This window comes from Streptomyces sp. NPDC017225, from assembly GCF_044331465.1.
Lineage (GTDB): Bacteria > Actinomycetota > Actinomycetes > Streptomycetales > Streptomycetaceae > Streptomyces.
In genome coordinates this window covers 1-57,671 of the sequence record NZ_JBIRNE010000008.1, presented here as the reverse complement: position 1 = coordinate 57,671, position 57,671 = coordinate 1, and the positions used below count along the sequence as shown (strand labels likewise).

The 57,671-nt window shown below is 73.1% G+C and carries 43 protein-coding genes and 1 pseudogene; 11 read left to right on the top strand and 33 right to left on the bottom strand.

The window, feature by feature from the left end; translation table 11 throughout:
• Positions 1–39: 39 nt before the first annotated feature.
• Positions 40–876 carry an SDR family oxidoreductase gene (locus ACH4NX_RS19110; RefSeq protein ID WP_398129334.1) on the bottom strand — a complete coding sequence of 279 codons (837 nt, stop codon included), beginning with the start codon at positions 874–876 and terminating at the stop codon, positions 40–42.
• Between the two features lie 618 nt (positions 877–1,494).
• On the opposite strand from ACH4NX_RS19110, the gene ACH4NX_RS19105 reads away from it, so the two are divergent.
• Positions 1,495–2,376, top strand: coding sequence for a DUF2637 domain-containing protein (locus tag ACH4NX_RS19105; RefSeq protein ID WP_351391938.1), 882 nt, complete (start codon positions 1,495–1,497; stop codon positions 2,374–2,376).
• A 6-nt stretch (positions 2,377–2,382) separates the two neighbouring features.
• Here ACH4NX_RS19105 and ACH4NX_RS19100 read toward each other — a convergent pair whose 3' ends face one another.
• Positions 2,383–2,826, bottom strand: a complete 444-nt coding sequence (locus tag ACH4NX_RS19100) for a DUF6299 family protein (protein WP_351391412.1) — start codon at positions 2,824–2,826, stop codon at positions 2,383–2,385.
• A gap of 237 nt (positions 2,827–3,063) precedes the next feature.
• Here ACH4NX_RS19100 and ACH4NX_RS19095 point away from each other — a divergent pair.
• Positions 3,064–3,297: pseudogene (locus ACH4NX_RS19095) on the top strand (DUF5999 family protein); the annotation flags it as partial.
• Positions 3,298–3,348: 51 nt separating this feature from the next.
• Here the strand turns inward: ACH4NX_RS19095 and ACH4NX_RS19090 are convergent.
• The 3 genes from ACH4NX_RS19090 to ACH4NX_RS19080 are packed head-to-tail and all read right to left on the bottom strand — an operon-like array spanning position 3,349 to position 5,756.
• Positions 3,349–4,176 carry an alpha/beta hydrolase gene (locus ACH4NX_RS19090; RefSeq protein ID WP_351391409.1) on the bottom strand — a complete coding sequence of 276 codons (828 nt, stop codon included), beginning with the start codon at positions 4,174–4,176 and terminating at the stop codon, positions 3,349–3,351.
• Positions 4,177–4,203: 27 nt separating this feature from the next.
• Positions 4,204–4,602, bottom strand: a complete 399-nt coding sequence (locus tag ACH4NX_RS19085; RefSeq protein ID WP_351391406.1) for a RidA family protein — start codon at positions 4,600–4,602, stop codon at positions 4,204–4,206.
• Entirely contained in the window at positions 4,599–5,756 is a 1,158-nt protein-coding gene (locus ACH4NX_RS19080) for an acyl-CoA dehydrogenase family protein (protein ID WP_351391403.1), read from the bottom strand. The genes ACH4NX_RS19085 and ACH4NX_RS19080 overlap by 4 nt, the downstream gene beginning before the upstream one ends.
• A gap of 140 nt (positions 5,757–5,896) precedes the next feature.
• Here ACH4NX_RS19080 and ACH4NX_RS19075 point away from each other — a divergent pair, with 140 nt between their 5' ends.
• The 3 genes from ACH4NX_RS19075 (at position 5,897) to ACH4NX_RS19065 (ending at position 9,453) form a co-directional block, all read left to right on the top strand.
• Positions 5,897–7,567, top strand: coding sequence for an AMP-binding protein (locus tag ACH4NX_RS19075; RefSeq protein WP_398129335.1), 1,671 nt, complete (start codon positions 5,897–5,899; stop codon positions 7,565–7,567).
• 12 nt (positions 7,568–7,579) lie between these two features.
• A complete protein-coding gene (locus ACH4NX_RS19070; RefSeq protein WP_398129336.1) occupies positions 7,580–8,425 on the top strand; it encodes a PaaX family transcriptional regulator C-terminal domain-containing protein in 846 nt (281 codons plus the stop codon).
• Positions 8,426–8,508: 83 nt separating this feature from the next.
• On the top strand, positions 8,509–9,453 hold the full coding sequence (locus ACH4NX_RS19065; protein ID WP_351391399.1) for a sulfotransferase: 945 nt from the start codon (positions 8,509–8,511) through the stop codon (positions 9,451–9,453).
• Here ACH4NX_RS19065 and ACH4NX_RS19060 read toward each other — a convergent pair.
• Together ACH4NX_RS19060 and ACH4NX_RS19055 are read right to left on the bottom strand one after the other, a co-directional pair.
• On the bottom strand, positions 9,387–11,747 hold the full coding sequence (locus tag ACH4NX_RS19060; protein ID WP_398129337.1) for a bifunctional salicylyl-CoA 5-hydroxylase/oxidoreductase: 2,361 nt from the start codon (positions 11,745–11,747) through the stop codon (positions 9,387–9,389). The genes ACH4NX_RS19065 and ACH4NX_RS19060 overlap by 67 nt on opposite strands.
• A gap of 2 nt (positions 11,748–11,749) precedes the next feature.
• Positions 11,750–12,577: an enoyl-CoA hydratase family protein gene (locus ACH4NX_RS19055; RefSeq protein ID WP_351391393.1), complete on the bottom strand. Its 828-nt coding sequence runs from the start codon at positions 12,575–12,577 to the stop codon at positions 11,750–11,752.
• Between the two features lie 314 nt (positions 12,578–12,891).
• Between ACH4NX_RS19055 and ACH4NX_RS19050 the strand changes: the two genes are divergently transcribed.
• Entirely contained in the window at positions 12,892–13,326 is a 435-nt protein-coding gene (locus tag ACH4NX_RS19050) for an ATP-binding protein (protein WP_351391390.1), read from the top strand.
• Here the strand turns inward: ACH4NX_RS19050 and ACH4NX_RS19045 are convergent.
• The 7 genes from ACH4NX_RS19045 to ACH4NX_RS19015 form a co-directional block, all read right to left on the bottom strand.
• Positions 13,283–14,731 (bottom strand): amino acid permease, encoded by a 1,449-nt coding sequence (locus ACH4NX_RS19045; protein ID WP_398129338.1) that lies wholly within the window; start codon positions 14,729–14,731, stop codon positions 13,283–13,285. The genes ACH4NX_RS19050 and ACH4NX_RS19045 overlap by 44 nt on opposite strands.
• 108 nt (positions 14,732–14,839) lie before the next feature.
• The gene (argF, locus tag ACH4NX_RS19040; protein WP_351391384.1) at positions 14,840–15,847 is read right to left on the bottom strand and encodes an ornithine carbamoyltransferase; all 1,008 of its coding nucleotides are present in this window, start codon (positions 15,845–15,847) and stop codon (positions 14,840–14,842) included.
• Between the two features lie 61 nt (positions 15,848–15,908).
• A complete protein-coding gene (locus tag ACH4NX_RS19035) occupies positions 15,909–17,132 on the bottom strand; it encodes an arginine deiminase (RefSeq protein WP_351391381.1) in 1,224 nt (407 codons plus the stop codon).
• Between the two features lie 85 nt (positions 17,133–17,217).
• Positions 17,218–19,131 (bottom strand): aKG-HExxH-type peptide beta-hydroxylase, encoded by a 1,914-nt coding sequence (locus tag ACH4NX_RS19030; RefSeq protein ID WP_398129339.1) that lies wholly within the window; start codon positions 19,129–19,131, stop codon positions 17,218–17,220.
• A gap of 139 nt (positions 19,132–19,270) precedes the next feature.
• A complete protein-coding gene (locus tag ACH4NX_RS19025; RefSeq protein WP_279564823.1) occupies positions 19,271–19,507 on the bottom strand; it encodes a hypothetical protein in 237 nt (78 codons plus the stop codon).
• A gap of 101 nt (positions 19,508–19,608) precedes the next feature.
• The gene (locus ACH4NX_RS19020) at positions 19,609–20,742 is read right to left on the bottom strand and encodes a caspase family protein (protein ID WP_398129340.1); all 1,134 of its coding nucleotides are present in this window, start codon (positions 20,740–20,742) and stop codon (positions 19,609–19,611) included.
• The gene (locus ACH4NX_RS19015) at positions 20,739–21,908 is read right to left on the bottom strand and encodes a hypothetical protein (RefSeq protein ID WP_398129341.1); all 1,170 of its coding nucleotides are present in this window, start codon (positions 21,906–21,908) and stop codon (positions 20,739–20,741) included. Before ACH4NX_RS19015 ends, ACH4NX_RS19020 begins: the two co-directional genes overlap by 4 nt.
• A 134-nt stretch (positions 21,909–22,042) precedes the next feature.
• On the opposite strand from ACH4NX_RS19015, the gene ACH4NX_RS19010 reads away from it, so the two are divergent.
• Positions 22,043–23,365, top strand: coding sequence for a cation:proton antiporter (locus ACH4NX_RS19010; RefSeq protein ID WP_398129342.1), 1,323 nt, complete (start codon positions 22,043–22,045; stop codon positions 23,363–23,365).
• A gap of 43 nt (positions 23,366–23,408) precedes the next feature.
• On the opposite strand, the gene fxsT is transcribed toward ACH4NX_RS19010, so the two are convergent.
• The 10 genes from fxsT to ACH4NX_RS18960 all read right to left on the bottom strand — a co-directional run bounded on the left by fxsT (position 23,409) and on the right by ACH4NX_RS18960 (position 39,285).
• Positions 23,409–28,091 (bottom strand): FxSxx-COOH system tetratricopeptide repeat protein, encoded by a 4,683-nt coding sequence (gene fxsT, locus ACH4NX_RS19005; protein ID WP_398129343.1) that lies wholly within the window; start codon positions 28,089–28,091, stop codon positions 23,409–23,411.
• Positions 28,092–29,246 (bottom strand): MoxR family ATPase, encoded by a 1,155-nt coding sequence (locus ACH4NX_RS19000; protein WP_398129344.1) that lies wholly within the window; start codon positions 29,244–29,246, stop codon positions 28,092–28,094.
• On the bottom strand, positions 29,243–30,796 hold the full coding sequence (locus ACH4NX_RS18995; RefSeq protein ID WP_351402122.1) for a hypothetical protein: 1,554 nt from the start codon (positions 30,794–30,796) through the stop codon (positions 29,243–29,245). The genes ACH4NX_RS19000 and ACH4NX_RS18995 overlap by 4 nt, the downstream gene beginning before the upstream one ends.
• A gap of 146 nt (positions 30,797–30,942) precedes the next feature.
• Positions 30,943–33,513, bottom strand: coding sequence for a polynucleotide kinase-phosphatase (locus ACH4NX_RS18990; RefSeq protein ID WP_398129345.1), 2,571 nt, complete (start codon positions 33,511–33,513; stop codon positions 30,943–30,945).
• Positions 33,510–35,012, bottom strand: coding sequence for a 3' terminal RNA ribose 2'-O-methyltransferase Hen1 (locus ACH4NX_RS18985; protein ID WP_398129346.1), 1,503 nt, complete (start codon positions 35,010–35,012; stop codon positions 33,510–33,512). Before ACH4NX_RS18985 ends, ACH4NX_RS18990 begins: the two co-directional genes overlap by 4 nt.
• 158 nt (positions 35,013–35,170) lie before the next feature.
• Positions 35,171–36,094, bottom strand: a complete 924-nt coding sequence (locus ACH4NX_RS18980; RefSeq protein WP_398129347.1) for an LLM class F420-dependent oxidoreductase — start codon at positions 36,092–36,094, stop codon at positions 35,171–35,173.
• A gap of 337 nt (positions 36,095–36,431) precedes the next feature.
• Complete coding sequence (locus tag ACH4NX_RS18975) at positions 36,432–36,902, bottom strand: DUF6099 family protein (RefSeq protein ID WP_351402114.1); 471 nt, start codon at positions 36,900–36,902, stop codon at positions 36,432–36,434.
• Positions 36,903–37,125: 223 nt separating this feature from the next.
• A complete protein-coding gene (locus ACH4NX_RS18970; protein WP_351402112.1) occupies positions 37,126–37,512 on the bottom strand; it encodes a nucleotide pyrophosphohydrolase in 387 nt (128 codons plus the stop codon).
• Positions 37,509–38,672, bottom strand: coding sequence for an ATP-binding protein (locus ACH4NX_RS18965; protein ID WP_351402110.1), 1,164 nt, complete (start codon positions 38,670–38,672; stop codon positions 37,509–37,511). The genes ACH4NX_RS18970 and ACH4NX_RS18965 overlap by 4 nt, the downstream gene beginning before the upstream one ends.
• Before the next feature lie 220 nt (positions 38,673–38,892).
• The gene (locus ACH4NX_RS18960; RefSeq protein WP_279564810.1) at positions 38,893–39,285 is read right to left on the bottom strand and encodes a cell division protein SepF; all 393 of its coding nucleotides are present in this window, start codon (positions 39,283–39,285) and stop codon (positions 38,893–38,895) included.
• 218 nt (positions 39,286–39,503) lie between these two features.
• On the opposite strand from ACH4NX_RS18960, the gene ACH4NX_RS18955 reads away from it, so the two are divergent.
• Positions 39,504–42,653, top strand: coding sequence for an FAD-binding and (Fe-S)-binding domain-containing protein (locus ACH4NX_RS18955; protein ID WP_398129348.1), 3,150 nt, complete (start codon positions 39,504–39,506; stop codon positions 42,651–42,653).
• Between the two features lie 74 nt (positions 42,654–42,727).
• On the opposite strand, the gene ACH4NX_RS18950 is transcribed toward ACH4NX_RS18955, so the two are convergent.
• Positions 42,728–43,204: a hypothetical protein gene (locus tag ACH4NX_RS18950; protein ID WP_351402336.1), complete on the bottom strand. Its 477-nt coding sequence runs from the start codon at positions 43,202–43,204 to the stop codon at positions 42,728–42,730.
• Between the two features lie 269 nt (positions 43,205–43,473).
• Here ACH4NX_RS18950 and ACH4NX_RS18945 point away from each other — a divergent pair, with 269 nt between their 5' ends.
• On the top strand, positions 43,474–44,835 hold the full coding sequence (locus ACH4NX_RS18945) for a chloride channel protein (RefSeq protein WP_398129349.1): 1,362 nt from the start codon (positions 43,474–43,476) through the stop codon (positions 44,833–44,835).
• Positions 44,832–45,377 (top strand): potassium channel family protein, encoded by a 546-nt coding sequence (locus ACH4NX_RS18940; protein ID WP_398129350.1) that lies wholly within the window; start codon positions 44,832–44,834, stop codon positions 45,375–45,377. Before ACH4NX_RS18945 ends, ACH4NX_RS18940 begins: the two co-directional genes overlap by 4 nt.
• Before the next feature lie 178 nt (positions 45,378–45,555).
• Here the strand turns inward: ACH4NX_RS18940 and ACH4NX_RS18935 are convergent, their stop codons facing one another.
• From ACH4NX_RS18935 to ACH4NX_RS18900, 8 genes are all read right to left on the bottom strand, one after another.
• Positions 45,556–47,166: an MFS transporter gene (locus ACH4NX_RS18935; protein ID WP_398129351.1), complete on the bottom strand. Its 1,611-nt coding sequence runs from the start codon at positions 47,164–47,166 to the stop codon at positions 45,556–45,558.
• A 479-nt stretch (positions 47,167–47,645) separates the two neighbouring features.
• Positions 47,646–48,284, bottom strand: coding sequence for a helix-turn-helix domain-containing protein (locus tag ACH4NX_RS18930; protein ID WP_351402343.1), 639 nt, complete (start codon positions 48,282–48,284; stop codon positions 47,646–47,648).
• A 128-nt stretch (positions 48,285–48,412) separates the two neighbouring features.
• The gene (locus tag ACH4NX_RS18925) at positions 48,413–49,810 is read right to left on the bottom strand and encodes an APC family permease (protein WP_398129352.1); all 1,398 of its coding nucleotides are present in this window, start codon (positions 49,808–49,810) and stop codon (positions 48,413–48,415) included.
• A gap of 122 nt (positions 49,811–49,932) precedes the next feature.
• Positions 49,933–50,010: a 50S ribosomal protein bL37 gene (locus ACH4NX_RS18920; RefSeq protein ID WP_370443954.1), complete on the bottom strand. Its 78-nt coding sequence runs from the start codon at positions 50,008–50,010 to the stop codon at positions 49,933–49,935.
• A gap of 249 nt (positions 50,011–50,259) precedes the next feature.
• Positions 50,260–50,595, bottom strand: a complete 336-nt coding sequence (locus tag ACH4NX_RS18915; RefSeq protein ID WP_351402347.1) for a hypothetical protein — start codon at positions 50,593–50,595, stop codon at positions 50,260–50,262.
• A 23-nt stretch (positions 50,596–50,618) separates the two neighbouring features.
• Positions 50,619–55,379, bottom strand: coding sequence for a putative T7SS-secreted protein (locus tag ACH4NX_RS18910; RefSeq protein ID WP_398129353.1), 4,761 nt, complete (start codon positions 55,377–55,379; stop codon positions 50,619–50,621).
• A 2-nt stretch (positions 55,380–55,381) separates the two neighbouring features.
• The gene (locus ACH4NX_RS18905; RefSeq protein WP_351402352.1) at positions 55,382–56,035 is read right to left on the bottom strand and encodes a hypothetical protein; all 654 of its coding nucleotides are present in this window, start codon (positions 56,033–56,035) and stop codon (positions 55,382–55,384) included.
• A complete protein-coding gene (locus ACH4NX_RS18900) occupies positions 56,032–56,439 on the bottom strand; it encodes an SseB family protein (protein WP_351402354.1) in 408 nt (135 codons plus the stop codon). Before ACH4NX_RS18900 ends, ACH4NX_RS18905 begins: the two co-directional genes overlap by 4 nt.
• Positions 56,440–56,825: 386 nt before the next feature.
• Here ACH4NX_RS18900 and ACH4NX_RS18895 point away from each other — a divergent pair, with 386 nt between their 5' ends.
• Entirely contained in the window at positions 56,826–57,491 is a 666-nt protein-coding gene (locus tag ACH4NX_RS18895; RefSeq protein ID WP_351402356.1) for a maleylpyruvate isomerase family mycothiol-dependent enzyme, read from the top strand.
• The last annotated feature ends 180 nt before the right edge of the window (positions 57,492–57,671 follow it).

Here is a 57,671-nt window from a genome sequence, read left to right as displayed (position 1 = left end):
GTCGGACGCACCCGGCCCCACCGGGTGAGCCGGGCCGGCTCACAGGCCGTCGGCGCCGGGGCGCAGGAATTCGCGCGCACCCCGCAAGCGGGTCCGGATCCGGGCCCGGGTGGCGTCGGTGACGAGACGGATGTCGAGGCCCCCCGGCGGGGCCACGTCGCTGCGCAGGCCGGCCGGCAGCCGGGCGGGGTCCAGTCCGTCCCGCCGGGCGATGAGAACGCCCAGGTCGTGTCGGTTCATCGCGTCCGGTCCCGCCACGTGGAACACACCCGGTCCGGCCGACTCCGCGATCTCCAGGAGCGCGGAGGCCAGGTCGTCGACATGGACCGGGCACCGGGTGTCGTCCGTGAACAGCACGCCGGTGCGTGTACCGGCCGCCAGGGCGTGCACGGCCTTCTCGTGGGCGGACCGGCCGTGTCCCACGATGAGCGAGGTACGCACCACGGCGGCCTCGGGCGCCGCCACCCTCACGACCGTCTCCGCCGCGGCCTTGGCGGCTCCGTACGGGGAGACGGGGTCGGGGAGGGCCCGCTCCGGGTAGTGGACGTCGGCTCCGGAGAACACCGCGTCCGAGGAGACGTGGACCAGTCGGCAGCCGGCCCGCGCCGTCTCCAGGGCGAGCCGGGCGGCGCCGTCGGCCGTGACCGCCCAGTCGGCGTGTCCGCCGGCGGCGTTGATCACCGCGGCCGGCCGGGCCCGGTCCAGCACCTCCCCCACCCGCCCCGCGTCACGCAGGTCCGCCCGGTGCCAGGTGACCGACGGCAGGTCCCCCGGGCGGGTCCGGTAGGTCGCGGCCACGTCCCATCCGGCGGCGACGGCCCGGCGGAGCACTTCGTGTCCGAGGAACCCGCTTCCGCCTACGACAAGCACTCTCACGCGTCGCCCCCCTGACGTCCGGCCATCCCGCTCGCTCCCCGGAGTACGGGGTGACGGCCCGTGCGGCCGGGTCGAGCCGTGCTCCCCGTGGCCCCTGGGCACCGATGCTACTGAAGGCCGCGGGCGACGGGGAGAGCGCCGACCGGCCGGGCACCCGCGTGGAGACGGAGTGCCCGGGACCCGACACGCGTTCCACGCCCGTTCTTCGTACCTCGCACTTCGCTTTTCGTACTTCCTACTACCCGGCTGTCGAACCGATGTGAATACTGGATTGGGTAAGTATCGGAGAAACCATTCACTCGACTGCCGCGCATCCGACGGAGCAGGCGAACGTTACTTCCGATATGAGCGAGGAAAACGGGGAACTGGTGACGCTTGGCCCATATGTCTACAGGCCCGGCAGTGACCACTGTCCGTCACCGAGCGACGGAACCTTGACCAGAGGCGGGCTCCCCGTCCCACTTCGGGTGACCGAGCCCGTACTGCAGCGCTTCCTGGACGTCATGAGCGAGCTGGAGACCGGCCTCGCCGAACGATGGGGCCGGTCCCAGGGGTCCCTGACGTACACCCGGGCGGAGTGACCCGCGCGTCGTGTACGAGGAACAGACCCACCAGCCCATGCCCTACGGCGAAGGCCCGTTCCGCACGAACGGCGGCGGCCGGCACCGGGCGCCCGAGGACGCCTTCCAGCAGAACTTCCAGCAGAACCTCCAGGAAACCCTGGTCCCGCCGGAACCCGGTTGGGACCCCGCCGAAGAGCTCGCGTTCCTGCTCCAGGACGCGGTGGAACAACAGACCGTCGCCGCCCCTCGCGGAATGACGACGGAAACGTCGGTGACCGCCCCCGCGCCGGGCACGCCCCTGAGCAATCTGCAGGAAATCACGGCGGAACTGCCCCCGTTGAGAGAATCCCCCGCCAGTCACCGCAGAGTCCGCAAGCCGAAGGTGAGCCGGCTTCGCGCCACCAGTCTGTTCGTCGCCGCGCTCGCCGCGGTCATCGCGGCCTCCGTGAGCCTGTTCGGCGGCATGGTGGCCTACGAGCCGCTGCGCCTGGCCGCCGCGACCCGCACCCGCGGCAGCGTCGTGTCGTGGTGGCCGCTGCTGGTCTACGGGCCCTGGCTGGTGGCGTCGCTGGCCGTCCTGCGGTCCGCCCTGCACCAACGCCGCGCGGTCCACTCCTGGGCCGTGGTCCTGCTGTTCTCCGGCATCGCGATGCTGCTGTGCGTCGCCCAGGCGCCCAGGACACTCAGCGACGCCGCGGCCGCGGCCCTGCCGGGGCTGGCCTCGCTGATCTGCTTCCAGCAGATCGTCCGCCAGATCACGCTCACCCGTCCGCCCCGGCGGGCGGTGCCGCGCCACCGGCAACGCGCCGCGTCCGCGCCGTGCGACGAGGTGAGGGTCACGGCCGCCCCGGACCCGGTCTCCCTTCCGCAGCAGCGGCGGTACCCCCAGCGCCCGCGTCCCTCACGGCCGGGGTCCGGGCCCAGGAAACGGGCGTGAGCGGGCTCAGCCCTGGACCAGCGTCACGCCCTGGACCTGACGTGCCTGGATGCTCGGAAGCGGCAGAAGGCCCATGGGCCGCAGTTCCACCAGGGTGGCCTCCACCTGGGCGGCGCCGGGCTTCAGCTCCTTCGTGGAGGGCGTGTCCGTGTTGACCCAGCGGTGCTCCAGGCCGTCGCACACCGCGAGGGTGCCGCCGACGCCGTAGCGGACGGACGGGTCGCTCTGACTCACGGAGGAGGCGACGAAGACGGGGCCGCTGCCGGCGGTGCACCGGTAGGTGCCGGAGAGGGTCACGGAGCCGTCCGCGGCGAGGCGGCCGGTCCGGTCGACCGTCACCGACTCCGTGACGTGGCGGGCCTCGTGGGGGGCCGCCGTCGCGGCGGGGGCGGCCGACAGGAGCAGGGCGGCGCCGGCGGCCGTGGCGAGGACTGCGGATCGTACGGGCATGGGAGACCTCCCGGTCGGTCGGAATGGGGTTCCACTGGTACCGGGCGGACGGGCCGGCCCAGGTGACCGTCACCCCTTCGGTGGCGAGTCCGCGCCGGCCGTCGTGGAACGGTCGCCGGGGTGTCCGGGTGTTGTCACGCTTCCCGTCGAGGGCTTGGCGACGGCTGCCCGCCGGGCGCACGGTCTGTTCATGTGACGGTCCCGACGACGGGACGTCTCCCGATGTGGAGGTGCGCCATGTGTGCCCACCGGCCTTCCTGCCCCGCACCCGGTTCCCCCGCGTCCGGCTCCCCCGCACCCGGCTCCCGCACCGCGCGGGTCGTCGCCGCGCACCTCGTCGCGGCCCACCCCGAGCAGGGCTGGAACCTGCTGTGCGACGGCACGGTCGTCTTCGACGACACCGGTGAGCTGCGGCCCGACGGACGTGTCGTCGCGCCGCACCGGGCGCCCGCCGGGCACGGGGCGACGGCCACGGCCGCCCGACCACTCCCCGACGGCGCACTCGTCCTCGCCCGGCGGCGCTCATTCCTTCTCGGCGATGAACTCCCGCAGCAGTGAGGCGAGCAGCTCCGGCTGATCCTCGGCGATCAGCGTCCGGGTGTCCTCGACCTCCACCAGCCGTCCCCGTGGCATGAGTTCGGCCAGTCGTCGGCCGTGGGCGCGGGGCATCATCAGGTCCTCGGTCGCCCAGACGACGAGCGCGGGCCGGTCGAACCTCCGCAATCCCTGGGCGGCTTCGAGCAGTTCGCCCCGACGGACGTGTGTGTTGTAGTGCCGGAAGTCGCGCCGGATCGCCGGGTCGGTGCGCAGCGGGCGCAACCAGCCGTCGACGATCGCGTCCGGCACGGGCCGCTTGGTGAGCGCGCCGATGCCGACCGGCAGCCGGCGCAGAGTCTTCAGTCCCAGGGCGCGAACCAGCAGGGACACACCGCCGGGTGCCCGGCAGGCGACCCCGATCAGCTTTCCGGGCAGTCCCGGCGGGTAGTTGTCGAACGCCTCGCACGCGACGAGCGCCAGCCGCGCGAGGCGCTCCGGGTGCCGGGCCGCCACCGTCTGCGCCCGCCCGCAGTCGTTCTCGACCAGGGTGACGTCCGTCAGGTCCAGGCGGTCGAGGAACTCCGCGATCAGCTCGTTGACGAGATCCGGGGTGGGCGGCCGGTTCATCGGCCGGCGATGGGAGCCGTAGGGCAGGGTCGGCGCGATCACCCGGTGGTCGGTGCGCAGGTCGGCGACGACCTCGCGCCAGACGGTGGCATCGTGCACCAGGCCGTGGAGGAGGACTACGACCGGGCCGTCGCCGCCGGTGTCCTCGTACTCGATGGTCCCCGCGCTCAGTTCGATGTCCGGCATACCGGCATGCTAGACGCGCCGGGTCCGCTACGGCAGTACGGCGAACCCGTCCAGTTCCACCAACGCCCGCTCGTCCCACAGGCGTACGACCTCCACGACCGCCATCGCCGGGTAGTCGCGGCCGGCCAGCTCGCGCCAGGTGCGGCCGAGATCGGCGGCGTGGGTGCGGTAGGCGGCGACGTCCGTGGCGTAGACGGTGACGCGGGCGAGGTCGGCGGGGGTGCCGCCGGCGGCGCGCAGGGCGGTCAGGAGGTTGGTGAGGGCCAGTTCGAACTGGGCTTGGAGGGTGTCTCCCGTGACCTTGCCGTCGGTGTCGAGGGCGGTCTGGCCGGCCAGGAACACGACGCGGGTGCCGGTGGCGACGACGGCGTGGGAGAAGCCGGTGGGCGGGGAGAGACCGGGCGGGTTGACCCGTTCGGCGGTCATGCGCGGGCCTCCTTGTCCGTCTCGGCCCGCGTTCGGTACAGCTCCTTGGCGATGATGCCGCGCTGCACCTCGCTCGCGCCCTCGTAGACGCGGGGGGCGCGCACCTCGCGGTAGAGGTGTTCGAGGAGGTGGCCTCGGCGCAGGGCGCGGGCACCGTGCAGTTGGACGGCCTTGTCGACGACGTACTGGGCGGTCTCGGTGGCGAGGAGTTTGGCCATCGCGGCGCGGCGTGGGACGTCCGGTGCGCCCTCGTCGTACGCCGTCGCCGCCGCGTACACCATCAGGCGGGCCGCCTCGGTGCGCAGGGCCATCTCGGCGACCTGGTGGGCGACGGTCTGGAGGTCGCGCAGCTTGCCGCCGAAGGCGTCGCGGGCGGCGGTGTGCGCGAGGGTGGCGTCCAGGGCGGCCTGCGCCATGCCGACGGCGAAGGCGCCCACGCTGGGGCGGAACAGGTTGAGGGTGTCCATGGCGACGCGGAAGCCTCGGTCCGGCTCGCCGAGCACGTCGTCCGCCGTGACGGGCACGGCGTCGAAGTCGAGGGCGCCGACGGGGTGCGGGGAGAGCATGTCGAGGGGGGTGCCGGTGAGGCCGGGGCGGTCGGCGGGGACGAGGAAGGCGGTGACACCGCGGGCGCCGGCGCCGGGGGTGGTACGGGCGAAGACGGTGTAGAAGTCGGCCTCGGGGGCGTTGGAGATCCAGCACTTCTCGCCGGTGAGCCGCCAGCCGGGCCGTCCGTCGGACCGCGTCTCGGGGTGGGCGGCCAGCGTCAGCGCCGCCGCGTCCGAGCCGGCGTCGGGCTCGCTGAGGGCGAAGGCGGCCACCGCGCTGCCGTCGCTCACCCGGGGCAGCCAGCGGGCGCGCTGTGCCTCGGTGCCGTGGGCGTGCACCGGGTGGGCGCCCAGGCCCTGGAGGGCCAGGGCGGTCTCCGCCTCGGTGCAGGCGTGGGCGAGGGACTCGCGCATCAGGCACAGGTCCAGCGCGCCCGAGGTGAACAGGCGGGGCAGCAGGCCGAGCGTGCCGAGTTCGGTGAGCAGGGCGCGGTCGACGCGGCCCGGTTCGCCCTTCCGCGCGAGCGGGCGCAGCCGTTCGGCGGCCAGGGCGCGCAGTCCGGCGCACCAGGCGAGTTGTGCCGGTTCGAGCGAGAATGCGGTCATCGCCGGTCCCTTCCCCTGCTCCCCTGCCCGGCTCCCCTGCCCGCTGGGCCACACCCGAGGCTATCGCGCACCGTTGACTGCCGTCACCAACACGATACGCTCATGGCGCGAGCCCACCACGGCAAAGGGGGCGAACCGCCATGGCAGATCCGCACCGCGCGGAACCACACCGCGCGGACCCGCACCGCTCCGCCCACGTCGACACCTTCGCGCGCGAGCACCTGCCACCCCGCGACCAGTGGCCCGAGCTCCGCTTCGACCTCCCGGAACTGCGCTACCCCGCCCGGCTGAACTGCGCCGTCGAGCTGCTCACCGGCCCGCCCGACGACCGCCCGGTCTTCCGCACCGTGTCCGGGGACGACTGGTCCTACGGCCGGCTGCGGGCCCGCGTCGACCGGCTGGCCCATCTCCTCACCGGCGACCTCGGCGTCGTACCGGGCAACCGGGTGCTGCTGCGCGGCCCCACCACGCCGTGGCTGGCGGCCTGCTGGCTGGCGGTGCTGAAGGCGGGTGCGGTGGCGGTGACCGTACTGGCCCAGCAGCGCCCGCACGAGCTGCGCGCCATCTGCGAGATCGCCCGGGTGCGCCACGCCCTGTGCGACGTCCGGGCCGTCGACGACCTCGCCAGGGCGGAGATCCCCGGGCTGCGGATCACGGCGTACGGCGGGGACGCCCCCGACGACCTGCTGTCGCGCACGCCGGCCGGCACGGCGCCCGGCACCCCGTACCCGGCGGTGGACACGGCGGCCGACGACGTGGCGCTGATCGCCTTCACCTCGGGCACCACCGGGCGCCCCAAGGGCTGTATGCACTTCCACCGGGACGTGCTGGCGATCGCCGACACCTTCTCCCGGCACGTCCTCAAGCCGCGCGCGGACGACGTCTTCGCGGGCAGCCCCCCGCTCGGCTTCACCTTCGGGCTCGGCGGGCTGGTGATCTTTCCGATGCGGGCCGGGGCGAGCGCGCTGCTGCTGGAGCAGGCGGGCCCCAGGCAGCTGCTGCCCGCCGTCGCCGAGCACCGGGTGTCGGTGCTGTTCACCGCGCCGACGGCCTACCGCGCGATGCTCGACGAGCTGGACGCGTACGACGTGACGTGTCTGCGGCGCTGTGTCTCGGCCGGCGAGAACCTGCCCGCGGCCACCTGGCGGGCCTGGCACGAGCGCACCGGTCTGCGCGTCATCAACGGCATCGGCGCCACCGAGCTGCTGCACATCTTCGTCTCCGCGGCGGACGGCGACATCAGGCCGGGCACGACGGGCGTACCGGTGCCGGGTTGGCACGCGCGCGTGCAGGACGAGTCCGGCGCGCCCGTGCCCGACGGGGAGCCCGGGCTGCTGGCGGTGCGGGGGCCGGTGGGCTGCCGGTATCTCGCCGACCCGCGGCAGCGGGAGTACGTGCGCGGCGGCTGGAACGTCACCGGCGACACCTACGTCCGCGAAGCCGACGGCTACCTCCGCTACGTGGCACGCGCCGACGACATGATCATCTCCGCCGGTTACAACATCGCGGGGCCGGAGGTGGAGGACGCGCTGCTGCGCCATCCGGACGTGGTGGAGGTGGCGGTGGTGGGCCGGCCCGACGCGAACCGCGGGCAGGTCGTGGTGGCCCACGCCGTGCTCAGAGAGGGTGCCGAGCGGGACTCGGACGCGCTGCGCGCGTTCCTCAGGGCCGAGCTGGCGCCGTACAAGTGCCCGCGCGAGTTCGTCTTCCCGGACGCGCTGCCGCGCACGGCGACCGGCAAGCTCCAGCGCCACCGGCTTCTGGCCGCGCCCGGCCGCGAGCGCGATCCCCGGGGCGGCCGGGCGGAATGACGACAACCTAAGATGATCAACGTGTCCGACCCGCACGCGCAGCACGCCCCGAGATCCCTGATCGTCACGCTCTACGGCGCGTACGGCCGCTTCGCGCCGGGGCCGGTGCCCGTCGCCGAACTGATCCGGCTGCTGGCCGCGGTCGGGGTGGACGCCCCCTCCGTGCGCTCCTCGGTGTCCCGGCTGAAGCGGCGCGGACTGCTGCTGCCCGCCCGCACCGCCCAGGGCACGGCAGGCTACGAACTCTCCGCCGAGGCCCGTCGGCTGCTGGACGACGGGGACCGGCGCATCTACGCCGCGGCGCCCTACGAGGACGAGGGCTGGGTGCTCGCCGTGTTCTCCGTGCCGGAGTCGGAGCGGCAGAAGCGGCATGTGCTGCGGTCCCGCCTGGCCGGCCTCGGCTTCGGCTCCGCCGCCCCCGGCGTGTGGATCGCCCCGGCCCGCCTGTACGAGGAGACCCGGCACGCGCTGCGCCGGCTGGGCCTGGACTCCTACGTGGACTTCTTCCGCGGTGAGCACCTGGGCTTCACGCCGACCGCCGAGGCGGCGGCACGCTGGTGGGACCTGGCCGCGGTCGCCAAGGAGCACGAGGCGTTCCTCGACCGCCACGCGCGCGTACTGCGTGACTGGGAGCGCCGGACGGACACCCCGCCCCAGGAGGCCTACCGCGACTACCTCCTCGCCCTGGACTCCTGGCGCCACCTGCCCTACGCCGACCCCGGGCTGCCCGCCCGGCTGCTGCCCGGGGACTGGCCCGGTACGCGCTCGGCGGCCGTCTTCCGGGCCCTGCACGAGCGGCTGCGCGACGCGGGCGCGGCCTACGCGATGCCCGGAGCGCCCACACCCCCCGATGAGTGACTCGCGTCACACTTCTCCACGATGAGGGAACCCTCAGCCTTCTCAGACCCTCTTCTCAGGTTTCTCACCTACCGTGCGGACACATGAGTCTCGCGCGTAACTTGAACCGGGCCCTCACCGTCACCACCGGCCTCCAGGTACGGAGAGCTCCCCGGGCGGCGAAAGGGAAGACCTCCGCCACGCCGGACGCCGCGGAGCGGCCCGCGGCCGCCTATCGATGTCCGCCGGCCGAGGAGCTGGCGACCGAGCGGCTGCTGCGGCAGCCCGTCTTCATCATCTCGTCCATCCGCTCCGGCTCCACCCTGCTGCGCATGATGGTGGGCGCCCACCCGCGGCTGCACACCGCGCACGAGCTGCACCTCGGACGGGTGAACGTCGACTGCGACAACTGGCACTCCGAGCACGCCATGAGCGCCCTCGGCCTGGCCCGCGGCGACCTGGAGCACCTGCTCTGGGACCGCGTCATGCACCGCGAACTGGTCAGGTCCGGCAAGGACCTCATCGTCGAGAAGACCCCCGCCAACGCGTACATGTACCGGCGCCTCAAGGACTGCTGGCCCGACGCGCGCTTCGTCTTCCTGCTGCGGCATCCGGAGTCGATCGCCCGCTCCTGGCACGAGAGCGACCCCGTCAAGCGGCCGTACGACAAGGCGGTCACCGACGTGCTGCGCTACATGACGGCTGTCGAGGAGGCCCGCACGGCCGACGCCGACGGCTTCACCGTGCGCTACGAGGACATCACCGCCGACCCCGGGCGGGAGATGCGCCGCCTGTGCGCGTTCATCGGCGTCGACTACACGCCGGCCATGCTGGACTACGGCAAGAAGAGCGGCGGTGAGCTGGTCAGAGGGCTCGGCGACTGGCGCGACAACATCCGCACCGGCACCGTGCAGCCGGGTCGCGCGCTGCCGAAGGAGGACGAGATCCCGGAACGGCTGCGCGCGATGTGCGCGGCCTGGGGCTACACGTCGGAGTCCACGGCGGGCATCTCGTCGGCCCCCGGGCCGAACTCCGGCTCCCCGTCCTGACGCGGGCCGTGCGGCGTGAGCCTGGGCCTGACGGCGTCGGCGCGTCCGGTCACCGGACGACGGCTGCCCGCCCGGTACGGCACTGGCCATACGGCACCCGGTCCCTCGTAGCCCTGCTCGGCCGCCGCGTGCAGCGTCCAGTGCGGGTCGTAGAGGTGGGGGCGGGCGAGGGCGCACAGGTCGGCGCGTCCGGCCAGGACGAGCGAGTTGACGTCGTCCCACGAGGAGATCGCGCCGACGGCGATCACCGGGACGCCCGCCTCGTGCCGGATGCGGTCCGCGTACGGCGTCTGGTACGACCGCCCGAACTGCGGCCGCTCGTCGGCCACCACCTGCCCCGTGGACACGTCGATGGCGTCGGCGCCGTGCGCCGCGAAGGCGCGGGCGATCGCCACGGCCTCCTCGGCACTCGTGCCGCCCTCGGCCCAGTCGGTCGCGGAGACCCGTACGGTCATGGGCCGCTCGGGGGGCCAGACGGCGCGTACGGCGTCGAAGACCTCCAGCGGGAAGCGGAGCCGTCCCTCCAGTGAGCCGCCGTAGGCGTCGGTGCGGTGGTTGGCGAGCGGGGAGAGGAAGCCGGAGAGCAGGTACCCGTGGGCGCAGTGCAGTTCGAGCAGGTCGAACCCGGCTCGGGCGGCCCGCGCGGCGGCGGCCGTGAACTGTTCCCGGATCTCGGTCATCCCTTCCCGGGACAGCTCACGCGGCGTCCGGCTGCCCGGTTTGTACGGCAGCGGGGAGGCGGCGGACAGGGGCCAGTTGCCCTCGGGGAGCGGTTCGTCCATGCCCTCCCACATCAGCCTGGTCGAGCCCTTGCGCCCGCTGTGCCCGAGCTGCACGCCGATCGCGGTGCCGGGCGCCCGGGTGTGCGCGAAGTCCGTGATCCGCCGCCAGGTCTCGCTCTGCAGGTCGGTGTACAGGCCCGCGCAGCCCGGGGTGATGCGGCCCTCCTCGCTGACGCAGACCATCTCGGTCATCACCAGTGCGGCGCCGCCGAGAGCCCTGGCGCCCAGGTGGACCAGGTGGAAGTCGCCGGGGATGCCGTCGGTGGCCGAGTACATGTCCATCGGGGAGACGACGACACGGTTGCGCAGGGTCAGGCCGCGCAGCCGGAACGGGGTGAACATCGGGGGCGTGCCGGCCGGGCAGCCGAACTCGCGCTCGACGGCCCCGGTGAAGCGGGCGTCGCGCAGCCGCAGGTTCTGGTGGGTGACGCGGCGGCTGCGGGTGAGCAGGTTGAAGGCGAACTGGCGGGGCGGCTGGTCGAGGTAGCGGGACAGGTCCTCGAACCACTCCAGGCTGGCCCGGGCCGCCCGCTGGGTGGAGGCGACGACGGGGCGCCGCTCCTCCTCGTAGGCGGTGAGCGCCTTGTCCAGGGTGGCTTGTTCCTCCAGACAGGCGGCGAGCGCGAGGGCGTCCTCGACGGCGAGCTTGGTGCCGGAGCCGATGGAGAAGTGCGCGGTGTGGGCGGCGTCGCCGAGGAGGACGACGTTGCCGTGCGACCAGCGTTCGTTGACCACCGTGCGGAAGGTGGTCCACGCCGGCTTGTCGGACTTCGACGCGTTGGACCGCAGTGGCCGGCCGCCGAGGGCGTCGGTGAAGATCTTGGCGCAGCGGGCGACGGACTCGGCTTCGTCCAGTTCGTCGAAACCGGCCGCCCGCCAGACCTCCTCCCGCATCTCCACGATGACGGTCGAGGCGTCGGCCGCGAACGGGTAGCCGTGCAGCTGCATCACGCCGTGCCCGGTCTCGGCGATCTCGAAGCGGAAGGCGTCGAAGGCGAAGTCGGCGGCCAGCCAGATGTAGCGGCAGCGGTGGCCGGTGAGGGTGGGCCGGAACGCGTCACGGTAGGCCTCGCGGGTGGTGCTGTGCACGCCGTCCGCGGCGACGACGAGGTCGTACGTCTCCGCGAGCCGGTGCGGGTCCGGAGCCTCGGTGCGGAAGCGCAGCTCGACGCCGAGGGCGTGGCAGCGCTCGTGCAGGATCTCCAGGAGGCGGCGGCGGCCGAGGGCGGCGAAGCCGTGCCCTGTGGAGGCTTGGCGGGTTCCTCGGTGGACGATGTGGATGTCGTCCCAGCGGACGAAGTCGGTCCGCAGGGCCTCGTGGACGACCGGGTCGGCGTGTTCGATGCCGCCGAGGGTCTCGTCGGACAGGACGACGCCGAAGCCGAAGGTGTCGTCGGGGGCGTTGCGTTCCCAGACGGTGACCCGGCGGTCGGGGCCGAGGCGTTTGAGGAGGGCGGCGGTGCAGAGGCCGCCGGGGCCGCCGCCGACGATCGCCGCGCTCAGGGGGCGCATCCCTACCGCCCGTTCCACTTCGGGGGGCGCTTCTCCGTGAACGAGGCGTGGAACTCGGCGTAGTCCTCGCCGTTCATCAGCAGGGCCTGGGTGGAGGCGTCCAGTTCCACCGATGCCGCCAGCGGCATGTCCAGCTCGGCGGTGAGGAGGGCCTTGGTCTGGGCGTGGGCGAGGGCCGGGCCGTCGGCGAGGCGGCGGGCGAGGGACCGGGCGGCCTCGTCGGCTCGGCCCTCGTCGGTCAGCTCGCTGATCAGGCCGATCCGCTCGGCCTCGGGCGCCCGCACCGGTTCGCCGAGCATCAGCAGCCGGGTGGCGTGACCGAGACCGACGACGCGGGGCAGCAGGTAGGCGGCGCCCATGTCGCCGCCGGACAGGCCCACGCGGGTGAAGAGGAAGGCGAAGCGGGCGGACGGGTCGGCCACCCGGAAGTCGGCGGCCAGGGCGAGGACCGCGCCCGCGCCGGCCGCGACGCCGTGCACGGCGGCGATCACCGGGAACGGGCACTCCCGTACGGCCCGCACCACCTGGCCCGTCATCCGGTTGAAGTCCAGCAGCTGGGCGGTGTCCATGGACAGGGTCGCGCCGATGATCTCGTCGACGTCGCCGCCGGAGCAGAAGCCGCGTCCCTCACCGGCCAGCACCAGGGCGCGTGCGGACCGCTCCCGGGACAGCTCGGCGAGCAGGTCGCGCAGGTCGGCGTAGGCCTCGAAGGTGAGCGCGTTGAGCTTGTCGGGGCGGGCGAGGGTGACGGTGGCGACACCGTCGGTGAGAGAGACGCGCAGGTGCCGCCACTCGGGCGTGCGCGTGGCGGAGCCGGTGAAGGGACTCATGACGGGCGGCCTCCTAGGGCGGGCGCGGCCTCACTGAGCACGGTGTCTCGCGGTCGTCCGAAGCTATCACCCATCCGTGACCGTCGTCATCAAGGCGCGATAGCGGATGTCCGCGGCCGTCAGGGGCAGGGCGCCCGGTGCCGGGGCCGAAGGTCCCGTGCGATGCCCGTCGAACGGCTCTGCCCGGTGGCGCCGTACCATTCATAAGGTTGAAAGCAGGACAGGACGACAGCCTGCTCCGGAACGGACTCGCCGTGCACGATCGCTCTCCAGCCCACCCGCCGCCCGGCCCCCACCCCTCACGGAGGCACTTCGTGCCGCCTCAGCCTTCGGCCTCCTGGCGCATCGCGCTGCCGCACTCCGCCGCGGCCGTGCCGGTGGCCCGTGCCCTGGTCCGTACGGCGCTGGCCGAGCTGGAGCACACGGCCGACGGCGACACGGCGGAGCTGCTCACGGCGGAGCTGGTCGCCAACGCCGTCGAGCACACCCCCGGCGGGTCACCGATAGAGCTGGTGGTGGAGCTGATGCCGAACGGCTGCCAGGTCGAGGTGCACGACCCGGACCCGGAGCCGCCCGGCGACCTCACCCGCCCCGGTGTCGAGCCGCCCGATCCCTGGCAGGAGCACGGGCGCGGTCTGCTGCTGATCCGCGCCCTGAGCTCGTCCTGCGGTCACCGGCCCACCGGCTCCGGCAAGGCGGTCTGGTTCAGGCTTCCCGCGCTACCCGCTCAGCGTCGTCCTCCGGCGTGACCTCCGCGCCGGCCCGGGCGAGGCGGGAGTTCCGTCGCCCGTACGCCGTGTACACCAGCAGGCCCACCGCGAGGAACACCGCGAACTGGAGCCAGGTCGCCGCGCCCGTCTCGTAGATCAGATACAGGCAGAAGCCCACTCCGAGCAGCGGCGTCACCGGGTACAGCGGCACCCGGAAGGTGCGGGCCAGGCCCGGCTCGCGGCGGCGCAGCGCGATCACGGAGACGTTGACGGCGGCCATGGTCGCGAGGGTGCCGATGGTGCACAGGTTGACCACCGCGTCCAGCGGGGCGAAGGCCGCGGGCAGCGCGAAGACCGCGCCGACGATCAGCGTGCCGGCGACGGGGGTCGCCGTACGCGGCGAGACCTTCTCGAAGACCCGCGGGATCAGTCCGTCGCGGGACATCGACATGAGGATGCGCGTCTGGCCGTACATCACGGCGAGCACCACCGAGGCGATGGCCACGACCGCGCCGAACGCGACGACGCCGCCGCCGATCGTGGAGCCGGTGACCTCGTTGACGACGTACGACAGCGCGGCGGGCCGGTCGCCGACCGCGTCACCGCCGATGGCACCGATCGCGGCGACGGCGACCGCGCAGTAGAGCAGGGTGACCAGGCCGATGCAGACCATGATCGCGATGGGGATGTCGCGGCGGGGGTTCTTGGCCTCCTCGCCGGCCGTGGTGATCGCGTCGAAGCCGATGTACGAGAAGAAGGCGGCCGTGGTGCCGGCGCCGATGCCGCCGAGGCCCGCCGGGGAGAACGGACTGAGGTTGCCGTCCTCGAAGGCGTAGAAGCCGATGGCGCAGAAGGCGACCAGGACGGCCAGCTTGAGGACGGCCATCGCGGCCGTGGCCCGGGCGCTCTCCCGCACGCCGCGCACCAGCAGTACGCAGGCCAGGGCGATGACGACGACCGCGGGGAGGTTGACCACGCCGCCGTCGCCGGGGCCCGCGGAGAGCGCGTGCGGAAGCTGGAGGCCGAGGACGCTCTCCAGCAGTTCGTTGACGTACTGGCTCCAGCCGACCGCGACCGCGGAGACGGACACGCCGTACTCCAGGAGCAGGCACCAGCCGACCAGGAAGGCGGTCCGTTCGCCGAGTCCGGCGTAGGCGAAGGAGTACGAGGAACCGGAGACCGGGATCGCGCCGCCCAGCTCGGCGAAGGCGAACGCGGTGAACACGCAGGTGATCGCGGCCAGCACGAAGGAGACGACGACGGCCGGTCCCGCCTCGGCGACCGAGTCGGACAGACCGACGAAGATGCCGGTGCCGACGATCGCGCCGACGCCGAAGCAGACGAGCTGGAAGAGCCCCATCGTGCGCTTCAGGCCGTGGCCTTCGCGGTCGGCGCCGGATTCGGCGACGAGGAGGTGGGGGGACTTGACGCGGGAAGCGGGCATTGCGGGTGGTGCTCGTTTCTGGTGGTGCGGGGCGCGACGGTGGTCGCGGCCGGTGGCGCCGGAAGGGGTGGCTCCGGGGCCGCCGGTCAGAATAACGGGCGGCGCCGGTCAGGTCAGCGTGGCGACCAGGACCGCCTTGATGGTGTGCAGACGGTTCTCCGCCTCGTCGAAGACGACCGAGTGCGCGGACTCGAAGACCTCGTCCGTGACCTCCAGGGAGTCGAGGCCGTGGGCCTCGTAGATCTCCTGGCCGACCTTGGTGCCCAGGTCGTGGAAGGCCGGCAGGCAGTGCAGGAACTTGACGTCCGGGTTGCCGGTGGCGCGCAGGACGTCCATGGTCACGGCGTACGGCGCGAGCGCCTTGATCCGCTCGTCCCAGACCTCCTTGGGCTCGCCCATGGAGACCCAGACGTCGGTGACGACGAAGTCGGCGCCGCGCACGCCCTCGTCCAGGGTCTCGGTGAGGGTGACACGCGCCCCGCTCGTCCCGGCGAGTTCCTTCGCCCGGTCGACGACCTCCTGGGCGGGCCAGTAGGACTTCGGGGCGACGATGCGGACGTCCATGCCGAGCAGGGCGCCGGTGACCAGGTAGGAGTTGCCCATGTTGAAGCGGGCGTCACCGAGGTAGGCGAAGGCGATCTCGTGCAGGGGCCGGTCGCTGTGCTCGGTCATGGTCAGGACGTCGGCGAGCATCTGGGTGGGGTGCCAGTCGTCGGTCAGACCGTTGTAGACGGGCACCCCGGCGCACGCGGCCAGTTCCTCGACCTTCCGCTGGCTGTCGCCCCGGTACTCGATACCGTCGAACATGCGCCCCAGCACGCGCCCGGTGTCCTTCACGGACTCCTTGTGGCCGATCTGCGAGCCCGCGGGGTCGAGGTACGTCGTCGAGGCACCCTGGTCCGCGGCGGCGACCTCGAACGCGCACCGGGTGCGTGTCGACGTCTTCTCGAAGATCAGCGCGATGTTCTTCCCCCGCAGATACCGCGTCTCCGCCCCGGCCTTCTTGGCGGCCTTCAGTTCCGCGGCCAGCTCGACCAGGCCGCGGAACTCCTGGGCGGTGAAGTCGAGCTCCTTGAGGAAGTGGCGGCCGGAGAGGGCGATCGGGACTGTCGCCATGGGGGCGCTCCAGAGGTACGGGGACGGGTCTCCATGGAATTGTATACGAGGCTTTGAATCTTTATACGGCCTGTCGTTCCACCGGGCAGCTCATGCACCGCGGCCCGCCCCTGCCCCGGCCCAGTTCGCTGCCCGGGATCTCGATCACCTCGATGCCCTGCTTGCGCAGGTGGGTGTTGGTGGTGGAGTTCCGCTCGTAGGCGACGACGACGCCCGGCTCGACGGCCAGGACGTTGCAGCCGTCGTCCCACTGCTCGCGTTCGGCGGCGTGGACGTCCTGGGTCGCGGTGAGCACCCGGATCTCGTTCATCCCCAGGGCTGCGGCCATCGCGCGGTGCATGTGCTCCGGCGGATGGTCGGTGACCTTCAGCTCCTTGTCGCCCACGCCCGGCTCGATGGTGTAGGAGCGCAGCATGCCGAGCCCCGCGTACTGGGTGAAGGTGTCGCCGTCGACCATCGTCATCACGGTGTCGAGGTGCATGAAGGCCCGCCGCTTGGGCATGTCGAGGGCCACGATGGTGCGCGCGGAGCCCGCCGCGAACAGCTTGTACGCGAGCATCTCGACGGCCTGGGGCGTGGTCCGCTCGCTCATGCCGATGAGCACGGCGCCGTTGCCGATGACGAGGACGTCGCCGCCCTCGATGGTGGAGGGGTAGTCGGCCTGACCCTCGGACCAGAGGTGGAACGTCTCGTCGCGGAACAGCGGGTGGTGCCGGTAGATCGCCTCGAAGTGGACCGTCTCGCGCTGCCGGGCGGGCCAGCGCATGGCGTTGATGGAGACGCCGTCGTAGATCCAGGCCGAGGTGTCCCGGGTGAAGAGGTGGTTGGGCAGCGGTCCGAGCAGGAAGTCGTCCAGCTCCATGGCGTGGAAGCGCACGGAGGCCGGCTCCGGGTGGGCGTCCAGGAACTCCCGTTTGGTCATGCCGCCGACCAGGACCTCGGCGAGCTCGCGGGCGGGCAGGGTCTCGAAGGCGGCCCGGAGATGGTCCGTGGCCAGCACTCCGTACTCCTTCTCGTCGAAGACCCGGTCCAGGACGAGCCGGCGGGCCGGCGGAAGGTCCAGGGTCTCGGTGAGCAGGTCACCGAAGAGGTGCACGGCGACCCCGCGGTCGCGGAGCACGTCGGCGAACCCGTCGTGCTCGGCGCGCGCCCGGCGCACCCACAGCACGTCGTCGAAGAGAAGGGCGTCCTTGTTGCTGGGGGTGAGCCTTTTGAGCTCGAGATCCGGCCGGTGCAGGATGACGCGGGCGAGCCGCCCGGCTTCGGAGTCGACTTGGAATCCCATGCCTCCATCCTCACCATTCGGGCGCCTGTTCACCCCCCGGTCGCGCGGACCCGTCCCCGGCTTGCGCGGGCGCCTGCCCGAAGGGTCAGCCGCCCGGCCGCGTCCGGAGCAGCTCCGGGCGGGCGAGCGGACGGCGGGTGGAGTGGCCCGGGTCAAGGACCGCGCGGGCGACGATCCAGCCGGACAGCGCGTGCGGGTCGGCCGGGTCACGGGCCAGGTCCTTGGCGTAGCCGTCCAGCGCGGTGGCCGGATCGCCGGCGGCGAGGTGCTCGTCGGGGGTGCGGGGGTCGGCGGGGCGGAGGGCGAAGGCGTGGGTGCGGGTGTCGGGCCAGAAGCCGCGGTCCGGGCGGAAGCGGAGGGCGTCACCGGCCGGGCCGGTCGGTGCGGCGTGGCCGGCCGGCGCGATCGGTGCGGTCGGTGCGGCGGCGTCGGCCGGCGCGTCCGGGGTGGCGACGTTGCGCAACCGCCACTGGGTGCGGTGCAGGGCTGCGGCCGTACGGGCCCGGGCTCGGACGGCCGGGTCGACGGGCACGCGCAGCCACCCGTCCAGGGTCCGGGCGAGTCCCGCGACCAGCCGGTGCCCCGGCGCGGTGAGCCGGGCGCTGGTCAGCAGGGTGCGCACGACCAGCCGGCTCTGCAGCCGGCGCAGCGCGAAGTGATAGGCGGCGGTCTCGGCGTGCGCCGGCTCGGCCAGCCGGTCCCGCCAGAAGCCGGCGACGCCGGTGAAGGCGTACGCGCCGTGCAGCAGTCCGGTGAGGTGGCGCGGGTCGGCACGCCAGGGGGCGTAGAAACGCTCCTCGCGGTCGTCGTCGAGGAGGGGGAAGAGGTGCAGGAGCGCGGCGAGTTTGCTGTGCTGGAACTCGTGGACGAGGGTCTCGGCGAGCGCGAGCGCGGATCCGGGGCGGGATATCACCATGGCGCCGTAGGAGTCGCCGCTGGAGGCGGAGACCTCGACGGTCGGCGGAGCGGGCGGGGTGAGAGCGGTGCGGCCGTACGGCACGACGGCCCGGACGACCGCCGGGTCCAGCCGGCCCGGCCCCTGGCCGGTGCCCGGCCCGGCGAGGATCGCGACGGCGTCGTCGAAGAGCCGCTGCCACTGAGCCGCCTCCCCGGCGGTGAGCCGGGCGGGCGGTACCGGGTCGTCCAGGTCGCGGTAGGGGTCGAGATCGTCGAGGGGTATGGCGACGGGGCCGGCGGGGGTGGTGTGGGTGAGGGTGCGCAGGGGGAGCCAGGCGGCGGCCCCGGAGGCGGGGTCCGCACTTGGGGCAGGGCCCGCTGCGGGGACCGGCGGAGCCTCGGCCGGACGGCAGGCGGGCGAAGGTCCGGCCGGACGGGAGGCGGGCGGAGGTCCGGCCGGTCTCGGGCCGGGCAGGCCGGGTCCTGTCCCGCGTGGTTCGTCCGGCTCGCCTCCGTTCGCCGGTGATGTCGTCGGGCGGCACGTCACGGAGGTACGGGAGCCGTCGGGCCCCGGGGGGCCGGAGAGGGTCAGCTCGCCCGCTCTTGCCGTGGCCCGTGCGACGGCCGGACCCGGTGCTGTGGCCGGGAGGCGGAGCAGGCCGAGGCCCGGCAGGTGCAGGGCGCCGTCGGTGAGGGGGACCGTGAGCGACGTCTCCGTACCGGCGCGCAGGGCCGCGGTGAGCGCCAGGACGTTCAGCCGGCCCGCCTCCGCCCACAGTGGCGGCCCCGTCGCGGTGCCGTGCACCCGGCGCAGCGTATGGGCGATCCAGCCACCTGTCGTCGGCGCGAGCAGCAGCCGGTCGGCCGCCTCGGGCGCCCGCTCGGCAGCCGCCTTGAACGTGTCCCAGGCCTCGGCGACCGGGGTGAGCGGTGTGGGCAGCTCCGCGAGCCGGTCCAGCAGCGTCCGCAGCAGGAGCAGCCGCCGCGCCCGCTCACCGCGTTCCAGGACGGCGATGGCCTCCGTGGAACCGCCTCCGGCGGCCAGCTCCGCGAAGAGCCGGTCCGGCACGCGGAACGGGGCGGGACGCGGCTCGCTGGTCATGGGCGGGGACCTCCGGGTCGGGGCGGGCATGCGGGGGCCCCGGCGGGCGTGCGGCCGCGTCGGGGCGTCGTCCCCGGGTCTGCGTCAGGGTGTCTTCGGGGCTCTGTCGTCGGGCTGTGTCGTCGGGTGCGGGCGGCGGCTACTCGGCCCGGGCGCCGCCACCGCCGCCCTCGCCGCCCCTGATGCTGCCGCGTGCGCGCAGGACCTCTTCGAGAAGGCGGACGGTGGGACGGAGTGGCGTGAGACCGTCCACGGCGGTCAGGGGCAGCGCCGCGACATCCACCAGATCCGACTCCCAGACGTCGACGCGCCCTGGGGCGACCGGCTGTTCACGGGTGGCGACTTCGGCATGGCGCAGAGCGGGCGGCTGGTCCAAGATGCTCCCCCTTCTCGCACGGTGGCACTCGATGCCCCGTGTCCTTTTTCCATCATGACCATTCCGGCCCATGTCGAAAACCGTACGATCACGCCACCCGATCATCCCCCGGCTCGCGGTCGCCCCACGGAGTCCGACAATTCCCCCAGCGCCGAGGCGAGTTCGCCTCTGCGTGCCGGATCGTCGTCGACGGTCACCACAGCGTCGAACAGTTCCCACAGCGCGTGCGGATGGTGCCGTGCGAGCCCGCCCAGGATGCCCGTCGCGTCCGTGCGCGCCTTGGTGTGACGGGGCAGTGTGCCGGTGACGTGAGGGCCCAGCGTGGCCACCACCGTCTGACGCTCGGCAGGGTCGCTCATCAGCGGATAGGCGAGGAGGGCGTCCACGGCCCGCAGCAGCGGGGAGACCCGCCGCTCCCGGCCGCCCGGCCCCACCGGGGTGAGAATCTCGGTGCGTTCGGGGCTCAGCAGCCGGATCTCGGGATACTGCAGAGTACGACCCGCGTCCCTGAGGGCGGCGATACGCGTTCGTACGGCCGGAAACAGTTCCTCCGCATCGGGCGGGGCGGGCAGTACGGCGGCCCGGTCCGCCAGCAGGGCGAGCAGGACGTCGGAGAACAGGCCGGTGGCGCGCACCGGGTCGTTGGCGGCGGCCCGGCCCCGCCCGGCGGCCCGCAACACGGTCTGCCGGTGCGCGGTGCTACGCCGTCCAACGGGCAGCGCGTCGGGCGGCAGCGGCTCCCGGAAGGCGAGCGCCTCCTCGAAGGTCTCGCAGGCGTCCACGATCCACAGCTGGTCCGCGAAGCCCGGCACGGCGTCCCCGGCGTACCGGGCGAGCGCCGAGTCCAGGTCGATGCCCAGCTTGTCGTCGGTGGTCGCGTCCGCGCAGAACAGCCGCAGCTGCCCGGACCGGTCGAGGACGCCGTGCCCGCCCCACCACACCCAGAGCACGTCGCCCCGGGCGGCGGGGAGTTCACGGACCAGGACCCGGCGCAGCGTGGCATGGTCGGCGGGCGCGTACGGCACTTCGGGAACGTACGGCGGCAACGGGGCGAGGTGCAGCCGGATGTTGGCCCCGGGTACGCCGGCCTCGCGCAGCAGGCGGTGGAAGCGGACGGCGTCCCGGGCGGGCCCGGGCAGGTCCCAGCCGGTGCCCGCGTCGTAGGTCTCGACGCCGACGACGAGCGCGTGCACCCGCGCCGGGTCCACGGCCGGGGCGGGCAGCGGGCCGGTCACGGGAGCCGGTCCACGATGTGCCGGTACACGGCCGGGTTGGTCCAGTAGGCGCTGTGCGCGGCCGGGAACGGCTGACGGCTGTCGACGGCGACGTCGGTCACCCGGCCCGGGAACAGGCCGGCGCCCAGGTAGGAGAGCAGGTCTCGGGGGTCGTAGAGGTTCAGCCAGTCGGGGAAGTGGTTTGGCAGCGGCGCCGGGGGTTCGAGGGAGGGCAGGGAGCCGGACTCGTACAGGAACGGTCCCTGGGAACCGGCGGTGACCAGCAGCCGCACCTGGGGCAGCGGGGTGAGGACCAGCGTGTCCAGGGCGATGATGCCGCCCAGGCTGTGGGCGACGATCGCGACGGGCGGCTCCAGCCCGGCGAGCAGCGTACGCAGTCCGGCGCGGACCGCCTCGCCGCGGCTGAGGTAGCGCAGGACGTCCCCGGCGGCCGGGTGGGCGGCCTCGGTGAGGGCGCGGCGGCGGCGTACGACGGCGCGGGAGGCGGCGGAGCCGGCGACCCTCAGTGCCAGGGAGCGCACGCCGCGTTCCGTGCCGGGGGCCGGAGCGCCGAGGGTCCGGGCGAGCCGGTCGGTGACGGCGTCCCGGGTGGCACCGGTCGGTACGAGAGGCGCGTCGGAGTCGAGGACTCCGGCGATGACCCGGGCGGTCAGGCCGCGGGCGGCGAGGCCGGGGAGGTCGTCCGGGGTGAGGGCCGCGGCCGCGGCGCCGAGCAGCGGGTGGGCGGCCAGGTCGGCGGCGGCGCGCGCCAGGCCGGGACCCAGGTCGGCCGCCGGCACGTCGCCCTCGGCGGCGAGGGCGGTCAGCCGGGCCCGGAGGTGCTGGTCGGGTGGCAGGGAGCCCGGCGGCAGCTCGGTCGCGGAGGCGGCCGCCGTCTGGGCGGCGAGGGCGAGTTCGGCGTACGGGTCGGCGTAGAGGGCGGCCCAGGCCGCCGTGTCGTCGTCACCCGCGCCCGGTGCGGAAGGGCCGCCTCGGCTGGTGCCGGAAGCCGGCGGCAGGCTCGCTCCGCCGGCGGCGAGCGTCGCCCCGTGCTCGCCGCCCCAGTAGTACGGCACGACGCGCAGTCCGCCGCGCAGACCCGTCACTCCGACGGAGAAGCGCCCCGCGAGCGCAGAGAAGCCCGGTTCGCGCACCCCCGTGCCGTGGATGAAGACGACCGCCGTCATGTGCCCCCCGTGCTCCTGGTGAAAACCGGTGTACGACCTTCGAAGCGATGCCAAGCTGCCCTCAGTCTAGGGAGGTTGGCGAAAGCGGCCAGAGATTGGCAGCGAACGGACGAACGACCCCTGCGGAGGCACGGTTGAGCCCTGACGCGGTGATCACGCACTTCGTGGGTGCATCGGCTCTCGTCCTGGTGGCCGCCCACGCGGCCGGCTGGCTGGCCGGGCGGCTGAGACAGCCCTACATCGTCGGCCAGTTGTCGGCGGGCATCGCGCTCGGCCCCTCTCTGCTCGGCACCCTGGCGCCGGACACGTACGCGTCGTTGTTCCCCGAGGAGATCGGCCCGGCGCTGACCGGCTTCGCGCAGTTCGCGCTGGTGGTCTTCCTGTTCGCGGTGGGCTACGAGCTGGATCTGAAGATCCTCGGCGACCGGGTCCGCACCTCGCTGACCGTGGCGCTTGCCTCGTTCGTGGTGCCGATGGCCGTGGGTTGCGGGGGTGCGCTGCTGTTCCGGGAGCAGCTGCGCGGCCTGGGCATGCCGCGGGACCTCACCCCCGCCATGGTGGTGTTCGCCGGGATCGCCCTGACGATAACGGCGGTGCCCGTGCTGACGGCGATCGTGCGGGAGAACGGACTGTCCCGGTCCGTGCCGGGTGTGGTGGCGGTCTCGGCGGCCGGGGTGCTGGACGCGGTCTGCTGGACGGTGCTGGCCGCGGCGCTGATGGACAGCGGCGGCCAGGAGGCGGCGCTCGACTGGCCGTGGCGGGTGGCGCTCGCCGTCGGCTTCGTCACCGTGATGGTGCTCGCGGCCCGGCCGGTGCTGCGCCGACTGCTGTGGCGCACGCGGATGGAGCCCTCGCTGCGGCTGGCGCTGCTCATCGGTTTCGCCCTCGGATCCGCGTGGGTGACGCACTCTCTCGGGCTGCACGTGATCTTCGGAGCGCTGCTCGCGGGGGTGGTGGTCCCGCGCGAGGAGGGCGGCACGCTCGACCCTGACCTGCTGCGGCCCCTGCACGAGGTGAGCTCGCTGCTGCTGCCGTTCTTCTTCGTGGTCTCCGGGCAGTCCGTGGCGTTGCACAGCATGAGCGGCACGGGGTGGGCCGTCCTGGTGGTGGTGACCGTGCTCGCCGTCACGACGAAGATCGGCAGCGGATCGCTCGCGGCGCGGCTCGGCGGACTGGACCGGCACGACGCGCGGACCGTCGGCGTGCTGCTCAGCGCCCGGGGCCTGACCGAGCTGATCGCCCTCAACGCGGGCCTTCAGGCAGGTCTTTTGAGCGCGCAGCTCTACACGGTGCTGGTCTTCATGGCCCTCGCGACCACCCTGTTCACCCAGCCGCTTCTGCTCCTGACCCGCCGCCTGGCCGAACGGGACCGGGCCGCGCGTGCCGTTCACGAGTCCTCCGCGGCCCCGCGGCCCCAGGACGGTACATCGACGGCGCCGGCGGCGGACGTGAACTGAGCGGGCCCCGGCAGCCCGGGCGGGCGGGCTGCCGGACGGCCGGTTACATCGGCACCGGCGCGATGTCGCACTCGACGCGACGCCGCTGACGGGCCGCCAGCAGCCAGGGGTGGTCCGCGCGGACCACGCGGGTGAAGCCCTCGACCGCCTTGCGCTGCGACTCGTCGGCCTCCGCGCCCCGGCCCAGGCCGCGCAGGTCGAGGGCGAGGTTGGCCATGCAGGACAGGGTGACCGGGTGGTCCTCGCCGGCGACCTCCGCGAGCAGCGGCAGATTGTTCTCGTCGATCTCGCGGGCCCGCTCGAAGTCCAGACGGGCGTAGGCCGTGCCGGCCTGTCCCACCGCGGCGGTCAGCGTGACGACGTGCCGTTCCCCCACCGTCTCGGCCAGTCGGCGTACCGCGTCGTCCTCCTCCTCCTGCGCGCTGTCCAGGGCGCCGAGCGTGCGCAGCGTCGCGGCCAGTGTGACCCTGGCCAGCAGGGTGCACACGTGGTTCTCGCCGAGCCTTTGGGCGTAGCGCCGCACGGTGGCCTCCGCCAGTTGCCGGGAGCCCTCCAGGTCCCCGGCCAGGCGCAGGTCGACGGCGACGTTGGTCGCCGTGGCCAGCGAGTCGAAGTGGTCCTCTCCGTAGCGGCTGACGAAGTGCCGCAGGGTTTCCTGTGCCAGCTCGGCTCCCGCTTCCAGCGCTCCGTCCCGACGCCGGCACACGGCGAGGTTGCGGGCGGTGCGCAGGGCGAGCGGGTGCTCGTCGCCGAGCGCGGCACACGCCCTGCGGTACACGTCCTCCTGGGCCTCGCGGGCGCCGGGATAGTCCCCGCTCTCACGCTGGTTGATCGTCGCGCAGTTGAGGGTGTTGAGGGTGTAGAAGCTGGTGGACCCGAAGTGCAGGTCGCGCAGCCGGGCGTTCTCCTGGTCCAGCGGCAGTGCTTCCCGGAACTCTCCGCACAGCCGGAGGTCGACGCCCCACGAGTGGGTCGCGCGGAGGGTGGAGGGATCGTCGAGGCCGAACAGGGACCGGGCCAGTTCGGTGGCCTCCTGGCTCAGGCTCCGCGCCTCCTGGAGCCGGCCCTGGTAGCGGCGGGCGTCGGCCGTCTCGCACAGCGAGTCGATCAGCTCCTCGGGCTCGACCCCCAGCCCGCGGGAGGTCTCCAGTGCCTTCTCCACCAGCGGGATCGACTCCGGTACGTGCCCGGTCTGCCGCAGCAGGAAGGACAGGCACTTCGCCATCCGGATGACGTGGATGTCCTCCTCGCCGGAGGCCGCGAGCCAGGCGCTGTAGGTCTGCCGGGCGAATTCCGCGGAACCGTCGTGGTCGCCCCAGTAGTACAGGAACCACACGCTGTCGGCGACAAGGTCCCGCACCCAGGTGTCGGTACTGGTCACCGCGTGCGAGGCACGGAGGTGGGGCAGCAGAGACTGGTACTCGGACCATTCCAGCGGAGAGCCGTAGGGCCCCGGCTTGGCCGCCGACAGCAGCTGGTGAGCGGCGCCCCGCATCCGCTCCCGCTCCTGCGCACCGAGCTTGGCCAGGAGCACGGTCTGCAACAGACGGTGCATCTGGAGGGTGTTGGAGCGGGTGTCGACCTTGATCAGGGAGAACTGGCTGAGGTCCCGGATGGCGCGGTTGAGCTTGATCGAGTCGCGCAGCAGGGGGTCGATCTCGGCGGTGATGCTGACGCCGCGGCTGCCGCGCAGGATGGAGCGCGGGATCGGCTCGGGTGCCATGCCGGCGCAGATGTCGAGGAGTTGCCTGGCACCCGGGTTGTTCTGCTGGATGCGCTCCAGGGAGAGGTCCCAGGCGGCGGCGACGGAGACCGGGTAGTCGGGGTTGGGGTCCAGTTCCAGGATTTCCGGGCTGCGCTGGGCGAGCAGGTCGAGGTAGTCGTCGACCAGCATGCCGGTGACGGCACGCCAGGCGCCCGCCTGCTCCACCGCCAGCGGCAGGTCGCCGAGTGCCTCGGCGAGCCGGTCGGCGTCCTCGGTCGTCAGGTGGGGCGAGCGCCTGCGGAGCAGCTCGATGGACTCCGAGCGCTCGAAGACACTCACCGGCAGCGGGTTCGCCACCCGCTCCCAGCCACGGTTGCGGGAGGTGACGATGACCTTCCCCGGCCCGTTGGCGGGGAAGTACTGGCGCACCACGTCGATGTCCTCGGCGTTGTCGAAGACGAGCAGCCAGTCGGCGTGCGGTGCGCCGGCGCTCAGCGCCTCCAGCACGGCGGGGACCGCGGTGTTCGCGGCCGGTGCGCCCCGGTCGTGGCCGGACGGGGCGATACCCAGCCGGCCGGCCAGGTTGGCCAGCGAGGCCAGGATGAGGCTCTCCTGCTCGGCGGGGATCCAGCAGATCACCTTGTAGTCGTGCTGGTGGGTGTAGATGTACTCGAGGGCGAGCTGGGACTTGCCGACGCCGCCGAGGCCGTGCAGCGCGTGCGGAAGGACCGCGGCCGTGTCCTGGTCACTCAGTTGTTCCTCCACGGCCCTCAGCAGCCCCTGCCGGCCGACGAACGAGGTGTTCCGCAAGGGAACGTTCACCAGTAGGGCGGACGTCGCAGTCGTGGTGCTCTGCATGAGCTGCTCAGCCTCCGGGGCTTCGAGTGGGGTCGCGTCGGTTACCAGGGGCGGCACGGGATCTCCAGGTTCGTCGGGGTTGTTCGACGCTGGATCCATGCCTTCTCGGCCGCCGGATGATCCCCCGCCGCTCGCAGGGTTCACCTCAGTGGGCGTACCGGTGGGCAAACCGGAGCCCACCCGTTCGGCGGCACCGGGCGACGGGCGCCCGGAGAGTCGGGGTTCGATGCGCCTGGCCCGTTCGGAGTAGGGCCCCGACAGGGCGCGCATCACGGCCAGTTCGCTGCGCACCCAGCCGCGCTCGGCCGGGTCGGGCAGGGCGGCTCCGGCCGGGTCGTGCAGCGCCGCGCGCAGGGCGACGCCGCGCCGGCCCGCGGCCGGGAGCTCGCTCACCATGCTGACGGTGCGGGCGAGTTGACTGCGGGTCGTGGTGGCGAGCAGTGCCTCGCGGACCCCGTCGGCGAACTCGGGGCGGCCTTCGCCGCCGCTGTTCCAGTCGATCAGGCCGCCCATGAGGATCTCGGCCAGGTGGTCGGGGCCGGTCTCCGGCATGGTGCGGCGCCGCATCTGCTCCACGAGGTCGAACTCGAAGGGGATGGCCGCAAGTTGGGTGGCCAGCCGGCGCGCGGCGGGAGTGGCGAGGGTGAAGAAGCGGCGCACGGCGGCGGAGGCGGCGCGCGGCAGGCGCGGGGCGCGCAGACCGGGGGCGGGTGCGCCCTTGGCGAGTGCGCCGGCGAGGACGACGGGCAGGGACCGGCGCACGCCCCGCTCGCCGGTGACGAGGTCGGCCCAGGTGCCGAGGGAGCCGGGCTTGAGGGACAGCACGGGCACCGGTACGGAGCCGTCGCCGGCCTCGGGCAGCGGACGCAGCGGGTCGGGGCCGCCGGGCGGTGCCCAGTGTCCGAGGCCGTCGTTGGGGGCGCCGAACCCACCGGCCTCCAGGACCGCCTGGTACGGGTAGAGGGAGGTGCGGTGACGCAGGTGCGGCGGCAGCAGGTGGACGAGGGCCGTGGGGCCCGCGTGACCGAGCCGGCCGAGCAGGTCGTCGGCGGCCGGGGCCGCCCAGCCGTGGGCGAGCCCGTCGGTGACGACGAGGAAGACCCTGCCGCCCCGGCCGTCGAGGAGTTCGGCGGGGTCGGCGGCGGGGCGGCCGGCGGACCGGCGCAGGGTGGCGGAGCCGGTGCGCGGCACGTGCACCCGGACGGCGCGGACACCGCGGAAGGCGCCGCTGTGTTCGGCGGCCTCGGTGAGGCGCGCGCAGGTCTCCTGCCAGATCCCCATGGTCGGGGCGTCGTCGACGAGCAGGACGAGGTCGAATGCGGTGGCCCGGGCGGGCCGCAGGAAGGGCAGCCACAGTCCGTCGGACACGCCCTGCTCGGCGGTTGTCTCCTCGTCGAGCTCCAGGGTGTGGCGCGAGGGGATGCGCCGGGCCAGTTGGTGCAGGGCGCGGGCGAGCAGCGCGGTGGTCCGGCCGGGGCCCGGCCGGGAACGCTCCTCGAGGGGCAGCAGCGGCTGCCCGACGCGCAGCGTGAAGATGCCCTCCGCGTCGGGTAAGACCCGCTGCTGGAAGGCCGGTTCGGCGTGCGCGACGCCTGGGTGACCGGTGGGTTCGAGGAGCTCCGCCGGGTCGGGTGGCGGCGGTGCGGGCGTCGCGCGGGTGCTGGCGGGAGGGCCGGGGTCGGGGACGGTCGGCGGGGCGGCCGGTACGGGTTCGGCGGCGCGCGAGCCGATGTCGTCGGTGCCGGCGCCGGTCCCGGTGTCGGTGCCGGTGTCAGCGTCCGTGTCGTCGGCGTCGGCGTCGGCGTCGGACGGGTCCGGTGGCCGTACGTCCTCGGTGCCGGGCGGGTGAGCGGCCCGGGGGCGCGTGGGGGCGGGGTCCGGCGGCGTCGGCGGGCGGCCGCTGCCCGGGCCGCCGTGGCGGTCCCAGTAGGCGGCGAGCCAGACCGCGTCGGCGACCTCCCGCCAGTGCGGGTCGGCGGGCGTCGGCCCGTTCGGGTACGGCTGGTCGCGGGCCGACGCACCGGGGGCCGGGGCAGCGGTGAGCGCCACTCCGTACCCACTCGCGCCTTCGACGGACTCGGAGAACGCCGACGGAGGCGACGTCCCTGATACGGAATCACCGTCGCCCGGTCCGGATGCGCGCTCCCTGGGAAAGCCGGTCATTCAGCGGCCCTTCGCGAGGTCGCGGAGGAGCATTTCCACGAGCTTACGCCCGTCACCGTCCGCCTGGAAACCACCCGCGGTAGTCATCTGGACGGCGTTGAGCAGCTGGTCCAGGGAGTGGGTGCCGCCGGACCGGACCTGCCGTACGAACTCGTCCACCAGGCCCTCGGTGGCCTCGGGCCGGATACCCAGGTGGCCTTCCACCAGGGCGAGCAGCTGCTCACGGCTGGGGGTGGGCATCTCCAGCGGAAGGCAGCGCCGGCGGAAGGCGGCGGGGAACTCGCGTTCACCGTTGCTGGTGATCACCACGACCGGGAACTCCCGGCACTCGACCCGCCCGCCCCGCACCAGCGCCTGACCGGCGGGGTCGCTGGTGTGGACGCGTGCGGTGTCCGCGGCGTCGCGCACCAGTTCCGGGACGTCATAGCTTCCGTTCTCCAGGACGTGCAGCAGGTCGTTCGGCAGGTCGATGTCGCTCTTGTCGAGTTCGTCGACAAGGAGCACGCGAGGACGATCGTAGGGCAGCAGAGCGGTGCCCAGTGGACCAAGCGTGATGAAGTCACCGAGAGAGGGCGGGAGTTGGCGGCGGGCTGGTCCGAACGCCGGGTTGACGCCCCCCGGTCCGGCCGCCGCGCCCGCCGCGTCCGCCGTCGGCTCCGTACCGTCCGGCACGAGTTCCGTACCGTCCGCCTCCGGTACCGGCTCCGGGGCCGCGGCGCCGCGCAGCCCGGCCTGCCAGGCGGCGATGGACTGTGCGCGGCCCATGGCGTCGTGGACGTACAGCCCGTCCCGCAGCGTGGTCCGGCTGACGATGCTCCACTCCAGGACCCGGCCGAGGCCCAGTTCCCGGGAGATCACGTAGGCGAGCGTGGACTTGCCGATTCCGGGCGGTCCGGTGATCAGCAGCGGCCGGCGCAGCAGCAGCGCGGCGTTGACGGTGTCGATCTCGTCGGGACCGAGCTGCGGGGTGACGTCGCCGGGTCCCAGCCGGCGTACCGCGGCCTCCGGCTCGTCCGGCGGTGCGGGCTGGGGCGGTGTGCCGAGGAACCGTCGCCAGGGCGGCGCCTGCGGCAGCGGGGGCGGGACGAGCGGGGGCCGGCCGGTGCCGTGGAACACGCGCCAGCCGTTCGGGGACGTCTGCTCCTGCGCGTTCATGCCGGTGCCTCCTCGTCGGCGGGATCGCCGGGATCAATGGTATGCATGTCGACAACTCGGGTGGGGTCGTCCCAGAAGAAGCCAATATGGCGGCCGAGGAGCCGCCCGGGACCCTGCTGGTTCAGTTCGGCGTTCTGCCGCAGCCGGTGGATGGCGAGCGGGATCTGTCCGGGTGTCGGTACCGCGGCGAAGACGGCCGTCACCACCTCACGCCGCTCCTCGGGGAAGGCTCCTCTGCGGTCCCACACCGCCAGCCCGACGCCCTCCGCTATGGCGGCCTTGAGTGCCTCCATCGCGGAGAGGCGGGCCGGGGCGTCCAGCACCACGGCCGTGCGCCTGGTGTCCCCGGCGAGTGTCCTCTGCCACGCGTCGATCCGCTGCGCGTCCGGCTCGCTCCAGCCGTGCACGCTGACCCCGTGCTGCCGCAGCGCGTGCCAGCGCTCCTGCCACTGGTGTCGCACCAGTGCGTCGTCGGTGCGCATCCGGTCCAGGCTTCGCAGGTGCACCCCGTACTTCAGCCCGAGCGGCAACGGCCGTCCGTCGCCGATCCGGTACGTCAAACTCGCCACATCGTGGTTGAGGAGGTCGTACGGAAGGACGAACTCCACGTACGCCGAAGGCTGCCGGTGTCCACTGGCGGGCGACTCCCCCGGCCCGGTCCACAGCCGGCCGCCCTGCCGCAGCGCGTCGTCGACGGCCGGGCCGAGCGCGTCCAGGGTGGTCACGGCCGGTGCGCCGGGCTGCGGGTCCCAGTGGCCCGGCACGGTGTTGAGCCAGGGGCGTACGACGACGTCGTCGGAGCCGTCACGGGCGGGCTCGACGGCGACGACCAGGCAGCGGGGGATGTCGGGATCCCGCACCACCCGGACGCGCGCCTCCCGGCGCCGCTTCAGTTCCTCGGTGAGGCCGGCCCGCCGTGTCCAGTCGTCGACCCACCCGGACAGGGCGGCACGATGGCCGCGCGTGGCGGCGAGCGCCCCCGCCCGGTCGAGGAGGAGGACGGCGGGCGGCAGGCCGTCCGGCTGGGCGTTCCACGCGAGGACGTGGAGGAACAGCTGGTCGGGCAAGAGCCCGGTGGGCAGGTCCAGGCCGTTGAGTTCCTCGGCCAGGTCGTCGCGCAGCCGGCCGGCGGGGAGTTCGCCCCCGGCCAGGGCGGAGCGCGCGCCGGTCTCGTCGTCGCGGCCCAGCGGTCCCGGCGGCGCCTGGGGCTGGGCGGGCGGGTCGGGGGTGATCAGCCGGTCGAGTTCGTCGCCGGCCGGATTCCCCTCGAGGATGCGCACCACCGTGACGAGTACGTGTTCCCCGCCCCCCACGTTCAGGGCGGCGCGGATCAGGGTGACCACGTCCTCGCGCTGTTTGACGCCCCGCAGGTCGACGGCGTGGCCCAGGCCCAGGTGGTCCCCGAGCACCGCGGCGAACTGGCCCCGTCCCTGCGGGTCCTCCGTGCAGCTGAGCCCGCACAGGACCTCGGTCAGCTCCAACAGCAGTGCCGGCCCCCGCGCATGCCCGGAATCGCCCTCGGCTCCGCCGACCCCCGCGCCTGTCTCCACCGACTGTCCCCCATGAGTCGGTACGCCTGTCTGACCGACCTGCGAAGTTAGCACGGCAACTGACGGTTCACCAGGGACGCGTGAGGTGTGGGGACGCGGAGTCCGGCCGAGTCGCCTCTTCGGGGCAACTCGGCCGGAAACGTTCGCTAGAGTCGCGGGTCCACCGGCTCCGACTCCAGTGCCAGGACGCCGAACACCGCCTCGTGCACCCGCCACAGCGGCTCACCGTCCGCGAGTCGGTCCAGGGCCTCCAGGCCGAGGGCGTACTCGCGGATCGCCAGGGACCGCTTGTGGTTCAGGAACCGCTGCCGCAGCCGGGCCAGGTTGTCCGGGCGCGTGTACTCGGGGCCGTAGACGATCCGCAGGTACTCGCGGCCGCGGCACTTGATGCCGGGCTGCACCAGGCGGCCCTTGCCGTCCCGCACGAGGGCGCCGATCGGCTTGACCACCATTCCCTCGCCGCCCCGGCCGGTCATCTCCAGCCACCAGTCGGTGCCCGCCGACACCGACTCGGACTGGCCGGTGTCGACGTACAGGCGCCGGGTGGTCCGGAGCAGGCCGCTGCCGTCGTGCTCGACGAGCCGGTCGATGAGGCCGAGCTGCTCGTCGTGCGGCAGTGCGGCCAGGCTGCGGCCCTGGACGGCCAGGATCTGGAACGGGGCCAGGCGGACGCCGTCCAGGCCGTCGGTGGTCCAGCAGTAGCGGCGGTAGGCGTCCGTGAAGGCGGCGGCGTCGGCGGACCGGGCGCGCTGGCGGTCGAGGAGGTCCTCGACCTCGACGCCCCGCGCGGCGGCGCCCTCCAGCGCGGCGAGCGCGCCCGGGAACACCGCGCCGGAGGCCGCGCCCACGGCGGCGTACTGGGAGCGCAGCAGCCCGGAGGCCTTCAGCGACCACGGCATCAGTTCGGCGTCCAGCAGCAGCCAGTCGGTGGACAGTTCGTCCCACAGGCCGGCCTCGCCGATCGCGGCGCGCAGCCGGTCGAGGATCGCCTCGGTGACGGCCGCGTCGTCGAGGAAGGGTCGGCCGGTGCGGGTGTAGAGGGACCCGGTGGGTCCGCCGTCCACCCCGAAGCGGGTGCGGGCCGCCTCCGCGTCGCGGCAGACCAGGACCACCGCCCGCGAGCCCATGTGCTTCTCCTCGCACACGACCCGCGCCACACCGTCGGCCGCGTACTGCGCGAAGGCCTCCTTCGGGTGCTCCAGGTAACCGTCCACTCCCGAGGTGGCGGTCGGTGCCATGGTCGGGGGAAGGTACGGCAGCAGGCGCGGGTCGGTGGCGAAGCGGCTCATGACCTCCAGGGCCGCCGCCCCGTTCTCCTCCCGTACGGTGATCCGCCCGGCGTGCCGGGTCTCCACCACCCGGCGGCCGTGCACGTCGGCCAGGTCCAGCGGGCGGCCGTCGTGTCCACCGGGCGCCTCGGTGCGCAGCGGCTTGGCCGGCTCGTACCAGACCCGCTCGGCCGGTACGTCGACCAGTTCGCGCTCCGGCCAGCGCAGCGCGGTGAGCTTGCCGCCGAAGACGGCGCCCGTGTCCAGGCAGATGGTGTTGTTGAGCCAGGTGGCCTCGGGGACCGGGGTGTGGCCGTAGACGACGGCCGCGCGGCCCCGGTAGTCCTCGGCCCACGGATAGCGCACCGGCAGCCCGAACTCGTCGGTCTCGCCGGTGGTGTCGCCGTACAGGGCGTGCGAGCGGACCCGGCCGGAGGTGCGGCCGTGGTACTGCTCCGGCAGCCCCGCGTGGCAGACCACGAGCCGGCCGCCGTCGAGGACGTAGTGGCTGACCAGGCCGTCGATGAACTCCCGTACCTCGGCGCGGAACTCCTCGCTCTCGCCGTCCATCTGCTCGATCGTCTCGGCGAGTCCGTGGGTGTGCTGGACCTTGCGGCCCTTCAGGAAGCGGCCGTACTTGTTCTCGTGGTTGCCGGGGACGCAGAGGGCGTCGCCCGACTTCACCATGGACATCACGCGGCGCAGTACGCCGGGACTGTCCGGGCCTCGGTCGACCAGGTCGCCGACGAAGACGGCGGTGCGGCCCTCGGGGTGGACGCCGTCGGTGTAGCCGAGCTTGCCGAGCAGGGTCTCCAGTTCGCCGGCGCAGCCGTGGATGTCGCCGATGATGTCGAAGGGGCCGGTGAGGTGGGTGAGGTCGTTGAACCGCTTCTCGGTGACGACGCCTGCCTGCTCGGTCTCCGCCACGCCGCGCAGGACGTGCACCTTGCGGAAGCCCTCGCGCTCCAGGTGGCGCAGGGAGCGGCGGAGTTCGCGGGTGTGGCGCTGGATGACCCGGCGGGGCATGTCGGCCCGGTCGGTGCGGGTGGCGTTCCGCTCGGCGCACACGTCCTCGGGGACGTCGAGGACGATGGCGATCGGCAGGACGTCGTGCTTCCTGGCCAGCTCGATGAGCCGGCGCCGGGCGTCCTGCTGCACGTTGGTGGCGTCGACGACGGTGCGGCGGCCGGCGGCGAGCCGCTTGCCCGCGATGTAGTGCAGGACGTCGAAGGCGTCCCGGCTCGCGCTCTGGTCGTTCTCGTCGTCGGCGACCAGGCCCCGGCAGAAGTCGGAGGAGATGACCTCGGTCGGCTTGAAGTGGCGCCGGGCGAAGGTGGACTTGCCGGAGCCGGAGGCGCCGATCAGCACGACGAGGGCGAGGTCGGTGACGGGCAGGGCGCGGGCCCGCGCGGTGCGGTCGGTGGTGCCGGTGGTGCCGGTGGTGGTCATGCGGCCTTCGCCTCCTTGCCGTTCCTGGTCACGGTCGTGGTCGCCGTCGTGGTGGTGGTCGTGGACAGGGTGAACACGGCCATCTGGGTGGGCGGGCCCACCTCGGGGTCGTCGGGGCCGACGGGGCGGAACGCGACGTCGTAACCGTGCCGTGCGGCGACCGCCTCCGCCCAGGTGCGGAACTCCTCGCGGGTCCACTCGAAGCGGTGGTCGCGGTGGCGGACGCGGCCGGCCGGGAGGGTCTCCCAGCGCACGTTGTACTCGACGTTGGGGGTGGTGACGACGACGGCGCGGGGGCGGGCCGAGCCGAAGACGGCGTACTCCAGGGCAGGCAGCCTGGGCAGGTCGAGGTGCTCGATCACCTCGCTGAGCACGGCGGCGTCGTAGCCCTTCAGGCGCTTGTCGGTGTAGGCGAGGGAGCCCTGGAAGAGGTTCACACGCGCGGCCTGCCGCTCGCCCATGCGGTCGAGCTTGAGCCGCCGGGAGGCGATGGTGAGGGCGCGCACCGACACGTCCACGCCGACGATCTCGGTGAACCGCGGCTCCTTGAGCAGCTGACGCACCAGGTGTCCCTCGCCGCAGCCGAGGTCGAGGACGCGGGCGGCGGCGTTGTCGCGGAGCGCGGTGAGGACGGCCTCGCGGCGGTGCACGGCCAGTGGCGTGGGCTTCTCCTCCTGCTCGGCCTCCGCCTCGACCGCGTTGTCGATCTCCGCGACGTCGCTGTCGTCGGTCTCGGCCAGCCGGATCAGCTCCAGCCGGTCCATCGCCTCGCGGGTCAGGGACCAGCGGCGGGACAGGTAGCGGCTGGTGATCAGCTTCTGCTCCGGGTGGCCGGGCAGCCAGCCCTCGCCGGCCCGCAGCAGCTTGTCGACCTCGTCCGGGGAGACCCAGTAGTGCTTGGCGTCGTCGAGCACCGGGAGGAGGACGTACAGGTGGCGCAGGGCGTCCGAGAGGGTGAGGGTCCCGGACTCCAGCACGAGGCGGACGTAGCGCGAGTCGCCCCATTCGGGGAACTCGGTGTCCAGCGGGACGGACTCGGCGGTGACCGCCCAGCCGAGCGGCTCGAAGAGGCGTCGTACGAGGTCGGGGCCGCCGCGGGCGGGCAGCGCCGGGACCTCGACGCTCAGCGGCAGCGGCTCGGCCGCGCGTTCGGGGCGGGTCCTGCACACGCCGCGCATCGCACTGGAGAAGACGTTGCTCAGCGCGACGGCGAGGAGCGAGGAGGCCGCGTAGGGGCGGTCGTTGACGTACTGCGCGAGTGCCGCGTCGGGTGCGCCGCCCCGGCCCTTGCCCCTGCCGCGCCTGACCAGCGCCACCGCGTCGACCTCCAGCAGCAGCGCCGCCGTGCAGCGCTGTTCCCCGGCCTCCGGGTAGAACACGTGGGCCGTGCCGAAGGAGGTGGAGAACGCCTGCGCGTTGTCGGGATGCTTGTGCAGCAGGAAGCCGAGGTCGGTCGCGGGGTGCTCGGGAGTACCGGTGGTGGTGATGGTCAGGAACATGCGGAGGGCCTCTCCGGCCGGCGGACGGTCACGAGACGCCGTACGCGCGGGAGCCCCCGGGGTGGTTGATCCCGGGGGCTCCGGCGTGACGACGGTCATACCATCGCACGGGGCGGGTGACCGGCGCCTTCTGTTATTCGAGGGTGGGTGTCACGGCATCAGGACAGCTGGGACTGGACCTGTGAGGAGATCAGCTCCAGGTGGTCCAGGTCGTCGAGGTCGAGGATCTGGAGGTAGACCCGCTGCGCGCCGACCTCGGCGTAGCGGCCGATCTTCTCGACGACCTCGGCCGGGGAGCCCGCCAGGCCGTTGGCCTTCAGCTCCTCCACCTCACGGCCGATCACGGCGGCCCGGCGGGCGACCTCGGCGTCGTCCTTGCCGACGCAGACGACGAGGGCGTTGGAGTAGGTCAGCTCGTCGGCCCCGCGTCCGGCCTGCTCGGCGGCGGCCCGGACCCGGCCGAACTGGCGCTCGGTGTCCTCGATCGAGGCGAACGGGATGTTGAACTCGTCGGCGTACCGGGCGGCCAGGCGGGGGGTGCGGGTGGCGCCGTGGCCGCCGATGAGCACGGGGACCTTGGCCTGCGCGGGCTTGGGCAGCGCGGGCGACTCGGCGAGGTCGTAGAACGTGCCGTGGAAGTCGAAGGTCTTGCCGGTCTCCGTGGCCCACAGACCGGTGACGATCGCCAGCTGCTCTTCCAGGCGGGCGAACTTCTCCTTGGGGAAGGGGATGCCGTACGCCTTGTGCTCCTCCTCGAACCAGCCGGCGCCCAGGCCCAGCTCGACCCGGCCGCCCGACATCTGGTCGACCTGCGCGACCTGGATGGCGAGGACGCCGGGCAGCCGGAAGGTGCCGGCGGTCATGAGCGTGCCGAGCCGGATGCGCTTGGTCTCGCGGGCGAGTCCGGCCAGGGTGATCCAGGCGTCGGTGGGGCCCGGGAGGCCGTCCACGGAGCCCATCCGGAGATAGTGGTCGCTGCGGAAGAAGGCGTCGAAGCCGAGGTCCTCGGTGGCCTTGGCCACGGTGAGCAAGGTGTCGTAGGTGGCCCCCTGCTGGGGCTCGGTGAAGATACGGAGATCCATGTCTCCATCCTGCCCGCTCGGCGCGGGTGCGCCGTACAGGCTCCCGGTGGCCCGGCGGGTTCCCGGCTCGGCCGGTGGGGAGACGGGGGTGCGGTCGGCGGCTCGGGGTCCCGGCCGGCCGGGAGGTGTCGTTCGGATCAGGTCGGCTCCGGGAAACGGTGCCTTGCGGGCGGAGCCGAGCGGGGTCCCGTGCGTGCGGACGCAAGGCGGAGGAGGGCGACGGGGCGGAGCCCTGGCAACCGACGACGACGCCGCTGGGGGCACCGCCCACGCCGTACAGGCGGTGAGGGAGCGCGTGCCGGACCTCGCGACCCCGACAGGATCCGGACGACACCCCCTAGCTCGCCTCCCGCTCCGGTAACTCCGCGTCCCGGTCCGCCAGTCTGCGCAGCATTTCCAGGACACGGTCCCGTGACTCGTCCGCCGCGTCGATCGCCTCCACGCACTGCCAGTACGTCGCCTCGTCGTCCGCGGCGCAGGCGATGCCGATGAGGGCGATGCCGGTCTCGCCGAGCAGGGTACCGAGGCGCATCAGGGCCTGACGGGCGTCGCCCAGTTCGGTGAGCTGGGCGGCGCGCAGCTCACCCGGGGCCAGCTCCGGGGTGTGCAGCACTCCGCAGCCGCGGCCCGCCAGCTCGGCCAGTCCCAGTGCCTCGCCGCGCAGTTCCGGTGGTCCGAAGACCGCCAGCCGGCTGCCGATCGCCTGCGCCAGCGCCTGTGCCTGCCACACCTCCGTCAGGATGTCCGGCGCCTCGCCGCCGGCCGCCAGGGCACGCCCGCTCGTCACGATGAGCCGCACAGCGTCCATGCGCTGCCCCCGTCCGTCTCCGTCGCGCCCACGACGCGTCCGCCCGAACTCCGTTGTCCACTACCCAGAGTGAAGGCATGTGGGACGAAAAGCCAGAGGAAGGCGGAAATCTTCGGACACCACATCGCTTTCCGGCCGGTTGGCGACTGCGGAGCGTGATAACGGAGTTCGCGGCTCCTGCACAGCCCCCTCGCGCTCAGCGCTTGCGGGTCCTGCTCCGCGCTCAGCCGCCGCGGTCGTCCCGCTCCGCCCGCCCCGCCTGTTCCCCCTGCCCCGCGGGCCCTGACGGCACGGGGAACCGGAGTTCGTTCCGCTCGATCTTCGCCTCCAGCGCGGCCAGCGGGTCGACATCCAGCACCTCGCAGAACTGGAGCAGATACGCCAGTACGTCGGCGACCTCGTCCCGGACCCGGTGCGCGGTGTCCGGGTCGGTCATGACGCGGGCCGACTGCTCGGGCGTCAGCCACTGGAAGATCTCGACGAGTTCGGAGGCCTCCACGCTGAGCGCGGCGACGAGGTTCTTGGGGGTGTGGTACGGCTGCCAGTTCCGCGCGGCGGCGAACTCGGCCAGCCTGCGCCGCAACGCCTCGAGGTCGGGGTGATCGGTCACGGGACCAGGTGTACCACCGTGACGCCGTCCGCCCCGGCCGTCCAGGAGGCGTCGGTGACCGCCGCGACGAGGCGGATGTGCCCGCGGTCGCACATCCGGGCCGCCAGCCCGAGGAGTTCCGCGCGCTGCCGCACGTCCAGGCCCCGGTCGAAGCCGTCGGTGAGGACGGTGAGCGTCTGCAAGGCGGCGGGCACCTCGCCGGCCGGGTCGACCTCCAGCACACCGGGGCCGGTGAACAGCACCAGCGCGAGGGCGAGGTAGCGCAGCTCGCCGTAGCCGAGTCGCGCGAGGGCGGTACGGGTGCCGTCGCCCCGGTCCAGCAGCGCGCGGAGCACGCCGTCGCCGGCCGGCTCGGCCAGGACGTCCGCGACGGGGCCGGCGCAGCCGGCGCGTACCGTCGCGACGAACTGCGCGTGCCGCCTCCCGCACTCGGCGCGGGTACGCCACAGCACGTCGGCGAGGTTGTCGCAGCCGCCGAGCAGGCGGCCGAAGCCGGTGGGCACGGACTCCCGCATCCGGCCGGGCCGCGGATCGCAGGCGAAGACGGAGCGCAGCGCCACCACCATCTGCTCGGCCGCGGCCAGCACCCTGCGCTGCCCGTCCGTCTTGCCGGCCACCCGCAGCGGCAGCAGTGGGGTGCCGAGCCGGTCGTCCGGCAGCGGGGCGCGGGTCACGGGCGCCGACCCTGCCGTGTGCCAGGCCGCCTGCACGGCACGGCGGCCGGGGTCGCGCAGGGCGGTCTCCAGCAGTACGACACCGTCCGCCGTCAACCGCTCCCCCACGATGCGCAGCTCGGGCTCGGCCTGCACGGCGACATCGAGGTGGACCGGGCCGGCGGGCCCGTCGGCCGTGCAGCCGATGCGGAAGCCGCGGCGCTGCTGCGCGTCGGGCCGGGCCCGCTCGGGCACGCAGGCGACCGGGTCGGGGAAGACCGCGCCGAGCTCGGCACCGCCGCCGAGCCGGGCCAGGGCGTCGTACGCCCTGAGCGCGTTGGTCTTGCCGCAGCCGCTGGGCCCGGCGAGCACGGTGAGCGGACCGAACCGCAGCACGGCACGCCGGTGCCCGGCGAAGGCGGACAGCCGCAGCTCCGTGACGTGGGGCCGGGCCGGGTGGAGCGCGGCGGGGGTGGCGGACACCGTTGACGCAGTTGACACGGCCATATGCGGACCGTAGGGAGTCCGCCTGGTGGCGAACCGTGGCGAACCGTTCCGCCCGGACGACGTTCCCACGATCGGGGGACGGGACCGTCAGGGCCGGGCGGACCGTCACACCTGGGAGTAGAGAAGGTTCCTCATCGGTCCCGTCGGGCCCGTCGGTTCTGTCCCCGTCGCTTTTGTCGGTCCGGTCAGTCCCCTCGGCCCCGATCGCCCCGTCGCCCGGTCACATCCCGGGGACCTCCGCCGCGCTCTCCATCAGCCCGTTCACCTCGGTCCCGGCCGGTGTCAGCAGGAAGACGTTGCGGTCGACGCGGTGCATGCCGCTGGCCAGGCCGAAGACAACGCCCGTGCTGAAGTCCAGGACCCGCTTGGCGACATCGGTCTCCGCACTGGTCAGATCCAACAGCACCGGAATGCCCGCCATCAGTATCTCCGCGACCTCGCGGGCGTCCGCGAACACGTTGACCCGCAGGACGACGAAACGCCGTCGCGTCTCCGTCTCCGCCTCCGGCATCGCCCGGTGGCCCACCGCCGACGGCCATGCGTCGCGCCCGCGCAACGGAACGACCTGGGCGAGCCCTTCCCACTGTTCATCGGTGACGTCGTGGCTGTTCACCGGCTCCCCCGATTTCACTCGCCTTCATTGCCTGCACCAGCCAATTCTTACGCCAAGTCACCCGTTCGGCCCAACACCGACACGGTTCACCACGCTCCGTGTCCGTTGGTTGCCCCGCGACGGCCGGGGTACTCAGCGACGGCTGCTTCGCACGCGCGGGCGCCATTGTTCCGCACGCGCGGGCGCCGTCGTACGCGCCGACACCCGAAGGAGAGCCCATGGGTGCGCTGGACCTGCCCGAACCCGTCACTCGTGAGGGGGCATCCCCGCCGGTCGACACCGCCGCCCTCCAAGCCGCCCTGCGTGAGCGGGTCGACGGTGAGGTCCGCTTCGACGCCGGGAGCCGGGCCGCGTACTCCACGGACGCCTCGAACTTCCGGCAGACACCCATCGGCGTGGTCGTCCCGCGCACCCCCGAGGGCGGCGCCGAGGCCGTGGCCGTGGCGCGGGAGTTCGGCGCGCCGGTGCTGTCCCGGGGCGGCGGGACGAGTCTGGCCGGGCAGTGCACCAACGCCGGAGTGGTCCTCGACTGGTCGAAGTACTGCACGCGGGTGGAGTCCGTGGACGCCGACGCCCGCACCTGTGTCGTCCAGCCGGGGATCGTGCTGGACGACCTCAACCGTCAGCTCGCGCGGCACGGTCTGCGCTACGGGCCCGAACCCGCCACCCACGCCAACTGCACCATCGGCGGCATGATCGGCAACAACTCGTGCGGCGCCACCGCGCAGGCGCACGGCAAGGTCGTCGACAACATCGCCCGCCTGGAGGTGCTGCTCTACGACGGCACCCGTTTCTGGTGCGGGGAGACCGGTGACGAGGAGTACACCGAGATCGAGCGGCAGGGCGATCTGCGGGCGACCGTCTACCGGCGGCTGCGGGCCCTGCGCGACACCTACGCGGACGAGATCCGCCGCCGGTTCCCGGACGTCCCGCGCCGGGTCTCCGGCTACAACCTGGACTCGCTGCTTCCGGAGTACGGCTTCGACGTCGCCGGGCTGCTGGTGGGCAGCGAGTCGACGCTGGTCACCGTCCTGCGGGCGGAGCTGGAACTGGTGCCGGTGGTGAGGGAACGGGCTCTGGTGGTGCTGGGTTTCGACACCATCGACAAGGCCGCCGACGCGGTGCCCGACGTCCTGCCGCACGAGCCGATCGCACTGGAGGGCGTCGACGCCCGGCTGGTCCGTGACGAGCGGATCAAACGCCTCAACGACAAGGCCCTCGCCGAGCTGCCCGACGGGAACGCCTACCTGCTGGCGCAGTTCGGCGGCGACACCGTGGAGGAGGCGGGCGCGCGGGCCCACCGGATGCTCCGCGCGGTGCACCGCTCCGAGCACGACGCCGACTGCGCCTTCATCGACGACCCGGCGAACGAGCGGCAACTGTGGCAGGTGCGCGAGGCCGGACTCGGCGCCACCGCGCACATCCCGGGCAAACCCGACACCTTCGAGGGCTGGGAGGACTCGGCGGTCGCCCCGGAGGAACTGGGCGACTACCTGCGGCGGCTGCGCGCGCTGTTCGAGGAGTTCGGGTACCAGAGCGACACCGGGCCCAGCCTGTACGGCCACTTCGGACAGGGCTGCGTGCACACCCGGATCCCCTTCGACCTCTACACCGCGGACGGGGTGGCGACGTACCGCGATTTCATGGAGCGGGCGGCCGATCTCGTCGTCGAGTTCGGGGGGTCGCTGTCCGGCGAGCACGGCGACGGGCAGAGCCGGGGCGAGCTGCTGCCGCGCATGTTCGGCCAGGAGCTGGTGGAGGCGTTCGCGCGGTTGAAGGCCGTCTTCGACCCGCTGGACCGGATGAACCCGGGGAAGGTCGTCGCGCCGTACGGGCTGGACGAGAACCTGCGCCTGGGCGGTGACTGGGCCCCGTACGAGCCCCGCGACCCGCACTTCCGCTTCCCGCACGACGGCGGGTCGTTCTCCCAGGCGGCCAACCGCTGCGTCGGCGTCGGCAAGTGCCGGCAGCACACCAGCGACGGCACGGTGATGTGTCCGTCGTACCAGGTGACGCGGGAGGAGGAGCACTCCACCCGGGGCCGGGCCCGGCTGCTGTTCGAGATGCTCGACGGGCACGGGGACGGCGCGATCCGGGACGGCTGGCGGTCACAGGCGGTCAAGGACGCCCTCGATCTGTGTTTGGCCTGCAAGGGGTGCAAGAAGGACTGTCCGGCGGACGTGGACATGGCCACCTACAAGGCGGAGTTCCTGTCCCACCACTACGAGGGACGGCCCTGGCGCAGGCCGCGCTCCGACTGGTCGATGGGCTGGCTGCCCGCGCTCGCGCAGGCCGTGGGCCGCACCCGTCTCGCGCCGGTCGTCAACGCGCTCACGCACGCCCCGCTGCTGTCGAAGGCCGCGGTGGCCCTCGCCGGGGTGGCGGACCGTGAGGTGCCGTTGTTCGCGGAGGAGACCTTCGAGCAGTGGTTCGCACGCCACGAGCCGTACGGCGACGGGGAGCGCGGGACCGTGCTGCTGTGGCCGGACACCTTCACCAACCATTTCCACCCGCACATCGGACGGGCCGCGGTACGGGTGCTGGAGCATGCCGGCTGGCGGGTGGAGCTGCCGGCCGAGCCGCTGTGCTGCGGGCTGACCTGGATCTCCACCGGGCAGCTCGGGACGGCGCGGAAGGTCCTGACCCGGACCGTGCGCGGCCTGGCCGAACACGTGCGGGCGGGCGGTCTGGTGGTGGCGCTGGAACCGAGCTGCACGGCCGTGTTCCGGGCGGACGCGGCGGAGATGTTCCCCGGCGACCACGACGTACGCCGGCTGCGCGACCGGACGGTGACACTGTCGGAGCTGCTCACCGAGCACTCCCCCGGCTACGAGCCGCCGCGGGTGCCGGAACGGTCCGCGCGGGCGCTGGCCCAGGTGCACTGCCACCAGCACGCGGTGCTCGGCTGGGAGGCCGACCGGGAACTGCTGCGCCGGGCCGGCGTGGACGCCGAGCGTCTGGACTCCGGCTGCTGCGGGCTGGCCGGCAACTTCGGTTTCGAGCGCGGCCATCTGGACGTCAGCGAGGCCTGCGCGGAGCGGGTGCTGCTGCCGCGGCTGCGGGAGGAGGACGAGTCGACCGTCGTACTCGCCGACGGCTTCAGCTGCCGGACGCAGATCCACGAGTTCGACAGCGGCGGCCACGAGGGCGTGCACCTGGCGGAACTGCTGGCCTCCGCGCTGCCCGGCGCGGAGGACGACACGGACGTGCCGGGCAGCGCGTACGGGACCGCGCCGGGCGCCCGCCCTTCACCTCCGGCGCGACGGGCGAAGGCCCTTGCCCTCGCGGGCACGGGTGCCGCCGCCGGCACTGCGGCGGCGCTGGCGCTGGGACTGGCGCGGAGGTGGGGACGGGGACGCCGCCGCTGAACCGCAGAGCCGTCAACGCCCTCCGTCAGCCGGACGGCTGACGGAGGGCGCTGACGGTTGCCGGCCGGCGGCGCTCAGGCCCGCCGGTCCGCCTGGTCCGCCTGGTCCTGACGGCTGGCCAGCGCCCAGATCACGAACACGTCGATCGCCATCATGATCACCGCCCAGACGGGCGCGTACGGCAGGAACAGGAACTGGGAGATGAGGCTCAGCGAGGCCAGGAGGATGCCCGCGAAGCGCGCCCAGGCCATGTCCTTGAGCAGGCCGTAGCCGGTCACGAGGACCAGGACGCCCAGGATGACGTGGATGATGCCCCAGCCGGTGAGGCTGAGTTCGTAGACGTAGCTGCCGACGCGTGCGTACACGTCGTCCTCGGCGATGGCCGCGATGCCCTGGAGGACGGCGAGGGCGCCGTTCAGCAGCAGGAGTACGCCCGCGAAGACGACACCGCCGGTGACCCAGCCGCTGGTGCGGTCGGCCGACCGCGGGGGCCACGGGCCGTCGGTGCCGTGGGACGGCCTGCCGGGAGAGGGTGCGGCGTGCTGGCTCATGAGCGGAGTCCTTCCTTCGTGTCCCCGTACGGGCCTCGGCCCATCGGCGCCCCGAGGTACCGACAGGTCCCTCCGAGCCTGGAGGCAGCCGCCCCGCGGGGCCATGCGGGTCCGCCGAACGGGTGAAGGGGGTTTGACCGCGCCGCACTGCCCGGCCCGGCGAACGGAACCGTGCGCGTGCGACCCGCCCCCGCCTCACGTTTACTGGAGCGCACATGCGAACGCGCGCTACGTGGAACGCGGCTGCGCAGGCGGACGGAGGAGGGCCGGTGACCGCTCAGCCCGCCCCGGCGAACGCGGTGCCGGCCCGGGCCGAGCAGTCCCTGCGGGACACCTTGCTCAGCCCCGGCTATCTGCGGCTGTTGCCGCTGTGCGTGCTGCTGGGTGTTCCCATCGCGCTGGCCTGCTTCTTCTTCGTCGGCCTCCAGCACGAGTTCCAGCACTGGGTGTGGACGTCGCTGCCCGAGGCGGCCGGTTACGACGCCCCGCCCTGGTGGTGGCCACTGCCCGCGCTGGCGCTGGCCGGGCTGGTCCTGGCTCCGATCGTGACCCGGATGCCGGGCGGCGGTGGTCACCTGCCGGTGAACGGGCTGGGCGGCGCGCCCGTCGGCCCACGCGCTCTGCCCGGCGCCGTCCTGGCGGCACTCGCCACGCTGCCGCTCGGCGTGGTGCTGGGACCGGAGGCTCCCCTGATGGCCGTCGGCAGTGGGCTCGCCCTGCTGGCGGTGCGGCGGGCGGGCGCGGCCGGGGACCCGAGGGCGAGCGCGATCCTGGCCACGGCCGGCTCGACCGCCGCGATCTCCACCATCCTCGGTGGCCCGGTGGCGGCGGCGGTACTGCTGATCGAGGGGGCGGGGCTCGGCGGTGCGCAGCTGGTCGCACTGCTGCTGCCCTGCCTGCTGGCCAGCGCGGCGGGCGCCCTGGTCTTCACCGGGTTCGGGGAGTGGACCGGCCTGAAGATCGGCGCCCTCGCCCTGCACGACGTACCGCCGGGCGCCAACCCGGACGTGGGCGACTTCCTGTGGGGCATCCCGACGGCGGCGCTGATCGCGGTGCTGATCACGCTCGCCCGCGGGCTGGGCCACCGCACCGTTGCCTGGACGCGGCACCGCACGGCGCTGCGGACCGTCGCCTGCGCCACCGCGGTCGGCGCCTGCCTCACCGCGTACGCGCTGATCACCGGCCGCTCCCCGGCGGAGGCGGCCCTGTCCGGTCAGGCCGCCCTCGCCCAGCTCGCCGCGGACCCGCACGCCTGGTCCGTGGGGGCGCTGGTGGCGCTCGTCGCCTGCAAGGGACTGGCCTGGGGCATCGCGCTGGGCAGTCTGCGCGGTGGCCCGATCTTCCCTGCCGTACTGCTCGGCACGGCGACGGCCCTGGCCTGCTCCGGCCTCCCGGGCTTCGGCGCGACCCCGGCCCTCGCGCTCGGCATCAGTGCCGCGTCGGCCGCGGTGACCGGGCTGCCGCTGGCCAGCGCGGTGCTGGCGGTGCTGCTGATGGGCGGGGACGCCTACGACCAGATGCCGCTGATCGTCACCGCGTCGGTGGTCTCCTTCGTCGTCACCCAGCTGGTACGCCGGACGGAGCCGGGGACGGGGACGGACAAGGACCCGACGACAGGAACGGCACCGTGACGGAACGCCGAGTCGGGTCACCGCGCACCGCCTGGCGCGCGGCCCGGCCGTGGCTCGTACGGACCGGCATCGCGGCGGGCACGGTCGTCGCCTACTTCCTCCTCCCCCTCGACTACCTGGGCCCCCGGCGGCCCGCACTGAGCTGGCTGCTGTTCGCCCTGGTGCTGGCCGTCGTGGCCACGCTGCTGCTCCGGCAGATCCGTCATGTCCTCACCGACCGCCCGGACACCCGGCCCGGTGTGGTCATCCCCCTGCTGATCGTCCTGTCCGTGCACGTCTTCTCGGCCACCTACTACGCCCTGGCCAAACACCCGGGCGAGTTCTCCGGCCTGCGCACCCGCGTCGACGCGCTCTACTTCACCGTGGTCACGCTCGCCACCGTCGGGTACGGGGACATCACCCCCCGGGGCCAGGCGGCGCGGGTGGTGACCGTCCTGCAGATCGCCTACAGCTTCGTGTTCCTCACCGCCGCCGCGACGGCGCTGACCACACGGGCGCGCGACATGGTGGTCCGGCGGACCGGGCGGGACCGGCCCGACTGACGGAGCGACCGTCGACGGGGAGCCGGTGACGTACGACCGCGCGGGGCTGACCCTGCCGCGGACCACGCCCCACGGCAGGCGGGCCCGCGTCTGCCGTGGGGCGTGGCGGCGGCCCGGCTGCCGCGCGCGCGGGGTCTGGTGCCGGGCCGGTGGGGGCCGGGCCTGGGAGTGCGGCGGCTCACCGCGCAGAGTCGCTGTGTTCCGTCTGTCGGACCTCGGCCGGCTTCTCCTCGGACCGCTGCCGGGCGCGGCGGCCGGGCAGGACGGCGAGGACGATCAGGGTGCCGGCGGCCATGATGATCCCGCCGACGAGGCTGGTCGTGGCGACGCCGTGGGCGAAGGACTGGTTCACGGCGCCGGCCAGGGCCTCGGCCTGCCGGGGGCCGGCCGCGGGGTCCGTCGCGAGCCGCTCGGCGACGGCCAGGCCGCCGCCCACGGAGTCCTGGGCGGTGTCCAGCGCGGCGGCCGGAAGCCGGTTCCCCACCAGGGCGGCGAGTTCGTCGCGGTAGGCGGTGCCGAGGAGGGAGCCCAGTACGGCGATGCCCAGCGAGCCGCCGAGCTCCAGGGCGGTGTCGTTGGCACCGCCGGCGACACCCAGTTCACTCTCCGGGAAGGAGCCCATGATGGTGTCGGTGGCCGGTGACACGCTCAGCCCGATCGCGAGGCCGAGCAGCAGCATCGGGGCCAGGAAGTCGGCGTAGGCGGAGTCCTTCTCGATGAGGACCAGCAGGAGGACACCGACGGTGCCGATCACCATGCCGGAGCCGACCATCGCCCTCACACCCAGCTTCGGGGTCAGCTTCCCGGTCACCGCCGCGCCGACGAACACGGCCCCGGCCAGCGGCAGCAGCCGTACGCCGGTCTCCAGCGCTCCGTACCCGAGCACGAACTGCAGGAACTGCGTGGCGTAGTAGATGGCGCCGTAGGTGCCGAAGAAGAAGAACAGCACCGCCAGCATCGAGCCGCTGAAGGGCCGCAGCAGGAACCTGCGCACGTCCAGCATCGGGTGCGGGTGGCGCAGCTCCCAGGCCACGAAGGCCACCAGGCCGACGCCCGCGACGACGGCCGCGGCCACCGGGCCGGCACCCCAGCCGAAGTGCGGGCCCTCGATGGTCGCGTACACCAGGCTGCCGACGGAGACGATGGAGAGCAGACCGCCCACGTAGTCGATCCGGCCCATGCCGGCCGCCCTGGACGGCGGTACGAGGAGCAGCGCGCCGACCACGGCGGCGACCGCGATGGGCACGTTGACCAGGAAGGTCGAACCCCAGGAGTGGTCCTCCAGCAGCCAGCCGGCGACCAGCGGCCCGACCGCGATGGCGAGGCCGGAGGTGGCGGTCCAGGCGGTGATCGCGCGGGCCCGCTCCCTCCTGGGAAAGACAGCGACCAGCAGGGACAGCGTGGCCGGCATGACGACGGCGGCGCCGACGCCCATGACCGCACGGGCCGCGACCACCAGCCCGGTCTCGTCCACCAGGCTGCCCATCACCGAACCCCCGGCGAAGATCACCAGGCCGGTGATCAGAGCGCCGCGGCGGCTGTACTTGTCGCCGATCGAGCCGAGCACCAGCATCAGCGCGGCGTACGGGACGGTGTAGCCGTCGATGACCCACTGCAGGTCGCTGCTGCTCAGGCCGAGGTCGGCGGTCATGGCCGGTGCGGCCACGATCAGGGACGTGTTGGCCATGACGACGATCAGCAGGCTCAGACACAGCACGAGGAGAGCCCACCAGCGCCGTGCGTACGGCCCGGTCATCTTCTCGACGGGTGTGGTGGCCAGGAGGGGCATGGGGGCTCCCAGGGAAACGAGGGCAGGTTAATTGCCCATCGATGGGCAGACTGTTGCAGAGTAGTTTGTTGCACAGAGACGTGCAAATAATGTCGGGGCGGCCTCCTCGGGACGGCGGGCGGCCCTCAGGTCGGAGGGCGGCCCCCTCCACCCTGGCGGTACGGCGCGCGGTCGTCGGCTCGGACGCGCCGGGCCCGGCCTGGGTGCTCGGCGCGGCGCTGGAGGCACGCCTGCCCGGCGCTCCTGGGCGTGCGCGCGCCAAGGGCCTGGGACGACGACGGCACGGGCACCGCCGAGGCCGCGTCGACCGTGGCGGGGGCGAGGGTGGGGCGGAAGGCGGGGGCGCGACGGGGACGTGCGCGGGCCGCGCGGTGCCGGGCAGCTTCTTCTCGGGCGGGAGTGACCTCCGTACGGAGGTGGGGCCGGCGCCTCACTCTCCCGGGACGGCCCGCGCCGTCACCGTCGGACGGCCCGCGCTGTCACCGTCGGGGCGGGGCGACGTCACCGACCACGGCGCGGGCCCGCTGCTCCGGGACGCCGGCCGCGATGAGCTGGGCGACCGCCACCCGGGTGCCGTCGTCCTCCAGCGCACCGGTGTTGACCTGCTCCAGCAGCGCGACGGTCATCGCCTCCAGCCCGGCGCTCAGCACGGCGGGCGGCAGGTGACCGGGGAAGACACCGTCCCGCTGCCCCCTCTCCAGGATGGCGGTGACCTCGGCGCGGGCCGGGGCCAGGATCTCGGACACGCGCTCGACACCCAGGTCGTGCCGGGCCAGCGCCAGGAGCATCCGGTACCGGTCGCCCACGGGCCACATCAGCAGGGTGAAGTGGGCGAGCGCGCGTTCGGCCGGTTCGGCCGGCCCGGTCCGCTCCGCCCCGGCGTCCATCGCACCGCGCAGCACCTCGGAAGCCTCCTCCGCAAGGGCCTCCAGCAGCGCCGAGCGCCCGGGGAAGTGGCCGAAGAGGGTACGCCGTACGACACCGGCGGCGCGGGCGAGCTCCTCCAGGGTGGTGTCCGGGTTCCGGCCCAGCTCCCGGCGGGCCGTGGCCAGGATGCGCGCCCGGTTGGACCGCGCGTTGCGTCGCTGCGGCTCACGGGCGACGGACGGCTTGGTCACGGGGTACCTCTGGGGCGCGGTCGGCGGGGCGTCGGGAAGGCTTCGGGCGTCGGGCTTGGAGGGGGCGCCGAGGCGTCTCATTCTGGCACGGTGACCGCCCTCCGACCCGACCGGCGCCCCGCCCGCGATCACCCGCGCCCAGCCCGATCCGTGCCTGGGTCCGTGTCCCGGTCCGCGCCCCGGTCCGCGCCCCCGGCCGACTCCCGTACGGCGGCGAGCGCGGCGAGCACGATGCCCACGGCCACGACCAGCAGCCCGCGCAGCCACACCGCCGCCTCGATCTGCGTGGCGAGCACGACACAGGACACGGCTCCCAGCACCGGGAGCACGGTCGGGGCCCGGAAGTGGCCGGCCGTTCCGTCCGCCTCGCCCGGGTCGCGGCGCAGCACGAGCACGGCCGTGTTGACGATGAGGAAGACCACGAGCAGCAGCAGGACCAGGGTGGACGCCAGGGTGGCGACGCTGCCGGTGAGTGCGAGGAGCATCGACAGCAGGGTCGTGGCCGCGATCGCGGCCCATGGCGTACGGCGGCCGGGCAGCACCTTGGTCAGCGCGGCGGGCAGCAGCCCGTCCCGGGCCATGCCGTAGGCCAGGCGGGAGGACATGATGCCGGTGAGCAGCGCGCCGTTCGCCACGGCGACCAGCGCGATGGCGCTGAACAGCCGGGTCGGCACGCCACCGGCCGCCTCGACGACCTCCAGCAGCGGCCCGCTGGACTCGGCCAGCCGGTCCGTCGGTACCGCCACGGACGCGGCGACGCCCACCAGCACGTACACGGCGCCCGCGGTGGCGAGGGCGCCGAACAGGGCGCGCGGGTAGGAACGCCGCGGGTCGCGGGTCTCCTCGGCGACGTTCACCGACGTCTCGAATCCGACGAAGGAGTAGTACGCCAGTACGGACCCGCTCAGTACGGCCGCGGCGGCCCCCTTCTCCGGTGTGCCGAGCTGCCCCAGCCGCGCCACGTCGCCGTCGCCGCGCAGCAGCAGCCAGCCGCCGAGGACGACGATGACGAGGAGACCGCCCACCTCGACGACGGTGGCGACGACGTTGGCGCGGGTCGACTCCTTGATGCCCCGCGCGTTGACCAGCGCGAGCAGGGCGAGGAACAGCACGGCGACGAGCCCGACCGGCAGCGTCACGAAGGCCGACAGGTAGTCACCCCCGAAGCCCCGGGCCAGTGCGGCCACGGACACGATGCCCGCGGCGAGCATGCAGAACCCCGCGACGAAACCGGCGAACGGCCCGAAGGCGCGGGTGGCGTAGTGGGAGGCCCCGCCCGCCCTCGGGTACTTCGTGGCCAGTTCCGCGTAGGAGGCGGCGGTGAGCATCGCCAGCAGCAGGGCGACGGCCAACGGCACCCACACCGCTCCCCCGGCGTCGGCGGCCACCTGTCCCACCAGGACGTACACGCCGGCGCCGAGCACGTCGCCCAGGATGAAGAAGTACAGCAACGGGGTGGTCAGCGCCCGCTTGAGCGCCGGCTCGCCCCGCGTGTCCGCCGGTTGTCGCTTTCCGAGTCTCGCCATGGCGCCTCAGGTTTCCCGCCGGACGGGAAGCACGCCATGATCTTCGTGCCGGCCGCGCCGGGAACGCACTCGGGTGGGCGGCATGTGCCGCCCACCCGATGCGTCGACCCGTCCGGTGCCGGCTAGCTCTGCGGACGGCTGCCGTGGTTCGCGCCGTTCTTGCGGCGAGCCTTCTTCTTACGACGTCGCTTCGAGGACATCGAACCCTCCTCTTCCTGTGCTTTCACGTACTGTCCACCGGATTGTGACCCCGGAGATCAGGGAGCGCCTTTCCCACTGGCGCCACGGCAAACACCCGGCCCCGGAATACACCCGCGTGGCCCACGTCACAGGGTTCAGCCGTGCGCGGCCCACGTCATCACAGCCCACGTCACCACGGCCGGCGCCCACCCGGCACAAGTGCCGAGGCGTGGTGTGCCCGCTGCGGGGCGGAGGGCGCCGAGCGCTTCCTACTGGAAAAGGAGGCGATCGCGTACCGACAGGTGGGGGGCCACCTGGATCTCCGTGGTCCCCGCGCACTCACCCGTGTGGAAGTCGATGAGGATGTGCTTGGCCGATTGCTCCGAGGTGGCGGAAAGGCGCGTTGCGCCTTCTCGGAAGAGGTCCATCATCTCGATTCCCCGGTCGTTCTCCCAACGGATCCTCACCGACCTCGCCAGCCCGTCGTAGGAAAGGGTGAGGGATTGCCCGGCGGCATCCCGAACCGTGAGGACCCGTACACCGTCTTCGTCCGAGTCCGGCCACTCGCCGACGGCCTCGTAGACCTCTTCGTCGTCGGGGATCACAAACTCTCGGTACACGTCCGCCTTCACTTTCCACTGTACGGCGGCCAGTGGTCCAGGCTGCCGTGGATGCTCACGTTCGGGCCGCTGCCGCGGAAAATAACCGTGGACAGTCTATGTCCGCCCTCCGGCAGGATCTGCCAGGTGCTTTCGACGCCGAGCGCTCCGTGCGGGCCGTGGAGGACGGATTCGGTCACGCCGAATTCACCGCTTCCGCCGGGCCACTCCTTGGTGAACGTGCGCCCGAACGGCTGTTGGGCGGCGCTCGCCAGATGGTCGGTGAGGTACTGCCGCATCTCCGGAGTGTCCGGTATGCCGATCCGGTGGAGTTGCAGTTCGTTCTGCAGTGCCCGTGGCGAATTGTGCGAGTCCTGCTTGATGTCCTTGTTGAACAGGTAGTCGAGTTTTCGTGAATCGATCTCCGCGTTTCCTCCCGTGTCCCGGTAGGGAGAAAGGCCCAGCGGGTCCGTCCAGGTGTGTGGATTGTGGACGTAGGAGGCCGGGTTGGGTGCCGGAGCGAGACCGAGCGGGTCCGGGGTGAGATAGCGGGCCGTGGCGGGGTCGTAGTGCCGGAAGAGGTTGTAGTGGAGGCCGGTTTCGGGGTCGTGGTACTGACCGGGGAAACGGAGGGGCGTATAGGTGGTGCTGCCCCGGTTCCAGGCGGTGGTGCCCCAGAGCGTGGACCGGGTTCGCCAGGCGATGTCCCCGTTCTCGTCGACCAGTTCGGTCGGGGTGCCGACGAGGTCCGTGACGACGGCGAAGAAGCGGCGGTCGATCTCCCGCTGCCCCGCGTCGCGGGCGAGGACGCGTTCGGTCTGGGCGAGGGGAGTCGAGCCGCGATGGTCCCAGGTGAGTGCGACGGTGTTGGGCAGGTCCTGGGAGACGGTCGTCTGTTCGCACAGGACCATGCCGTCCCAGGCGAATCGGGTCTCCTCCAGGACGGTCTCGCCGTCGTCCGCGAGACGCTGCTTGGCGATGCGGCGGCCCAGGGGGTCGTAACGGTAGTTCCAGCGGGTCCCGTCCGGTGTGACGACAGAGGTGAGGCGGCTCTCGGTGTCCCACGCGTAACGCCAGGTCCGCGGCTTGCGGGACAGGCGGGTCTGCTGCCTGAGGACCACACGTCCGAGACGGTCGTGTTCGAAGCGGCTGTCGCCGGCACGGGCGATCGTGGTGCCGATGTACGTGCGGGGGCCGGTCGTCTCGTGGCCTGGGTGCGTGGCGGGCCAGGAGGCCTCGGTCTGGTTGCCGGCGAGGTCGTAGGCGTAGCGCTCGGTCCATCCGTGGGCCTGGACGGCGGTGACACGGCCGGCGGCGTCGAGCTCGAAGGACCGGGTGCCGGACAGCTGATCGGCCACGGAGGTCAGGTGACCGTCGGCGCGGTAGGTGTACGTACGGCTGTTCAGGGCCTGCCCACCCGCCGTGAGGCACTGGGCGGAAAGCCTGCCGGCCTCGTTCCGGACGGACGACAGGGTCATCGTGTCGCCATAGGAACGCGACACCTCGCGGTCCGCGGCGTCATGGGTGAAGTCGACCCGGTGGCCGCTCGTGTCCATCAGGCCGAGGCGGCCTGCCGCGTCGTAGGCGTACGTGGTGACATGGCCGGCCGGGGTCACGCGTCGGGTCCGGCGGCCGAGCGCGTCGTACGCGTAGGTGATGGCGTGGCCGTCGACGAGTTCGGTCTTGAGCAGGCCGCGCCGGTCGTACCGGCGGATCAGGTCGCCGTCCGGGCCGGATGCCTGCGAGAGCCGTCCCGACGCGTCGTACGCGTAGGTGGTGATCCGGCCTCCGGCGTCCTTCCTGACCATTCGGCCGAGCTGGTCGTGCTCCAGAGTGAGCACGCCGCCGAGGGCGTCGGACCGGGAGGTCAGCTGCCCCGCGGCATCGAGACGGTAACCGAGGGTCCGGCCGTCGAAGTCGGTTTCCGACACGAGGCGGCCCGCCGGATCGTACTCGTAGGTCCAGGAGAGACCCTGCGGGTTGGTCACACGGGTCAAGCGCAGGTCGGTGTCGTACTCGAACTCGTGACGGGAGCCGTCCGGCTCGGTGCGGGCGGCGAGGAGGTCGAAGTGGGTGTACTGGAAGCGGGTCACTCCTCCGGACGGGTCGGTGTGGGTGAGGCAGTTGCCCTCGCCGTCGTAGGTCCATGACTCGGTGGCGCCGTCCGGGACGGTTCGGCGGACGAGACCGCCGTCCGCGTCCCAGGTCAGACGGGTCACTCCGCCGACCGGGTCGGTGATCTGTGTGACTCTGCCGAGGGCATCGCGTTCCAGGCGGGTGGTCCCGCCGGCCGGGTCGGTGACTTCCGTCGGCAGGCCCGCGCCGTCGGGGACCATCCGTGTCGTGGCGCCGAGGGCGTCGGTGACCGAGACGAGGCGGCCGTGCTGGTCGTACCCGTAGTACGTGGTGTGCCCGTTCGGTTCGGTGACCGAGGTGCGGTTGCCGAGTTCGTCGTACGCGTAGGCCGTGCGGTGCCCGTCCGGACCGGTCACCTCTACCGGCAGACCGAACGGGCCACGCACGGTACGCAGAACGCTGCCGTCGGGCCGGGTGGCGGACACCACGCGGCCCTCCTCGTCGTAGGAGTGGGTGGTGGTGCGGCCGAGCGGGTCCGTGCGGGTGAGGAGGTTGCCGCGGGTGTCGTAGGTGAAGCGGGTGGTGTGGCCGAGAGGGTCGGTGGTGGCGATCACCCGGCAGCGGCGGTCGATGAGATGGCGGGTGGTGCGGCCGTCGGCGGTGGTGAGGGTGGTGGTGCGGTGGCCGGTGTCCGGGTGGGGTTCGGTGTACGTGAGGGTGATCTGGATGTGACCTGCTTCGCCGCCTTCGGCGATGACGCGGTCGCGGTCGTCGTAGATGTAGTCGTAACGGCTGTTGTTGGAGTCGATCCAGGCGGTGACGCGGCGGCGGTCGTCGTAGACGAAGGTGGTGTGGGCGCCGGAGGGTTTGGTGACGGTGGTGAGGTTGCCGTCCCGATAGCCGTAGGACATCAGTGGCAGGTCGATGCCGTTCTCGCCGGCACCGGCGAGGGCGAGGGCGGTGATGCGACCGTCGGTGGTGGTCAGCTTCACGTGGTGGCCGGCGGAATGGACCAGGGAGAGCGGGAGGCCGCCGTCGGTGCGGTCGATGGTCAGGGTGTGGCCGCCCCGGTCGGTGACGGAGGCCAGCCAGGCGGTTCCGTCGCCGCCGGGTTCGCTGCCGGGCGGGGCGGTGAAGTGGCGGGTCAGGCCGGTGTCGGGGTCCGTGAGCGTGTAGTCACCGTCGGGATCGCGCGCGAGCAGTGCGCGGGTGGCGCCTGTCTCGTGGTGGGTGGGGACACCGGGGACGGGGTGCGGGTAGGTGATCAGCAGACCGTCTGCGCCGACGTGGACGACACCGACCGGGTCGATGGCCAGGCGTTCGTCGACGGTGCAGGTCCAGGCCGGGCCGAGGAAGTGACCGGCCGCGCAGCCGGACTCGGTGCGGCGGGTGAAGGCGAGCGGCAGGATGCCAGGGATCGCGAGATCCGTCTGAGGGAGGAACATGCGGCCGGAGGCGAGGTCGACGGGGTCGGTGCCGTCGGTGGTGCGGCTCGGGTCGGGCCGGTTGTGGGCGCCGTCCGGTGCGTCGTCGACGAGGTTGCGCAGCCGGGCGGCGTCCGCGGCGTCGGCGGTGAGGCGTACGACCTTGACAGCGGCGCCTCCCCCGCCGGTGGCCACGGTCAGCGCGGCATCGGGCACCAGGCGGCCGAAGCCCTCATAGGGGTCCTTCATGAAGTCGCCGATCATCTGCCTGCCGGTGCCGACCGGATCGTTCGCGGCGAGGACCAGCCCCGCGGCCAGGCTGTTGAGGCTGGTGACGTACTCGGCGGGATGGGTGATGTTGTAAGGGTCCAGCGGGTTGATCCCGCGGACGAAGTTGAGCAGCCCCGCCGTGCCCTTGATGATTCCGCCGCCGACATGGTCGCCCATGATCTGCAGTTCCGCGAGGCCGCCGACCGCCTGCTCCGCGTACGACGGCTTCTGCGGAGCCTTGTCCCGGGCGGCTCGCACCGAGGAACGGGCGGTCTCCGCGGCCGTGTTCCGCTGGGTGCGGGCTTCGGCCAGGATGTCCTGCGCCTCCTGCATCAGCTTCTTGCCCGGATCCTCGAACGTCGGCGCGGGACAGGGCGGCAGCGTGGACGGGTCACGCCGGTCGGCGGGCTGTGCGTTGTAGCGGTCGACGGCCCCGTTGTAGGCGTCGACCTTCTTGCGGTGGGCGTCAGCGGCCTCCTCCGAGGCCTTGACACCTTCCTTCCACTTGTCGATCGCCGTCTGCGCCTGCGCCTGCGCCCATGTCACCGTCCCGGCGAACGCCTCCAGAGCGGCGGCCGCCTTCTCCACGGCGTCCGCGCCGGTGAACCACTTCGGCGGCTGCGTCGCCACCGCCTTGCGCAGCGCCTCGGCCGTCTCACCCTTGAGCTGCGAGGAGTCCAGGCCCTTGAGGCCGTTTCCGGCGTCGTCGAACGCCGTCTGGAACGCGCGCAGCGTCTCCGCGGTGGACCGGATCTTGTCCGGGCTGCCGTGGACGAGCTTCGTCTTGTCCTCGGTCTGGCCGAGGTCCATCTCGTCGACCTCGGCGCCCATCCGGTTCGCGACCGAGCGCGACTGTTCGCGCACCCAGTCCGCGCCGGACTCCCAGCCGACGTCGTCGAGCCGGTCCGCGGTCCAGTTGCCCGCGTCCTCGACCCGGTTACCGGCCCACTCCACTCCGTCCTCGACCGCGTTCTCGACGGAGTCCGGCGTGATGTCCTTGATGAAATCGCCGATGCCCATGTTCAGCTGCCCCCGTGTTCACCCTGCTGTGCCTGCCGGGCGCGTTCCTCCGGCGACGGGCCGAACGTGTCGTCCAGCGCCCGGTCCCACTGGTCGTCGGAGATGCCGAGCGCGTCGGTGAGGATCTCCGACCGCTCCCCGCCCTGCCCCTCGGTCAGGACGGTGCGGCCGGTGTCCTTCCAGGTCTGCTCCATCTCCGCACCGGCCCGCTCGAACGACTCCGCGCTCCAGTCCGGGTCGAGGTAGTCCGGGGTGACCACGTCTCCCCAGCCCTGCTGGGCGATCTCCTCCTCAGAGGCGTGCGGGTTGCCGCCCATCACGGAGTTGAGGCCCACCTTCAGCGTGCCCGCGATGTACTGGTCGTGCTCCCACTGCGTGCCCGCTGCCAGACCCAGCCGGTCGGAGAGCGCGCTCGCGTCGCCGACCAGGGCGCGCACACCCCACTCCCAGCGCTCGCAGAAGTCCTCGAAGTCCACCGACAGGCCGTGATGCCCGGCCTCCATCCCCGTCATCGACAGCTGCGAGAAGCCCTTGCCCATCACCGACCCCGTGGCGCCGCCCAGCTCACCGAGCTCGTCGATGACCGCGCCCACGCCCCGCGTGAATCGCGCGACGGCCTCCCTGCCGAGCTTGATGTCCAGCCCGTCCTCGCTCACACCCGGCCCCCTTCCCCGGCGCCCACGGCGGCGGCGTCCGGGACGATGCCCGCGACCGGCGGGAAGAACATCGACCCGTCCTCGGAGGCGATGTCCACGGCCACACCCGCGGGCTCGCCCAGCGACGGCACGACCTCGTCGACGAGGCGGGCGCCCAGCAGCGCCGCGTAGTCCATCGGCCGGTCACCGCTTCCCTGCCGTACCGCGAACCGGGCCAGCGCTGTCTCGTCGGTGAAGGCGCAGATCCAGCGCACTCCGCCCGAGTACGCCGACCACAGGCCCCCACCGTCGATCGGCACCAACAGGACGGCACGCCGCATCTCACCGACCATGGCCCGGGGGTCACCCACACCCGCTCTACGCTCGGCGATCCGCTCCGCCAGCGCTGTCCCTGCCCGCTCCATGAGTACCTCCCACATCCTCTGCCGATCGTGGAAACCGTAGATCAGGACGCGTGCGGAGGTACGGACGGTTCTCCTGGAGGGGCAGGCCGCGGGCACCGGGCCGGGTCAGCCGCGGCCACGTCACGGCCGGGAAGCCGGAGGGGTTCGCGGCCACGCCGTCCCCGCCCCGGAGGGTTCGCACCGCTGACGTCTCGGACCCGCCGAAGGCGACGGAACCGCGGTGCCCGCTCCATCGGGCAGGCACGCGAAAAAGTCCGCGCACCAGCGATGACTTCGCTCCGGGGCGGGAGTCTTCCCTTCGATGCCCCTCGATACCCCTCGATGCCCCCCGGCACCACCGGCTCCGGCCCAGGGGGCAGCACTACCGTGTCAGGAGACACTCGCACATGACTGATTCGAAACTGGCGGCGGCCCGTAACCGGCGTACCGCGCTCTGGCCCCTGATCCACACTGAGCGAAGGGCGCTGGCGGCCGATCTCGCGGACCTTGCCGACGAGCGGTGGGCGACCTCGTCCCTGTGCACCGAGTTCACGGTGCGTGAGGTGCTGGCGCACCTCACCGCGGGCGCGAGCCTCGATACTCGGCGGTGGCTGGCGGGTGTGGTCCGATGCCGGTTCGACTTCGACAAGCAGGTGGCCGTACGGCTGGCGGAGCAGCTGGGCTCCACCCCCGCCGAGACCCTGGAGAGGTTCCGGCGCGTGATACCGAGTACGACCAAGCCTCCCCTCCCGGCTGTGGCCATGCTCGGGGAGACCATCGTGCACGGAGAGGACATCAGGCGGCCGTTGGGCATCGGCCGGGACTACCCGATCGACGTGGTCACGCTGGTGGCCGAGTACTACAGGGGCTCGGACCTCGTGGTCGTTGCCAAGGGACGTATCGACGGCCTGGGGCTCGTCGCGGAGGACGGCCCCTTCACGGCCGGTTCCGGGCCACTGGTCTCCGGTACCACCCTGGCCCTGGTCATGGCGATGACCGGGCGCTCGGCCCACTGCGACGACCTCCGAGGCGACGGCGTCGAACTCCTCCGCACACGCTGCGGGAAGACGTGACTCGCGGGTGACGTCAGGCCACGTGCACTGCTTCGCGACGAGGACGAGGGACGAGGGACGAGATGCTGCCGGCCACCTTCACCCGGGGGTCTTCACCTGCTGGGCGTCGAAGTCGAGTAAGTAGGCGTAACCATGTATGAGTGAGTGTCGTTGTCAGAGCGTGAATCTGACGGAATGGGC

Bases quoted from the DNA above. Each gene is read 5' to 3' on its own strand.
- ACH4NX_RS19105 (WP_351391938.1), top strand. From the start codon at position 1,495: ATGCCCTACGGCGAAGGCCCGTTCCGCACGAACGGCGGCGGCCGGCAC.
- ACH4NX_RS19100 (WP_351391412.1), bottom strand. From the start codon at position 2,826: ATGCCCGTACGATCCGCAGTCCTCGCCACGGCCGCCGGCGCCGCCCTG.
- ACH4NX_RS19090 (WP_351391409.1), bottom strand. From the start codon at position 4,176: ATGCCGGACATCGAACTGAGCGCGGGGACCATCGAGTACGAGGACACC.
- ACH4NX_RS19085 (WP_351391406.1), bottom strand. From the start codon at position 4,602: ATGACCGCCGAACGGGTCAACCCGCCCGGTCTCTCCCCGCCCACCGGC.
- ACH4NX_RS19080 (WP_351391403.1), bottom strand. From the start codon at position 5,756: ATGACCGCATTCTCGCTCGAACCGGCACAACTCGCCTGGTGCGCCGGA.
- ACH4NX_RS19075 (WP_398129335.1), top strand. From the start codon at position 5,897: ATGGCAGATCCGCACCGCGCGGAACCACACCGCGCGGACCCGCACCGC.
- ACH4NX_RS19070 (WP_398129336.1), top strand. From the start codon at position 7,580: ATGATCAACGTGTCCGACCCGCACGCGCAGCACGCCCCGAGATCCCTG.
- ACH4NX_RS19065 (WP_351391399.1), top strand. From the start codon at position 8,509: ATGAGTCTCGCGCGTAACTTGAACCGGGCCCTCACCGTCACCACCGGC.
- ACH4NX_RS19060 (WP_398129337.1), bottom strand. From the start codon at position 11,747: ATGCGCCCCCTGAGCGCGGCGATCGTCGGCGGCGGCCCCGGCGGCCTC.
- ACH4NX_RS19055 (WP_351391393.1), bottom strand. From the start codon at position 12,577: ATGAGTCCCTTCACCGGCTCCGCCACGCGCACGCCCGAGTGGCGGCAC.
- ACH4NX_RS19045 (WP_398129338.1), bottom strand. From the start codon at position 14,731: ATGCCCGCTTCCCGCGTCAAGTCCCCCCACCTCCTCGTCGCCGAATCC.
- argF (WP_351391384.1), bottom strand. From the start codon at position 15,847: ATGGCGACAGTCCCGATCGCCCTCTCCGGCCGCCACTTCCTCAAGGAG.
- ACH4NX_RS19035 (WP_351391381.1), bottom strand. From the start codon at position 17,132: ATGGGATTCCAAGTCGACTCCGAAGCCGGGCGGCTCGCCCGCGTCATC.
- ACH4NX_RS19030 (WP_398129339.1), bottom strand. From the start codon at position 19,131: ATGACCAGCGAGCCGCGTCCCGCCCCGTTCCGCGTGCCGGACCGGCTC.
- ACH4NX_RS19015 (WP_398129341.1), bottom strand. From the start codon at position 21,908: ATGACGGCGGTCGTCTTCATCCACGGCACGGGGGTGCGCGAACCGGGC.
- fxsT (WP_398129343.1), bottom strand. From the start codon at position 28,091: ATGACCGGCTTTCCCAGGGAGCGCGCATCCGGACCGGGCGACGGTGAT.
- ACH4NX_RS19000 (WP_398129344.1), bottom strand. From the start codon at position 29,246: ATGAACGCGCAGGAGCAGACGTCCCCGAACGGCTGGCGCGTGTTCCAC.
- ACH4NX_RS18990 (WP_398129345.1), bottom strand. From the start codon at position 33,513: ATGACCACCACCGGCACCACCGGCACCACCGACCGCACCGCGCGGGCC.
- ACH4NX_RS18985 (WP_398129346.1), bottom strand. From the start codon at position 35,012: ATGTTCCTGACCATCACCACCACCGGTACTCCCGAGCACCCCGCGACC.
- ACH4NX_RS18980 (WP_398129347.1), bottom strand. From the start codon at position 36,094: ATGGATCTCCGTATCTTCACCGAGCCCCAGCAGGGGGCCACCTACGAC.
- ACH4NX_RS18975 (WP_351402114.1), bottom strand. From the start codon at position 36,902: ATGGACGCTGTGCGGCTCATCGTGACGAGCGGGCGTGCCCTGGCGGCC.
- ACH4NX_RS18965 (WP_351402110.1), bottom strand. From the start codon at position 38,672: ATGGCCGTGTCAACTGCGTCAACGGTGTCCGCCACCCCCGCCGCGCTC.
- ACH4NX_RS18955 (WP_398129348.1), top strand. From the start codon at position 39,504: ATGGGTGCGCTGGACCTGCCCGAACCCGTCACTCGTGAGGGGGCATCC.
- ACH4NX_RS18950 (WP_351402336.1), bottom strand. From the start codon at position 43,204: ATGAGCCAGCACGCCGCACCCTCTCCCGGCAGGCCGTCCCACGGCACC.
- ACH4NX_RS18935 (WP_398129351.1), bottom strand. From the start codon at position 47,166: ATGCCCCTCCTGGCCACCACACCCGTCGAGAAGATGACCGGGCCGTAC.
- ACH4NX_RS18925 (WP_398129352.1), bottom strand. From the start codon at position 49,810: ATGGCGAGACTCGGAAAGCGACAACCGGCGGACACGCGGGGCGAGCCG.
- ACH4NX_RS18920 (WP_370443954.1), bottom strand. From the start codon at position 50,010: ATGTCCTCGAAGCGACGTCGTAAGAAGAAGGCTCGCCGCAAGAACGGC.
- ACH4NX_RS18910 (WP_398129353.1), bottom strand. From the start codon at position 55,379: ATGGGCATCGGCGATTTCATCAAGGACATCACGCCGGACTCCGTCGAG.
- ACH4NX_RS18900 (WP_351402354.1), bottom strand. From the start codon at position 56,439: ATGGAGCGGGCAGGGACAGCGCTGGCGGAGCGGATCGCCGAGCGTAGA.
- ACH4NX_RS18895 (WP_351402356.1), top strand. From the start codon at position 56,826: ATGACTGATTCGAAACTGGCGGCGGCCCGTAACCGGCGTACCGCGCTC.